This window comes from Microcoleus sp. LAD1_D3 (genome assembly GCF_036702135.1).
Classification (GTDB): domain Bacteria; phylum Cyanobacteriota; class Cyanobacteriia; order Cyanobacteriales; family Microcoleaceae; genus Microcoleus.
The window spans coordinates 6,713-64,383 of the sequence record NZ_JAUBSB010000034.1 but is presented as its reverse complement, the minus strand read 5'-3'; the positions used below and the strand labels follow the sequence as shown (position 1 = coordinate 64,383).

At 46.4% G+C, this 57,671-nt stretch carries 42 protein-coding genes, 1 pseudogene and 1 CRISPR repeat array (1 of these 44 cut by a window edge); of the genes and pseudogenes, 24 read left to right on the top strand and 19 right to left on the bottom strand.

Translation table 11 applies throughout. The annotated features are described in order from the left end of the window. Positions 1–108 precede the first annotated feature (108 nt). Positions 109–1,155, top strand: a complete 1,047-nt coding sequence (egtD, locus tag QUA74_RS18990) for an L-histidine N(alpha)-methyltransferase (protein ID WP_333332210.1) — start codon at positions 109–111, stop codon at positions 1,153–1,155. A 115-nt stretch (positions 1,156–1,270) separates the two neighbouring features. On the opposite strand, the gene QUA74_RS18985 is transcribed toward egtD, so the two are convergent. Both QUA74_RS18985 and QUA74_RS18980 read right to left on the bottom strand, forming a co-directional pair. Then, the gene (locus tag QUA74_RS18985) at positions 1,271–1,882 is read right to left on the bottom strand and encodes a hypothetical protein (protein ID WP_333045161.1); all 612 of its coding nucleotides are present in this window, start codon (positions 1,880–1,882) and stop codon (positions 1,271–1,273) included. A gap of 409 nt (positions 1,883–2,291) precedes the next feature. Continuing rightward, positions 2,292–2,606 (bottom strand): RNA-binding protein, encoded by a 315-nt coding sequence (locus QUA74_RS18980; protein ID WP_333045160.1) that lies wholly within the window; start codon positions 2,604–2,606, stop codon positions 2,292–2,294. A gap of 941 nt (positions 2,607–3,547) precedes the next feature. On the opposite strand from QUA74_RS18980, the gene QUA74_RS18975 reads away from it, so the two are divergent. The 3 genes from QUA74_RS18975 to QUA74_RS18965 all read left to right on the top strand — a co-directional run bounded on the left by QUA74_RS18975 (position 3,548) and on the right by QUA74_RS18965 (position 6,643). Further along, a complete protein-coding gene (locus tag QUA74_RS18975) occupies positions 3,548–4,357 on the top strand; it encodes an SDR family NAD(P)-dependent oxidoreductase (protein ID WP_333332207.1) in 810 nt (269 codons plus the stop codon). 219 nt (positions 4,358–4,576) lie between these two features. Further along, positions 4,577–5,413 carry an MBL fold metallo-hydrolase gene (locus tag QUA74_RS18970; RefSeq protein WP_333332204.1) on the top strand — a complete coding sequence of 279 codons (837 nt, stop codon included), beginning with the start codon at positions 4,577–4,579 and terminating at the stop codon, positions 5,411–5,413. Positions 5,414–5,578: 165 nt separating this feature from the next. Then, on the top strand, positions 5,579–6,643 hold the full coding sequence (locus QUA74_RS18965; RefSeq protein ID WP_333332202.1) for an aldo/keto reductase: 1,065 nt from the start codon (positions 5,579–5,581) through the stop codon (positions 6,641–6,643). A 270-nt stretch (positions 6,644–6,913) separates the two neighbouring features. On the opposite strand, the gene QUA74_RS18960 is transcribed toward QUA74_RS18965, so the two are convergent. Continuing rightward, the gene (locus QUA74_RS18960) at positions 6,914–8,596 is read right to left on the bottom strand and encodes a tetratricopeptide repeat protein (protein WP_333332199.1); all 1,683 of its coding nucleotides are present in this window, start codon (positions 8,594–8,596) and stop codon (positions 6,914–6,916) included. A 247-nt stretch (positions 8,597–8,843) separates the two neighbouring features. Here QUA74_RS18960 and QUA74_RS18955 point away from each other — a divergent pair, with 247 nt between their 5' ends. Continuing rightward, the gene (locus tag QUA74_RS18955; RefSeq protein WP_333332196.1) at positions 8,844–10,580 is read left to right on the top strand and encodes a pseudouridine synthase; all 1,737 of its coding nucleotides are present in this window, start codon (positions 8,844–8,846) and stop codon (positions 10,578–10,580) included. Between the two features lie 454 nt (positions 10,581–11,034). Here QUA74_RS18955 and QUA74_RS18950 read toward each other — a convergent pair whose 3' ends face one another. Then, positions 11,035–13,491 (bottom strand): ATP-dependent helicase, encoded by a 2,457-nt coding sequence (locus QUA74_RS18950; protein WP_333332193.1) that lies wholly within the window; start codon positions 13,489–13,491, stop codon positions 11,035–11,037. 167 nt (positions 13,492–13,658) lie between these two features. On the opposite strand from QUA74_RS18950, the gene QUA74_RS18945 reads away from it, so the two are divergent. Further along, a complete protein-coding gene (locus QUA74_RS18945) occupies positions 13,659–14,666 on the top strand; it encodes a DUF4349 domain-containing protein (RefSeq protein WP_333332190.1) in 1,008 nt (335 codons plus the stop codon). A 306-nt stretch (positions 14,667–14,972) separates the two neighbouring features. Here the strand turns inward: QUA74_RS18945 and QUA74_RS18940 are convergent, their stop codons facing one another. Beyond that, a complete protein-coding gene (locus tag QUA74_RS18940) occupies positions 14,973–16,067 on the bottom strand; it encodes a RuBisCO accumulation factor 1 (RefSeq protein ID WP_333332187.1) in 1,095 nt (364 codons plus the stop codon). Between the two features lie 156 nt (positions 16,068–16,223). Here QUA74_RS18940 and QUA74_RS18935 point away from each other — a divergent pair, with 156 nt between their 5' ends. The 7 genes from QUA74_RS18935 to QUA74_RS18905 all read left to right on the top strand — a co-directional run bounded on the left by QUA74_RS18935 (position 16,224) and on the right by QUA74_RS18905 (position 24,781). Beyond that, the gene (locus QUA74_RS18935) at positions 16,224–17,168 is read left to right on the top strand and encodes a response regulator (RefSeq protein WP_333332184.1); all 945 of its coding nucleotides are present in this window, start codon (positions 16,224–16,226) and stop codon (positions 17,166–17,168) included. Between the two features lie 245 nt (positions 17,169–17,413). Beyond that, on the top strand, positions 17,414–18,121 hold the full coding sequence (ubiE, locus tag QUA74_RS18930) for a bifunctional demethylmenaquinone methyltransferase/2-methoxy-6-polyprenyl-1,4-benzoquinol methylase UbiE (RefSeq protein WP_333332181.1): 708 nt from the start codon (positions 17,414–17,416) through the stop codon (positions 18,119–18,121). A gap of 85 nt (positions 18,122–18,206) precedes the next feature. After that, positions 18,207–19,439 (top strand): DUF445 family protein, encoded by a 1,233-nt coding sequence (locus tag QUA74_RS18925; RefSeq protein WP_333332179.1) that lies wholly within the window; start codon positions 18,207–18,209, stop codon positions 19,437–19,439. A 168-nt stretch (positions 19,440–19,607) separates the two neighbouring features. Continuing rightward, positions 19,608–19,916, top strand: coding sequence for a DUF3493 domain-containing protein (locus tag QUA74_RS18920; protein WP_333332176.1), 309 nt, complete (start codon positions 19,608–19,610; stop codon positions 19,914–19,916). Between the two features lie 597 nt (positions 19,917–20,513). Beyond that, the gene (locus tag QUA74_RS18915) at positions 20,514–21,089 is read left to right on the top strand and encodes an alpha/beta hydrolase (RefSeq protein ID WP_333332173.1); all 576 of its coding nucleotides are present in this window, start codon (positions 20,514–20,516) and stop codon (positions 21,087–21,089) included. Between the two features lie 608 nt (positions 21,090–21,697). Continuing rightward, positions 21,698–22,906 (top strand): DegT/DnrJ/EryC1/StrS family aminotransferase, encoded by a 1,209-nt coding sequence (locus tag QUA74_RS18910; protein WP_333332171.1) that lies wholly within the window; start codon positions 21,698–21,700, stop codon positions 22,904–22,906. A gap of 747 nt (positions 22,907–23,653) precedes the next feature. Then, positions 23,654–24,781 carry a glycosyltransferase family 4 protein gene (locus QUA74_RS18905; protein ID WP_333213014.1) on the top strand — a complete coding sequence of 376 codons (1,128 nt, stop codon included), beginning with the start codon at positions 23,654–23,656 and terminating at the stop codon, positions 24,779–24,781. Between the two features lie 156 nt (positions 24,782–24,937). On the opposite strand, the gene QUA74_RS18900 is transcribed toward QUA74_RS18905, so the two are convergent. The 12 genes from QUA74_RS18900 to QUA74_RS18845 form a co-directional block, all read right to left on the bottom strand. After that, positions 24,938–26,119, bottom strand: a complete 1,182-nt coding sequence (locus tag QUA74_RS18900) for a glycosyltransferase family 4 protein (protein ID WP_333332168.1) — start codon at positions 26,117–26,119, stop codon at positions 24,938–24,940. A gap of 410 nt (positions 26,120–26,529) precedes the next feature. Continuing rightward, a complete protein-coding gene (locus QUA74_RS18895; RefSeq protein WP_333332165.1) occupies positions 26,530–26,754 on the bottom strand; it encodes a hypothetical protein in 225 nt (74 codons plus the stop codon). A 241-nt stretch (positions 26,755–26,995) separates the two neighbouring features. Beyond that, positions 26,996–27,736 (bottom strand): low-complexity tail membrane protein, encoded by a 741-nt coding sequence (locus QUA74_RS18890; RefSeq protein ID WP_333332162.1) that lies wholly within the window; start codon positions 27,734–27,736, stop codon positions 26,996–26,998. Positions 27,737–28,139: 403 nt separating this feature from the next. Continuing rightward, a complete protein-coding gene (gene infB / locus QUA74_RS18885) occupies positions 28,140–31,307 on the bottom strand; it encodes a translation initiation factor IF-2 (protein WP_333332159.1) in 3,168 nt (1,055 codons plus the stop codon). A 382-nt stretch (positions 31,308–31,689) separates the two neighbouring features. Further along, the gene (locus QUA74_RS18880) at positions 31,690–32,004 is read right to left on the bottom strand and encodes a YlxR family protein (protein ID WP_333332156.1); all 315 of its coding nucleotides are present in this window, start codon (positions 32,002–32,004) and stop codon (positions 31,690–31,692) included. Positions 32,005–32,097: 93 nt separating this feature from the next. Then, entirely contained in the window at positions 32,098–33,387 is a 1,290-nt protein-coding gene (nusA, locus tag QUA74_RS18875) for a transcription termination factor NusA (protein ID WP_333332153.1), read from the bottom strand. A gap of 270 nt (positions 33,388–33,657) precedes the next feature. Next, the gene (gene rimP / locus QUA74_RS18870) at positions 33,658–34,125 is read right to left on the bottom strand and encodes a ribosome maturation factor RimP (protein WP_333332150.1); all 468 of its coding nucleotides are present in this window, start codon (positions 34,123–34,125) and stop codon (positions 33,658–33,660) included. A gap of 323 nt (positions 34,126–34,448) precedes the next feature. Beyond that, entirely contained in the window at positions 34,449–34,706 is a 258-nt protein-coding gene (locus QUA74_RS18865; protein ID WP_333332147.1) for a molybdopterin synthase sulfur carrier subunit, read from the bottom strand. 146 nt (positions 34,707–34,852) lie between these two features. Then, positions 34,853–36,229, bottom strand: coding sequence for a response regulator (locus tag QUA74_RS18860; protein ID WP_333332144.1), 1,377 nt, complete (start codon positions 36,227–36,229; stop codon positions 34,853–34,855). An 11-nt stretch (positions 36,230–36,240) separates the two neighbouring features. Continuing rightward, positions 36,241–39,066 carry an ATP-binding protein gene (locus tag QUA74_RS18855; protein WP_333332141.1) on the bottom strand — a complete coding sequence of 942 codons (2,826 nt, stop codon included), beginning with the start codon at positions 39,064–39,066 and terminating at the stop codon, positions 36,241–36,243. Between the two features lie 991 nt (positions 39,067–40,057). Then, complete coding sequence (locus QUA74_RS18850; protein WP_333332139.1) at positions 40,058–41,509, bottom strand: hypothetical protein; 1,452 nt, start codon at positions 41,507–41,509, stop codon at positions 40,058–40,060. Positions 41,510–41,963: 454 nt separating this feature from the next. Next, positions 41,964–42,107 (bottom strand): hypothetical protein, encoded by a 144-nt coding sequence (locus tag QUA74_RS18845; RefSeq protein ID WP_333332136.1) that lies wholly within the window; start codon positions 42,105–42,107, stop codon positions 41,964–41,966. Between the two features lie 13 nt (positions 42,108–42,120). Here QUA74_RS18845 and QUA74_RS18840 point away from each other — a divergent pair, with 13 nt between their 5' ends. Both QUA74_RS18840 and QUA74_RS18835 read left to right on the top strand, forming a co-directional pair. Beyond that, positions 42,121–43,620 (top strand): GUN4 domain-containing protein, encoded by a 1,500-nt coding sequence (locus QUA74_RS18840; RefSeq protein WP_333332133.1) that lies wholly within the window; start codon positions 42,121–42,123, stop codon positions 43,618–43,620. Between the two features lie 300 nt (positions 43,621–43,920). After that, the gene (locus tag QUA74_RS18835; protein ID WP_333332130.1) at positions 43,921–44,100 is read left to right on the top strand and encodes a hypothetical protein; all 180 of its coding nucleotides are present in this window, start codon (positions 43,921–43,923) and stop codon (positions 44,098–44,100) included. A 128-nt stretch (positions 44,101–44,228) separates the two neighbouring features. On the opposite strand, the gene QUA74_RS18830 is transcribed toward QUA74_RS18835, so the two are convergent. Next, a complete protein-coding gene (locus QUA74_RS18830; protein WP_333332127.1) occupies positions 44,229–44,756 on the bottom strand; it encodes a P-loop NTPase family protein in 528 nt (175 codons plus the stop codon). Between the two features lie 356 nt (positions 44,757–45,112). Between QUA74_RS18830 and QUA74_RS18825 the strand changes: the two genes are divergently transcribed. The 8 genes from QUA74_RS18825 (at position 45,113) to QUA74_RS18790 (ending at position 55,394) form a co-directional block, all read left to right on the top strand. After that, positions 45,113–45,679 (top strand): nucleoside monophosphate kinase, encoded by a 567-nt coding sequence (locus QUA74_RS18825; RefSeq protein WP_333332232.1) that lies wholly within the window; start codon positions 45,113–45,115, stop codon positions 45,677–45,679. A 129-nt stretch (positions 45,680–45,808) separates the two neighbouring features. Further along, a complete protein-coding gene (gene rph, locus QUA74_RS18820) occupies positions 45,809–46,531 on the top strand; it encodes a ribonuclease PH (RefSeq protein ID WP_333332124.1) in 723 nt (240 codons plus the stop codon). A gap of 304 nt (positions 46,532–46,835) precedes the next feature. After that, complete coding sequence (gene cas6, locus QUA74_RS18815; protein ID WP_333332121.1) at positions 46,836–47,504, top strand: type I-MYXAN CRISPR-associated protein Cas6/Cmx6; 669 nt, start codon at positions 46,836–46,838, stop codon at positions 47,502–47,504. A gap of 2 nt (positions 47,505–47,506) precedes the next feature. Then, positions 47,507–49,972 (top strand): CRISPR-associated helicase Cas3', encoded by a 2,466-nt coding sequence (cas3, locus tag QUA74_RS18810; RefSeq protein WP_333332118.1) that lies wholly within the window; start codon positions 47,507–47,509, stop codon positions 49,970–49,972. Then, entirely contained in the window at positions 49,953–51,635 is a 1,683-nt protein-coding gene (gene cas8a1, locus QUA74_RS18805; RefSeq protein ID WP_333332115.1) for a type I-MYXAN CRISPR-associated Cas8a1/Cmx1, read from the top strand. Before cas3 ends, cas8a1 begins: the two co-directional genes overlap by 20 nt. A gap of 43 nt (positions 51,636–51,678) precedes the next feature. Next, complete coding sequence (locus QUA74_RS18800; RefSeq protein ID WP_333332111.1) at positions 51,679–52,626, top strand: DevR family CRISPR-associated autoregulator; 948 nt, start codon at positions 51,679–51,681, stop codon at positions 52,624–52,626. After that, positions 52,623–53,267, top strand: coding sequence for a type I-MYXAN CRISPR-associated protein Cas5/Cmx5/DevS (cas5, locus tag QUA74_RS18795; RefSeq protein WP_333161154.1), 645 nt, complete (start codon positions 52,623–52,625; stop codon positions 53,265–53,267). The genes QUA74_RS18800 and cas5 overlap by 4 nt, the downstream gene beginning before the upstream one ends. Positions 53,268–53,517: 250 nt before the next feature. Beyond that, positions 53,518–54,987: direct repeats of the CRISPR family, unit length 36 nt; unit sequence CTGAAATAACCTTTGATGCCGTTAGGCGTTGATCAC. A 167-nt stretch (positions 54,988–55,154) separates the two neighbouring features. After that, positions 55,155–55,394: an ISAzo13-like element transposase-related protein gene (locus tag QUA74_RS18790; protein WP_333332229.1), complete on the top strand. Its 240-nt coding sequence runs from the start codon at positions 55,155–55,157 to the stop codon at positions 55,392–55,394. A 155-nt stretch (positions 55,395–55,549) separates the two neighbouring features. Here QUA74_RS18790 and QUA74_RS18785 read toward each other — a convergent pair. Continuing rightward, positions 55,550–55,869 (bottom strand): annotated as a pseudogene (locus QUA74_RS18785) (element excision factor XisH family protein). A gap of 335 nt (positions 55,870–56,204) precedes the next feature. Here QUA74_RS18785 and QUA74_RS18780 point away from each other — a divergent pair. Further along, on the top strand, positions 56,205–57,671 hold the 5' portion of the coding sequence (locus QUA74_RS18780) for an ABC-F family ATP-binding cassette domain-containing protein (RefSeq protein ID WP_333332108.1). Its footprint extends 234 nt past the window's final position; the window shows 1,467 of its 1,701 coding nt (coding positions 1–1,467); its start codon is at positions 56,205–56,207; the stop codon falls past the right edge of the window.

Sequence of the window (57,671 nt, the reverse complement as noted above, 5' to 3'; positions counted from 1 at the left end):
CGCGTGAGAAAATACAGAACCGAGATCGGCATGAAAAATCTGACTTGAGCGCGATATTTGGCAACGCAACTGCGTGCTATACCGATATGTGCATCTAAAAATTACTCTATGAAATCCCCAAGACTGTCCGACACAACCAACTCAGCCTTAACGAAGGAAAACCGGCTGCACTTAGAGCGACTGGTAAGCGCTGCGGCACTGACACCCGCAGAAATCAATGCTGGTAGCGATGCAGTTAGCGGGTTGACTCAAAACCCCAAATCCCTGCCTCCAAAGTATTTCTACGACGATCGCGGATCAAACCTGTTCGAGTTGATTTGCCAGTTGCCGGAATACTACCTGACACGCACTGAGACGGCGATTTTGCAGGGGTGCGCGGGGGCGATCGCAAATTTAACGGGCCCCTGCGAAATTGTGGAACTCGGCAGCGGCAGTTCCACCAAAACTCGGCTTCTCCTCGATGCTTACAGTCAACGGGAATATCCGCTGCACTATTTGCCGATCGACATCAGTCCTACTATCCTAGAAAGCAGCGCTTGTCAACTGTTAGCCGATTATCCGTCGCTCCAGATTCACGGACTTGTCAGCACTTACGAATTAGCCTTAGCTAAAATTGCACCGTCGCCGTTGCCAACCCGAATGATTTGCTTTCTAGGCAGTACCCTCGGTAATCTCAACGCTCAAGAATGCGATTTGTTCTTCTCGCAAATTGTCGGTGCATTGCAGCCGGGAGAGTATTTTTTGCTGGGAATTGACTTGGACAAATCTAAGGATATTTTAGAGCCTGCCTACGATGACAGTCAAGGAGTAACAGCGGCATTTAACTTGAATATGCTGCGGCATTTAAATCGGAGGTATGAGGGAAATTTTGATTTGGCGCAGTTTGAGCATTGGGCTTTTTACAATCAAGAGGAATGTCAAATTGAAATGCACTTAAAAAGTAAAAAAGCGCAAACAGTGCAGTTGCGCGCTCTCAATTTAACGGTTGAATTTGCAGCGGGAGAAACTATCCGCAGCGAAATATCGCGCAAGTTTAATCTCAATACTGTAAAAAAAGAACTTTCGCAGCGTGGTTTAAAGCCTGTGCAGGTTTGGACAGATCCAAATCAGTGGTTTGGCTTGATGCTTTGTCAGATGTCAGAAGTTAATAAATGAGTTCTTCAGATATTACCCACACTCAGGACACGGCACGGCGCCGTGTCCTCAATTTCTTCTGTGTTTTCGATGGTTCTGAATTCAGCTTATCCTGTTACCAATTGCCAATTCCCAATTAACAAATCGGCCGCTGTCCGGGTTTTACGGCGTGAATGTACTCACTGCCCGAGGTCGGCCATCCCCTCTTATAATAAGCTTCCTCCGGCTTCCCCCAGCCCAACTGCAACAAAATTTCTAGAAAATCCAACTTTTCCCACTTCCAGAGACTAGCCCATTCTGTGCGCTGGGCTATAGCCTCTACATCAACCGGCTCGATCGATCGAAAATCCTTTCCGCTGTTAACACTTAAATACAAATCCATCCCGGCAGTTACCTGCTGCCAGAATTCCAACATAGCAATCTTAGCTGCCTTCAACGTAATCAAATCAACCGGTAGAGCTATTAATTCGTCATCCACTGCCGGATAGCGTAGAGTATTGCCTTTAACCGCAATTTCCCGCCAGACAATCCCAGAAACTTGATGTTCCCGCTGGTATTCGTGTACGGCTGCCTTAAAATTTTGATAAGCAGTGAACTTCTGTACGCCCTCAGATTTGAGAAAGCGGTCAATCACGGGGTTGCCTGTAGCAGGAGTTTCAGTCAAGTTGAGGCGCCGCCCATACAAGCAGGCTTGGCGCTCTTCTTCGAGGATTTTAATGAGTTCCGCCGTGCTGTAGACCTTGGACATCTTTATTCAGGCAAAATCAAGATATTGGCTGATATTCGGCTGGTTTTCTCAACTAATCTTCGGTAAAGATAGTTTGGTTGTTCAGGGCAATATTTAGTTTTGCCGTTATTCTAACTTTTCTTCGTGCTTAATTCTAGTTTGATAGTTTACAGGAGCGGAGCCGAGAAATCCCGACAGCCTCTTAAAAAAAGCAGTTAAGAGGATACCGAATCACGAAGTAGACGGGGAAATGCACCGCAGACGTACCGGGCGGGATTTTTCGCCAAAAACAAAGCCCCCTCGAAGGAGGGGGCAAAACTGATTTAGAGGTTTGGGAGTTTTATTTGATGGGTCGATCGAACAACCCGAAAAAAAAGCAGCATTCGCACCTGCCGTCAACTACCACAACTCAAATTTTCAGTCTCAAAGCTTAGTAGCGTCCGCGTGAAGAGCGATCTTTGTCGCCCCAGCCGCCGCCACCGCCCGAGGGGCGTTTGTTGTCTTCGCGAGGTTTGGCTTTGTTGACTTTCAAGTCACGGCCCATCCACTCAGCACCGTCTAGAGCTGCGATGGCTGCTGCTTCTTCTGCCTCGCTTGCCATTTCCACAAAAGCAAAACCTCGCATCCTGCCTGTTTCCCGGTCCATTGGCACTTGGACGCGGCTTACAGTACCGTACTCGGCAAATACTTCGTTGAGGTCGTCTGATGTTACCTCATATGAAAGATTACCCACGTAAATCGACATAAAATCTCCAGAATCATTAGGGTGCAGAGACTTAGATTCGGAGAGACGCTTGTAAATAAACACCAACAAACTACGCCACCGAATTTAATTCTTGGAAAACCACTATAACATGAAGCCAGCAGAATCAGCAATTGGCTGTCATAATTTTCAATTTTGGGTGCCCTGGGGCAATCGCCAACAGAAAGTATTCCTGATAACTGACATCTTACACTCTTGGCGTCATCCGCTGGGTTTCTTGCAGCGCGATCGACCTGATATCTGAGATTTTTCGTCGCTGTTACCAGGTTGATTGGGTCTGATTGAGAACAGTGCCTGAGATTCAGTTATAAATGACCTTCGGCACTATTCTCCCTGGGCAAGCATCTTCCCCCTTCCACCAGATATAAATGTTTTTAGCCCAGGATTAATCTTCCGAGTCAATCTTCCCTCTTCCATCTCCCGTCTCTCATGCCATCCGATTTAGCGCCAGAAAATGAAGGTTTCCCAATAATTATCAAAAGAGTTATTAGCCATATCTACGCGCCTTTTATACATATATAGCAATCCTCGCATCATTTGTGAATTTCTTACGGACTCAGAGCGAGTTCGGGGAGGGTTGGGGTGGGGTAAAAATTGTACTACTCCTGCAAGGATTGCTATATAATCATAATTATTTCTATAATATTTCCCTTTTATTCATTTTTTAAGGTTTTGTGTAGTTTCTCTATTTGCTCTTTCTCTAAGATGATTCTAGGCTGTCATTTTTACACTAATTACATGAAATTTGTTTTCGATTATACCGTATTTAAATGCCTAACAGCTTATGTCCTTGGAAAGATGCGATCGCACTCATGCCTCCCTAGCATTGTAAAAGTTGAAAGCACACAGTACACAAAGATTGTCTGGTAGAGACAGAAGCAAGCCTAGACAAAAGAGCGTGGAGCAATTACAGAGGATTTTAGATGGTTATAAACAGTTCATTGACCCGCCCCTTGGCTGTCGTGACGGGTGCCTCTAACGGTATCGGCTATGAACTCGCCAAACAGTTCGCTCAAAACGGCTTCGATCTCCTAGTCACCGCCACCGGATCGAGCATCAAAGAAGCGGCTCAAGCCTGTGAGGGACTCGGTGCCAAAGTCGAGACAGTGCAGGCAGACCTCGCTACCTACGACGGTGTTGAGACGCTCTACAACCAGATAAAAGCGACTAATCGGCCAGTGGATGCGATCGCAATTAATGCCGGTGTCGGCGTCGGGGGCGACTTTGCCCGCGAGACAGACTTGAAGGACGAACTAAATCTGATTAACCTCAACGTTGTCTCCTCTGTGCATTTGGCTAAACGGGTAGTTAAGGATATGGTCGATCGCGGCCAGGGACGGATTCTATTCACTTCGTCGATTGCCGCCCTAATGCCGGGGCCATTCGAGGCAGTCTATGCAGCATCCAAAGCCTTCATCCACTCGTTTTCGGAGGGACTCCGCAATGAGTTAAAAGATACAGGTGTAACTGTCACCTCGCTGATGCCCGGCCCAACCGATACTAACTTCTTCCACCGGGCGGGAATGGATGACACGAAGGCGGGCGCAGACAAGAAAGATGATCCAGCCGAGGTTGCCAAGCAGGGATTTGAAGCCTTGATGGCCGGTCAGGACAACATCATTGCAGGTTCACTCAAAACAAAGATTCTCGCCAACGCGAGCAAAGTTTTGCCTGATACCGTCACTGCCGAACTGCACAGTCAACTTACTAAACCGGGATCTGCTAACCAATAATTTCCGCCCGTCTTACTATTCTTATGTGCAGATTTAAAGAAAGTAAATATCGCAGATAATGGCAAGATTGCAGCCGATAAAAGCGTGTTTACTTCTTTCAGTATTGGCGATTTAGCACAGTTTTATCAGGCGTTCATCGATGCCATTATGCAGCATAGGCATTAAATGCGAACTGAGGAATAAATGGTTATAGCCTAAGTAATGTAATACAGAATATTTATGCAAATTCATCATCTCAATTGTGGCTGTATGTGTCCCATTGGTGGGGCGCTTTTCGATGGCTTCAGTCGTGGTTTGACGGCTCACCTCGTCTGCCACTGTCTGCTCGTTGAAACGAATCAGGGACTGGTTCTGATTGATACCGGCTTCGGACTCCGGGATATCCAGTCCCCTTACTCCCGGCTCAGCCCGTTTTTCGTCCATTTTAATAACATCCAGTTCGATCGCAAGTACACGGCGATCCATCAAATTGAACAGCTCGGATTTTCACCAAGCGATGTGCGCCATATTGTACTCACCCACCTCGATTTCGATCATGCCGGTGGTCTAGAGGATTTCCCTGAAGCCACGGTACACGTCATGCAGGCTGAAATCGATGCGGCACAGGATCGGCACGGTTTCATCACAAAAAGGCGCTATCGTCCGGGGCAGTGGGATGAAGTCAAACGATGGAAATACTATTCGGCGGGTGGCGAACCTTGGTTCGGTTTTGAAGCAGTCCGCGACCTCGACGGGTTGCCGCCGGAAATTTTGCTAATCCCGTTGGTGGGGCACACGCGCGGTCATGCTGGCATTGCCATTGATACACCCGATGGCTGGCTCCTGCACGCAGGCGATGCCTATTTCTACCGAGACGAGATGGATGCCGCTAACCGACGCTGCACACCCGGTTTGCGCGCCTACCAATGGATGATGGAGGTCGATCGCAAGGCTAGGTTGCTCAATCAAGGCCGGCTGCACGCATTATCGGTGCAGCATAGTAAAGATGTGCGCCTGTTTTGCAGTCACGATGCTATTGAGTTAAAAGCCTTCGTTGACGGGTCTAGTAGCTCTTAAAACTAGAAAATTCATCCTTAGTATTGATTAGGCAAAGTAGGGAGTTGGGGAAGTTGCAGCCGGACTGCGCTGTGGATTTTGAAACATCTTAAATTCACAACTCAAAACTCTTTAGTGCAGCGAAGCGGTGAGTGAGTCCTAGTAGTTTTTTTGCAGGAGGCATTTATGAATATCAGCAGACGCAAGTTGTTAAAGGTAACCTCTGCTTCGGGTTTGGTTGCAGCAGGAATGGCAGCTTCAGAAGGGTTTTTCAAACCCGTGTTAGCTCAAGATGAAGTGACTCAAGTAGATGTTAAAAATGAAGTTGCCCAAGGTCAAACCCAAAGCGGGGAGATGAGTTACAGGACGCTGGGACGCACGGGAGAGCGAGTGTCTGCCATTGGCTTGGGGGGACACCATATCGGACGGCTTCGAGAGGAGCAAGAAAGTATTAAGCTCATTCGCAGTGCGATCGACCGTGGCATCAATTTCATGGACAATTCTTGGGATTATCACAACGGACGCAGCCACCGCTGGATGGGTGCAGCGCTCAAGGATGGCTACCGGCAAAAGGTGTTTCTGATGACCAAAATTGACGGCCGCACCAAGGGCGCTGCGATGATGCAGATTGATGAGTCACTGAAGGCCTTGCAGACGGATCGCATTGACCTAATGCAGCATCACGAACTTATTCGGATGGAAGACCCCGATCGCATTTTTGCTCCCGGCGGGGCTATGGAGGCGGTAGTGGAAGCGCAGAAGGCGGGCAAGATTCGCTACATCGGGTTTACAGGGCACAAAGACCCTTTGGTTCACCTGCGAGTGATGGAAATTGCCGCTCAAAACAATTTCCGTTTTGACGCGGTACAGATGCCCCTGAACGTGATGGACGCTCATTTTAGAAGTTTTGAGCAACAAGTTCTGCCGGTGCTGGTGAAGAACCAAATAGGTGTATTGGGGATGAAATCTATGGGCGACCCCTACGTCCTTAGAAGTAATACAATAAGCCCGATCGAATGTCTTCACTATGCGATGAATCTGCCTACTTCAGTGGTGATTACTGGCATTGATAGTATGCAACTCCTTGATCAAGCGTTTGAGGCCGCTCGCACGTTTAAGCCGATGGATCAAGCACAAGTTGCTGCAATGCTGAATCGCACTCGCGAGGCGGCGGCAAAAGGACAATACGAACTGTATAAAACTACTAACCAATTTGATAGTACCGCCATGAACCCATCGTGGCTAGGGTAAGCGCTTTTGTATTATTCCTAAGCAAATCTAGGATGAGGGGAGAGTTATTTCTTTAGATAACCCACCAAGGCTAGAGGAGAGGTTGTCTCCGGCTCTTTTGGGTTGTGGGAATTAGATTTTTTTATGAACCGCAGAGGGCGCAGAGAACGCAGAGGGAGAGAGAAGACGGAAAGTTTTTAGTTTTAAGTTAAATAGTTCAAACTTCACCCCAGCGCGGTATTACGAGGAACAAAGCAATTTCAAAACTCAAAACTATTCGTCAATTTCCCCTTACCACTTGCCTGACATCGCGCCCTTGAGTCTCAATTCTTCTCGACTGACTAGAGCTTCGTAGTAATCGGGTTTGATTTCGAGGGCGACTCCGTAAGAGCTAATGGCATCTTGAGTTCGCTGCAATTTTTGCAAAACGTCGCCCCGCTGTGCCCAAGCTTCCCAGTTGTCTGGCTTGAGTTGAATCACTTGGTCAAAAGCGACGAGTGCTTGGGAATAGTTCTGCATTTCCCCTAGGATCAGACCTCGCTGTACCCAGCCTTGATAGTTGTCGGGCCAGACAGTAATTGCTCGATCGTATGATGCTAGAGCTTGTTCGTACTGCTGCAATTTTGACAAAGCGTTGCCGCGTTTCAACCAAGCTTCAAAATTGTCGGGCACGATTTTTAGTACGCGGTTGTAAGCTGCGACTGCTTCTTCGTAACGCTGCAATTTTTCCAGCGCTGCGCCTTGCTGCAACCCTACTTTTGATGTAATTTCTGCTTCGGAAGTCAGAGAGATTACTTTATCAAAACAGGCGATCGCTTCTTCGTATTGCTGTAATTTTTCCAGAGCTTCGCCTCGCAAGTTCCAAGCTTCTAGAAAATTACCTTCAATTTGTAGGGCATTGCTGTAAGCGATAATTGCCTCTTTGTAGCGTTCCAATCCTGCCAGGGCGATGCCTCTACCCAGCCAAGCTTCGGGAAAATTCGGATTAATTTGAACGGCTTGGTCAAAAGCAGCGATCGCCCCTTCAAAATCTCTCGCTTCTGACAGTGTTTGACCGCGCCCGATCCATGCTTCGGGATAAAAAGAATTAATTTGAATTGCCCGATCGAAACAAGCAATTGCCGCATCCGCCCACTGGTGTTTGAGGGCCATTCCTTTATAAAACCAAGCTTCGCAGTCGTTGGGCTGCATTTGCAGTACGCGATCGTAAGCTGTCACGGCTTCTGCATATTTGTGCAATTTTGCTGAAGCAATGCCTCGATTGAACCAAGCCAGACTATTTTGTGGTTGCAGTTGAATGGCGCGATCGTAAGAAGTTACAGCTTCAGCGTAGCGTTCCGCTTTCATCAAAGCCAAACCTCGGTTCAGCCAAGCTTCCCAATTCATCGGGACGAGTTTCAGGGCGCGCTCGAAAGCCGCCACGGCTTCAGGATAGCGCTCCGCTTGAACCAACACGTTGCCTTGTCTATACCACATGGCGGGCAAATTCGGATGAAGTTGGGTTGCTTTTTTGTAACAGGTTGCGGCTGCATCCCACTGCTGCAATTCCTCTAAAACTCGGCCTCGCTGATACCAAGCTTCGTGCTTTTCTGAATTGATTTGAATTGCGGTGTCGAAAGCCGCGATCGCTTCTGAGTGATTTTGCAAACTTAACAGCCCTGTCCCGCGCAGCATCCAAGCCCAGTATTCTTCGGGATTAATTGCTGTAGCTCGATCGGCGCAGGCTACGGTTTCTGCGTAGGAGTGCAGTTGCTTGTAAGCTTTGCCCAGATTCAGCCACGCCCGGGCCCAGTCCGGCTTAATTTGAACCGCTTTTCCGTAGCAAATGACTGCCGCTTCGTACCTTCCTGCGGCGTACAATCTATTGCCCCGATCGTAATCTGGAAATGCTGCAAAAATTCTTAAAATCGGCGGCAGCAGTGATGGTTGGGGGTTTGAGGAGTTTTCTGTAGCCGAAGTCGAGAGGTCTGGCATACGCCTTGCACATAAAAAAATTAGTGGGATAACAAGCTTGCGGTCTTATATATTAACTTATGCTTTTCTTAATCTCGCTGCTGTTTTGAAACAAATTTAGCATATCAGGCTTGGTGCGACAAATCATTTTTACTTAATTCGAGTAGGTATAAAATTATGCCCCGTTCCCGCTTTCGGTACACCGCTGTAAAATACCGTCAAGACACAAGCAGATATGTCCTAATTCAGGTTTCAAACCAAATTTAAGATGCTAAAGTTGCACGCGCTTTTAGATTTCACTGACTGTCATTGGGAGTCGATCGACTCGCACCCGAATTATTGGTACGAAGGCCGTTGTCCTCAAAGTGGCGAGCTGCTGAGACTGCCGCGCACTCGAATGTCCGAGGATCTCGCGCGGGGTTTGATGCAGTACCTGGCGGCTGACGATTCCTACGATCGCGAGGGCAAGATGTACGGCATATTACTGGTGGAGATGCCTTCGGGGGAACAGGGGATACTCAAAGCATTTTCCGGGCTGCTGAACGGTTGCAGCATTGTTGAAGGCTGGGTGCTACCGATTCCGGGACGAGATCGAGTTGCTTTTGATGAAGCCCGCACGTTAACTCAATTGGAGGCGATGAAACAGGAACTTATTGCACTCAATCAACTCCCGCAGCGACAAGAGTATGAAGCCTTATTTCGGGAGTTTGAAGTGCAAATGCAAGTTTTGAGCGATCGGCACCGCAATTGCAAGCAGCAGCGAGATGAAAAACGCCAGTTACTGTGTCAAACTCTCGCAGCAGAAACACTAGAAATTGCCCTGGAACAACTGAATCAAGAAAGTCGTTTGGAGAAAATTGAACGCAGACAATTGAAACGGCAGCGGGATGAAACATTGCAGCCGCTAAAACAATTAATTGAAGCTGCGGATCTGCGGATGCGGGCGCTGAAACAGCAGCGAAAAGAACTTTCCCGCGAACTTCAAACGCAAATGCACGCGGCTTACTCTCTGGTGAATTTTTTGGGAAAATCGCGATCGCTCTCCTCATTGATGCCAACTAATTCTATTCCCACTGGTACCGGCGACTGCTGCGCCCCAAAATTGCTCCACTGTGCGGCAGTAAACAATCTGAAACCGCTGGCAATGGCTGAGTTTTGGTGGGGGCCGCCATCGGGGGATAAGATACAGGGAGAATTTTATGGTGCTTGTGGCGATCGGTGTCAGCCGTTGATGGGTTTTTTGCTGTCAGGATTGGCTCAAAATCCGATTGTTTCTAAGATGGATGAGGGTTTTACGGGCGGGCTAGAAGCCCAACCCCTACTGCCCACAAGCAATAATTTTTCTTGTGGAACGGGCATCTTGCCCGTTACGCAAATGCTACCGATTATTTATGAAGACAAATGGTTGATTGCGGTTAATAAACCTTCGGGTTTGCTGTCAGTTCCGGGTCGTTATTTTGAAAATCAAGATAGTGTTTTCAGTCGTTTGCGTAACTTGTTACCGGATAGTTTAAATTTGACAGTTGTGCATCGTTTGGATTTGGAAACATCTGGGATTTTGGTATTGGCGCGGGACAAAGAAACTAGCAGTCAACTCAGGCAGCAATTTGCAAAAAAGCAGGTTCACAAAGTTTATGAAGCGGTGCTTTCGGGTACTGTAAAAATTGATGCGGGGACGATCGATCTCCCACTTTGGGGCGATCCAGAAAATCGCCCTTACCAGCACGTCAATTGGGAGTGCGGAAAACCCAGTGTTACTCGCTTTCAGGTAATGGCGAAAGAGGGAAATTGCGATCGCGTCGAGTTTTTGCCGCTGACGGGACGCACGCATCAATTGAGGGTTCATGCAGCGGATGTTCGAGGGTTGGGGATACCGATTTTGGGCGATCGACTTTACGGATGTCGGGCTGCTGCAAATCGGCTACACTTGCACGCGCGGGAACTTTCGTTTGAGCATCCGCAGTTGGGAGAAACGCTATACCTAAAGGCAGAAACACCATTTTGATCACAGGGCGGCAACGAGAGATAGTCTAGCAGTAGGAATTACATATAGAGGCAGCAAATATTTATTGTTGAGTAATCAAAGCAACCTGAATTCTGAGCAACTTTACAGGTTAGCAGCCACCTTGAAACAATCAGAATGCTTGAGAATTGCGTATTAGATGAAGCAAGAGTTTAGGGAAATATAGGAAATTCATATTACCCTCAATAGGGCGCATCAAAAGTGAGATGCTCCCCTTGTGAATCCTGCACAAGGATGTGTATTTAGTTGTACTAACCAGAGGGTTAGGCTAACCGTCCCTGGATATTTCTAGCCATTTAGGTTAAACGAGTCGCAGGTTCTGAAAGCATTATATACCAAGGCTGGGAGAGAAGCTAGAAATTCCTAAAATCGGGAAACTTCAGGTTAAGTTTTAACCCATGAGTAGAGCCGGGGAACGAGCTACTTATTACTTCTTTTATATGGCATTACTCGGAAATCTCTGCTTCAAAACAGGCATTACCGGACAAGGTTTTTGCTCCTGCAAATTCTCTGGTTTGTTCCAAGTAAAAGGCCCTTTCTTCTCCGCCGCCATCCACAGCAAGCTTTTTGCTCTAGTCATGGCTACATACAGCAGTCGAAACTCTTCTGCTGTTTTCAAATAACCTGCTTGTTCCCAAGCTTCGCCTAAATTTGGTAAAGGATATTTTTCGTGCAAACTTGCTCGAATTTGTGCTCTTGCTACCTCTGCTAAAGTGAAATCTCCTAAAAATCGGGTTTGCGGCAAAACTCGCAAATTTCCGGGGATGGTTTGTTCGTGCAGAAACGGCAAAAATACGCAATCCCAATCCAATCCTTTGGCTTTGTGCATGGTAATAATTGTTAGTTGACCTTTGCTGGTATAGCGTTCTTCTATTTTGTCGTCTGCATCCACAGGTTCAAATCTTTCGGAACTGACAATTTCGCTCAGTACGTCCAAAATATTACGCATAGAATTGTTGCCGGCTGTTTGGATTGCTACCCGTTCTGCTAATTTGTCGGCCGTGGCTAATTCTGTTTGGTCGTATTGCAGCGCTAAGGCTAAGAATGAAATGATTTGGTATGGTGGCAGTTCTAAGCTAGCTTGCAGCAAACCGCAGCAAAAATAGCGACATTTGCGAACCGGGTCTGACTGCTGCGGGTCTAGCGGGCCAGGGTAAAGAAATTGCTCGGGGCTAGTCGCAAAAGCATTGTAGTCTTGTTTGGGGATCAGTTGCCGATCGCTCAAAATTTTTAAGGCTGCTTTCAGATAGTCTGGAGAGTGCGGGCGATCGAGGAATTGCAGCAGTGTTAAGATTTCCCAAGGTACTTGAGAATGTCTGTCCCGCTCTCCCACATCCTCAATTTTAATCCCGTATTTCCGCAAATCAAAGCTTAATCCGTGTTTTTGAGGATTTTCCAGCACTTCTTTGATAAACTTACCTTGTTTGTTTTCCCGCACCAAAATAGCCATCGATTTCAGATTTTCTAACGGCAATTTTGCACTATTTTCCCCCTCGCTTGCTTCTCCCCCTAAATCGATATCTTTGCCATCCCTGCCAAATTCAAAATCAGTCGGTAAAAATTCCTCTACTAACTCAATTACCCGTTTGCCAATTAACTCAATTGTATGGTAAATATCGCGGGGAGTATGCAATTCTAAGCCTCGACCAATAGGGGCAGGATTTGCATTTTGCTGCGGGTCATCGCTGGGTACAGGCTTAATAGTTTGGTCGCGAAAAGGCTGTTCGGTTCCCGCTAATTTTGAGCTATTTACCCATTGCAACATAAAGTTAGCTGCATCGATAATTACCTGGGTGCTACGGCCTGCGCCGTCCATGGTCGCTAACTTATTTTCTACTTCACACCGATCGCAAAATTGGTTAAAATAAATCGGGTCGGCGGGAGTGAAGGTAGAATTAATCGCTTGATTTGGATCGCCAACTCTGATAAAATTGGGAGGTGAGTTAGGATGATCGGGATCGATCGCCAATGTTTCCAAAAGCCGAGTCTGCAAAGGTGTCGAATCCTGCGCTTCGTCCTCGAAAACGGCAAATACTTGCTTTTGCTCGATCGCCCTCGCCCTCGGATTTTCCAAGACCCGCAAAGCGGCTAAAATCATCTCGTCATAATCGATGAATTCCCGACTCCTCAACAAAGCCTGATATTTTTGATATAAACCCCCAGCTACAGCTAAAATCTCATAACCGTCCCCAGTATCAAGAGCGTTCATTTCTAACAACTGTTCGGGAAATAAACCCGAAGATTTCGCCTCGTGAATCACAGTTTTAGCTACCTGTGGCAAAATTTCCGTCCGCAAAACCGATTGTCGCCGCAGCCTCTCCGTTTCCTCTCCGTCGAATTGCTGTCCTTCCAACAAAACTTGATATCTGCGGGGATTTTCAGCAATCCAAAGTTCTACACAGGTACGAATTAATCGGTGACTTTGAGTTGGAGTCACTAAAGTTGAATTTTCTAAATTTAAACCCGACAAATCGGGATGGCGCATCGCAATATTCAAAGCTAAACCGTGCAAAGTGTGCACGGCAAAACCACCTTGAGATAAAGACAATTCTGCCAATCTTTCCCGAATTTTAGCTTTAATATTAGCAGCAGCCGATCGCGTAAATGTCACGACAATTAACTGGCGGCGGTTGTGAAGCTGGTTGCGGGCGATCGCAATTGCCGACGCAGCAGCCATTCCCGTAGACTTCCCGGCCCCTGGAACCGCCGAAACAGCAAGGGGGCAGCCTTGCCAATCCGCCATGTCCTGCTGGCCCGCACGCAAGCTTTCGCGAATTTTAAGGCAAGCTTGTTCTCGCAAAACTGCGGCAGAGTCTAACCCAGAGGAAATGTTGCCAGGGCGATCAATATTCGTTGTCGATCGCATAAAATCAGAATCAAATTCATCAGTCATTATTACATCCGCGTTTATCTGCGTTCATCTGCGGTTAAAAATAAAAAAATCTGCAACCTCTACCGTTTCCATTTCGGTATCGGCTAAACTAACACTATCTATTGAAGCTTAAATTGAAACCAGCATAAAATTCAATACCCAAGCTTTTTTTTAGAGGAGTCACCCCAATGAAAACTCACCTCAAAATCAATTCCCCCCCGCCCAAGCCAAACCCAAACCCAGCCAACAACAGCACAACTCGTTTTGCTGTGGCAGTATTCTTAACTTTATCTTCAGCCATTGCTTTGCCTAGCTGCGGAGGATCTCAACTGACCAGCAGCGCTCCAAGCGGCGCAGATTCACCCAGCAGCCGTGAAAACCAAGTGGCCGCATCGGCTCCACAATCGGCACCAGCACCCGAGCCAGCAGCCCAAAGGTCAAAAACTCCTGGTGCATCAAAAAAAGCAGCAGAAACTCCAGCAACCCGTCCCCAACTGATTAAAAAAGCCCAACTCAGTCTAGTTGTCAAATCTCTTGACGCCAGCACTAAATCTGTTACTAATATTGTGGAAAAACAGCAAGGCGATATCTTGGGTTTCCAAAATCAAAAGCCGCCGGATTCGAGTGTCCGCCAAACCGCGTCTGTGGAGATTCGCGTGCCTCAAGAACGGTTAGAAACTACTTTAGACACTTTGGCAAAACTCGGAACAGTAGAGAACCGTGCTCTGACGGCTGAGGATGTTACCGATCAATTAGTTGACAGCGAGGCTAGGCTGCGGAACCTCCGCAAATCCGAGGAAATGGTGTTAAAAATTATGGAGCGATCGGGCTCTGTCGGCGACGTGCTCAAAGCTGCTCAGGAGTTGAGCAATATTCGGGAGTCGATCGAACGCATTGACGCTCAGTTAAAAAGTTTGCGAAATCAAGTAGCCTATTCGACTATTAGCTTAACTCTACAAGCAGCAGTATCTGCTCAACAAACTCCCGAACCTTCTCTAGGTTTGCGGGTACAGGAAACTTGGGGGAAAGCGACTCATTCTGTGGGCGAATTGACGCTCGGTTTGTTTGGTTTGGGTATTTGGCTGTTGGCTTACAGTCCTTATTTGCTGTTAATTGCGGCTGCGGTTTACGGCTTTAATCGATTTAAGAAACAGCATTCTGTTCCGCAAATTCAAGAACCGAAACCGCCTCAGTAGTCAGTAGTCAGTAGTCAGTAGTTAGTAGTCATTAGTCATTCCACCCACGTAACATTTATGTATTGTGGAACGGCCGGAGAACCCGTTCTTAAAGCCAACGACAAATAACAACTGACAACTAACAACACTTAGTAGTCATTAGTCAGTAGTTATTTGTCATTAGTCATTCCACCCACGTAAAATTTATGTATTGTGGAACGGCCGGAGAACCCGTTCTTAAAACCAACGACAAATAACAACTGACAACTGACCGCTGACAACTGACAACTCACAACTCACAACTAATAACTCACAACTGACAACTGACTAATCATCAATTTGCCATCCATCTTTGGTATAGTCTTCATCCACAATCTTTTTCGGACGCATCACCAGAACAACTCGCCCCAAAATAGGAATATCCGGGGATTGTTCAAACCAGTACAATTCTAAATTACCAGCGTTATCAGCAAGGAAATAACTGTCAGCATCCCACTGTCTTTGGGATCGATCAGCAATAATCAAAACTTCTTCAACTTTGCCTTGTAGCGGTACAGGCAATTGATCGCTCATTTCCAAAACAGCCACCGGATCTTCAGCGTTCAAAATTACCTGCCATCCGGGAATCGCCACCCAAGCTCCGGCTCCAGAAAATTTTACCATTCGGAACGGCTCGATTTCCTCCGGCAAAGGCACTGCCAGCAAATCTGTCGTAGAAAGCGGCAATTTGCCCACAACCGGGACAACGCGGGGCAATTGTTCCTCAGAATCGAGCCTGTAGACGGGCAGGCGGGGCGCTTCCTTTCTCGAAACTACGGTAAAATCAACGAGCAACTGCTCGATTTGCGCCCTAGCGGTTTGGCTGCTAGCTAATTTTAAACCGCGAGCAATTAAGCGCGATCGCTCTTGCAAATCGCTTTTCTGTCTCGCTAATTGCCAGCATTGGTAAGCCATAGCATCGCCGGGAGTGTCTGTGAACCCTTGGGGGAGACTCCCGAAGTGCGAAAACTCCTTGATCGCTTTAGCAACTTGGCGAGCATCGTCAACATCCAAATTGTGGGTTAGCATCAAAGCTGCCGCCCCGGCCCGCTCTACTTGAGAGAGAATCCGAAACTCGTATAAGATATCACTACCTTTGCCGAGGAAGTGCGATCGAACTTCGTCTGAAGCCCCAGCATTGACCATGCTGGTGTAAACTTGGGCTGCGACGCTCACTTGATTTTGCTGAATTGGCTCAAAACCAGTTTCTTCAAAAATCCTTTGAGAGTTGTAGCCAGCTTTTAGCAGCGCAGTGCAGGCCTGTCCCCACTCTACCCAAGTGCCTTCTTTTCGGCGGAGCGATCGAATTAACTTTTCGGCATCCACAGCATTTGTGGAGGATGCAGATGCAGGAGGGGATGAATCTTGCGGTGTATCAGTCATAATTGAATCAAAAACCAGCGTTAAGTTATGTGGGATTGGATACCGGCAAGGCTCGTGTCGCGGCAGAGCGATAGATTAATAGTAAGTGAGTTATGAGACTATTGTTACAGAATAGTTGCTCGCCTAAATTTACAAAGGGGAGTTTATCGTATTGTTATGGATAATGCCATTTCAGAGCTAGATCAAATTAAACGCCAGCTCATGACCCTACACAGACCGAAAAAGCCCAAAATGCTGGTAGTAGACGACGAACCAGACAATCTGGATTTACTCTACCGCACTTTCCGACGAGATTTTAACGTGCTCAAAGCTGAGAGCGGAATTCGCGCCTTGGAAGTCCTCGGCATCGAAGGTGAGGTCGCCGTCATCATTTCCGACCAGCGGATGCCCGAAATGAAGGGAACGGAGTTTTTGAGCAAAACCGTGCCGCAGTTTCCGAATACGGTCAGAATTATCTTGACTGGTTTTACGGACATTGAAGACTTGGTGGATGCGATTAACTCAGGACAGGTTTACAAGTATATCACTAAGCCTTGGGACCCGAACGAACTGAAAATGGTGGTGCAAAAGGCGGCCGAGACTTATGAAATTCTTAAGCAGCGGACTGAGGAATTGGATCGGGCCCAAAATCAAATACAACTGTTAGCAACAATCATGCAAACGGCTGTGGATTATCCGAGTTTGGAAGCAAGTTTAGATCCAATTGCTACTGCTATAAGTGATAATTTTTTGGCTGACGCTTGCATTTTGCAACTGGTGGAAGGAAATGCTTTAATATCAGTCCAAGGCTGTCACACCACTGGTTCAACTGTGGAAAATTGGCTGGCAGATGACCCTCTGGTTCGAGAAGCAATTAGCTCTCAAACTATTCAGGGTGCTGTGAATATTGGGCTTGACACAGCCTTAGCGAGTCTGCCGCACTATCAGAAATCCGGCATTCAAGCTCACCTGAGCATCCCAGTGATTCACAAAGGTCGATCGATCGCCCTGATTTCCATGCAGTGGAAGCAACCTTGTTCCCTGCGCCCCGACGAACTCACAACAGTTCACCTCGCCGCTCAAGAAGTTGCTTTGGTATTGACGAGTTTTCAGGGTCATTAGTCATTAGTCATTAGTCATCAGTCATTAGTTTTTAGTCTTTAGTTGTTAGTCTTTAGTCATCAGTGGGATCTCTGGAGTCGAAAATGATAGCAAACCAATGATTATAGACAAAAAATCACCAACCGCTAACAAATAAAAAAGCATTAATGACTGGCGACAGCATGACATGAATGCACGGATTAATTATTTTTTCCGGCTGACCAATTACCAATTACCAATCACCAATCACCAATGACCAATGACCAATGACTAATAACGCCGAAGAAATTAAAACTATATTTAATCGAATTGCACCAGTTTACAACCAATTGAACGACTGGTTGAGCTTTGGGCAACACCGGATTTGGAAGCAAATGGCGGTGAAATGGAGCAGTGCTGGCCCGGGAAATACTTGTTTAGACTTGTGCTGCGGTAGCGGAGATCTAGCTTTGCTGCTGGCCAAACAAGCAGGGCCGACCGGTTGCGTATTTGGAGTAGATTTTTCCGCCGAACAATTGGCCGTGGCTGCCAGGCGCGATCGACCTTTTCTCACCCCTATAAGTCCCATTTCCTGGGTAGAAGCAGACGCCCTAGACTTGCCTTTTGCTGACAATTACTTCGACTGCGCCACAATGGGTTACGGCCTGCGTAACGTGACTGACATCCCCCGCAGTCTTCAGGAATTGCACCGCGTGCTCAAACCCGGTGCCAAAGCAGCTATTCTCGACCTCCACCGCCCCAGCAATTCCCTAATGCGGAGCTTTCAGCAGTTTTATCTAGACACTCTCGTAGTGCCCATTGCTCAGAAATTTGGCATGACTCAAGAATATGCCTACATTAATCCTAGTTTAGAAAAATTCCCGATCGGCCAGGAGCAAGTGGCGATCGCCAACAAAGCCGGATTTGCCGCCGCCACCCACTACCCGATTGCCGGAGCTATGATGGGAGTATTGGTACTCGGCAAAGCAATTTAAAATTAAAAATGCTTGCAGTCTATATCAGCTATCTAACTATAGGGTGCACCGATCCCTGTGCACCTTACCCTATTTTTAATCCTTTATGAATCCCTCTGACATTTGGCTGTTGTTGGCCCCACCTGTAGTGGGAGGAATTATTGGCTATTTCACTAACGATATAGCTATCAAAATGCTGTTCCGCCCCTATCGAGCTATTTACATCAAAGGGCGGAAGTTGCCTTTCACTCCAGGCTTGATCCCCCGCAACCAAGAGCGTTTAGCAAAGCGAATTTCCGATACAATTATGGGTTCGCTGCTGACACCGCAGGAACTGCAAAACTTAGCTCGCCGCCTCCTGCAAACCGAGCGGATGCAGTCGGTGATTCTCTGGTTGTTGCAGTTGGCCCTGGATCAGGTAAAAGCAGACGCAGAGCAAAAAACCGCTAAAATTCTCGCTAACATTTTGCGAGATTTGCTGGGGGAATCTGTGCCGCGAATTCTCAAAGTTTTGGCGCGCCGGGAAGATTTTTTAGAAGCTCAGCTAAATCAAATTTTTGACCAAGTTTTGCTGGAGATTCAGCTAACGGAAGCTCAGGCGGCTCAGCTTGCTGAGTGGTTGTTGCAGGTAGTAATACCCCCGGAAGTGCTGCGGCAGGCTTTAATTGACTTTTTGACGGATCGCAATATTTCGATCATCGATGAAGGGTTTCGAGAAAAAACCAGCGGCACTTATTGGGTAGTAGCAAATTTGTTTGGTTTGCGGAACACTTTAACTCGGCTGCGGACTTTTTGTCTCGATGACAGAGAAGCCACAAATCAGCGCTTAGCAGAGTTAACTATTTCTTTGGGAATTCGCGGGCGAATTCAGGAATGGCTGCAAAATTTGTCGATGCAAAATTTACCGGTTTCGACTGTGAGACAGTTGCGAAAAACTATGCGCGACAGCGTTCGCAGCTACGTTCAACAGCGGGGTACAGAGGTACTTGAGGGGTTGAGCAAATCTATTGATTGGGAAAATATTTCGCGGTTGATTCTCAATCGATTGCAAACTTCAGCGGTGATGAGCGCTTCCCTGGAAATTGTCAGCAAAGAACTGGCTTTGGTTTTAGAGCGCTATCTAGAGCGGGATTTAGAAAATATTGTAGCTCAGGCTATCCCGATTTTGAATATTGACCAGGTGATTGTCGATCGAGTAAAAGGTACTTCTCCTGAAGAGTTAGAGTTAGCAATTCAGGGAATTGTCCAAAGCGAGTTGCAGGGAATTGTAAATTTAGGAGGTCTTTTAGGTGTTTTTGTCGGCTGTTTGCAGACAGTTGTGGTTTGGATTCAGCGGTGATTTATTTCGGCAGTTGCGGGATATTTGTTGTAGTCTAATATTCACTCGACTTGCGCCCACAGTACCAAAAACCAGGTTTTTCGACCGCATTGGCTACCTCAGCCAGACCGTTTTTGGTATAAACCGGGTTTTTGTGGCCCAATCCTAATTTACTTATTTTCTAAATCTATGCCAGCTCCAAATTCGGACGATCGCACAAACCTCCCAAAAAACCCGCGCAACCTCAGCCGCCAACAATACGAGCGTTTAACCGCAGAAATGGCCACTCCCTACCGGCCTCTGCGACAGTTTGTTTACATAGCTTGTGGCGCTTCGGGCTTTATCGGCGGCTTGGTTTTCCTCGCTAAAATTGCCTCTGGGCGGGAAATTGGTTCTGCTTTGCCTAATTTCGCTCTCCAGGTCGGAGTTGTGGCCCTGATGGTGTTCCTGTTTCGGTGGGAGCAGCGCGCCGAGGGCCGATCCCCGAAGTCGAAGTAACAAATATTTACAAATTGAGATAAAAATCTATCTGAGGCAAGGAAAAGTTATAAATATAAAGAAATTGTTATGAAATTCGGGTTTGCGATGATCCCTGTCATAATACAACAGTGGGTTCAATTGGGGTCAGCAAATTTAAAGGCCCTAATCATCAACCGCTTGTAATTCGTTCAATTGGGGTCAGCTTTCATAAAGACCCTAAATATATAAAATAAATTTAAGCCCAGCGCCAGCCTTCACTGATAGAAGAGCTGGCGTTCGGCATTGTGCGAGGATCGGGAGATTGGGAGATTGAATCGGGTGTGCACCGCGCACAGAGTCAAAAGCCCGTACTAGCGCCCGGAACCGAGTTTTTTGCCTAGCATCCGATATAGGTAATACCAGTTCCCAAAAATCATGCAACTGTAGGCCCCTACTCGAAATCACGATGATCAGTCATTTGCAAATCTAAAATCTAAAATCTAAAATCTAAAATCTAAAATGGTTTAAGTGCTGGGGCGATCGAATAATTTGGCATTTCCCAAAGAGCTTAGTCTGTGCAGTAACTAATGAGATGTGTCAAAGTCGAAGTAGAAAAAGATGTTGGGAGATTTTACTATGGGTCGATTATTTTTCAAAGGGCGGTGGACGTTATTTTTAGCAGCAGGCGCGGGAATTCTATTTTACAGCAGTGCTGCGGCGGCGGCCGAAAAGGTAGTGCTCAAATACAGTGCGATCCGAATGACTTTACCCGTCAGCGAATTAGAAATTTTTGCAGATACTGGGAAAATGTCGCCCGGGTTAGAAATGCTGCTGGGAAAGGCAAAAAAAGACCCGGAAGCGGTTCGCAACAGTCTGACGAGACCAGTGAAAGTCAGTCAAAGCTTTTTGGATCGGACGCTTAACAGCAAGGTTGGCGAAATAATTCTCGATGAAGTGGGTCAGGTAATTCGCACTCCTTCTGGGAATGCAAATCGAGAAGCTTTGCGCGAGGCCTTGGTGCTGTCTGCAACTAATGATAACGAGATTACGCTGCTGGAAGCGATGAAGAATTATCCGAATTCAGAAGTTTATGTTGAGGGCGATCGCTTAGTTGAAGCTTACGGCAAACTTGTAGCTTTGTCAGAACAATTGGGCGGCGTTTCAGAACGGCTGCAAGATATTTTAAACAAGATTCGCCTGCCTAGACTGTAGCGGATTTTGGCAAGGAGGGTTGATTCGTGCGATCGCAGAATGTTGCTGAACCTGCATAAATTACAGGGGAGTTACATTTTTTTTGTGCAAAATTTGCCTGATTTTTACACAAGTAAAAATAAAAATTAACTCCAGGCAAGCTCCAAACCTGACGGGAATGAGGCATTCTAAAATCTAACATCTAAAATGGTATAAGTTAGCTGTAAAAGAAGGGTCGGGATAAACGTTCGATGGTTTACACAAATTTAAAAGAAAATATATATATTTTGATTAATAAAAATCTGTCAGTAAAAAAACCGACAAAGACCTTGTGTATCCCCCATAAACTGAAATACGATTGGGTGGACATTGCAGTTGATCTATCTTAAGATAGATCAACGCTGTCAGAGTCAGGCGCTTGGGGAAAAACCACGGCTAATTAGTAAGCTCGTGCTATAACAGACACTATTACGCAACCTCTAGGCTAAAACTCTTGACTAAAAAAGTTGAAAAAAAAAAAGGTGAGAGACTGTATTAATTATCAGCACCTCGAATTCAAATAAAACCGTACCTGTCAGGGTAGTACACTTTCACTCTATCAACCCTATTTACTGGGTAACATTAGCAACATGAACAACAATCCTATTCGTTCAAAAGACCGTTTCTTGGTTTTCGGTGCTCCGGCGATCGAAGATGCTGAAATTCAAGAAGTGGTGGCAACCATGAAAACAGGTTGGTTGGGTACAGGCCCTAAAGTCAGGAAGTTTCAAGACGACTTTAATGCTTACAAAGGTTCCCAGCACGCGATTGCAGTCAATTCCTGTACGGCGGGACTGCACTTGAGCGTCCTCGCTGCTTGCTTGGAACCGGGGGATGAAGTCATTACTACTCCGATGACTTTTTGCGCTACAGTTAATGCCATCATCCATGCAGGGGCAACACCGGTATTGGCGGATGTAGATCCGGTGACAATGAATATTGACCCGGCTCAAGTCGAAGCTAAAATCACTTCAAAAACTAAAGCAATTTTGCCGGTTCACTTCGCAGGTCGTCCCTGCGATATGGATGCGCTTTGCGATATTGCTCGCCGTCACAACTTGAAGTTAATTGAAGACTGTGCTCACGCAATCGAAACAGAGTACAAGGGACGGAAAGCAGGCACATTTGGCGACTTCGGATGCTTCAGCTTTTATGTTACCAAAAACATTACGACCGGGGAAGGAGGAATGATTCTGGCCGCCAGTCAAGAAGATACCGACAGGCTCAACATTTTAGCGCTGCACGGTATGAGCAAAGATGCTTGGAAGCGCTTCAGCGATTCGGGTTACAAGCACTACCAAGTGGTGGAAGTCGGCTTTAAATACAATATGATGGATATCCAAGCTGCGATCGGCATTCATCAATTGAAACGAGTCACGCCTTATTGGCAGCGGCGGGAGCAGGTTTGGCAGCGCTACAACGAAGCATTTGCGGATTTGCCGATTACTTTGCCAGCCAACCCCGAACCGGATACAATTCATGCTTATCACCTGTACACCATTCTGGTAGATGAAGCCAAAACTGGAATCAGCCGCGACGAATTTCTCGACGCTATCAATGCTGAAAATATCGGTGTCGGCGTACATTATATGAGTATGCCGGAACATCCTGTCTATCAAAAAATGTTTGGATGGCATACCGAAGATTATCCGAATGCTGGCTACATTGGGCGGCATACAGTTAGCTTGCCGATTTCGGCCAAATTAACAGATGCAGATGTGGAAGATGTAATTGCTGCTGTTAAAAAATGTTTGGCGATCGGCAAAACTAAGAATCCAGCTTTGGCAACAGCAGGCTAAAATCCTGAAATAGTTTGCTATACAAACATCCTAGCTGTTCTTTAAGAAAAGCAGCTAGGATGTTTTTTAACTCCACAACGCCCTTTGGAAGGTAATGATCTAGCAATCTTTTCGGTTCCACCGGAGGTTTTTAATAGCCCAAACCATTGATTTTATTGCATTTACCTTCTGATTTCCCCCAAGGAAGGAGCAGGGGTGGTGAACTTCTTCCTTGTTCCTTCTGCTATACCAAATCCGGGTTTAATACCCGGTCGATGGATTTGAGATTTGAAATTTGAGATTTTAGATGCCACAAAAGCGGCCTGTACCATTCTCGGTTCGCTCGGATGCCCAGATGAGTGAGACCTGATCCGCGGCCGCGATCCGGGAGATTGTACTCTGGATGTTTTCGGTCAGTTATTTTAGTACGTAATATCCAGGAGGAGAGTATGTGTAGCAGCAATTTCAATCGCCACGTTATCTAAAACGCTTGAAAAGCCCTATTTAGTAGGACGCCAAACATCTTGGAAAAATTTTCAGTGCATTTTGGATGCTGCTGTTTCATTCTTTACAGTAAAAATACATAATTTTTGGTTCAGGGCCTTGTCAGTGAATTTACTTAATGTTATGTTGTCACCATACAATCACTGTCAGACGGCAGAATCTACTTTTCAATCAAACAAGACTGGTCTCTAAACCGAGCCTCATTTTTCTATATCCGTGTTTAGAAACAAGTAGAAAAACTTTAGTTAACTCAAGATGAATCCTATGTTAAAACTGAGTGCTTTATTCCCAATTCATTGCAATGACCGAGCCATCAGCCACGTATTTTTTTCAGTGTGCAAAGAATGGCAAAAACCTGAGCTGAATGCTCGCATGGTTGTCCCGAGTTGCGATCGCTCCTGCCGCAACTCAAATATAGTTGAAGCAATTCCGTCATTTCTGACAAACTTTTATTACCGCAGCCCTAGTGCTCCCAAAATCAAGGCAGAGAAGCGTTTTCTCAAAGATATCAAAAATTTTGATGTTGCCTACTTGTGGCCCGCTATATCATTAGATACTGTAAAGAGCGTTAACAAGCAAAGTAAGCCGATTTTTTGGGAGCGAGTTAATACTTGTCAAAGTCAAGCTAAGAGTATCCTTGACGATGCTTACTCTCGCTTGGAATTGCAACCTCAACACGCAATTACCCCAGAAAAAATTAAGACCGAAGAGCAAAAACTCAAGCTAGTTGACTTTCTGTTTTGTCCCAGTCCGGCAGTAGTAAAATCATTTCAAGAAGCCGGAGTTCCTGAAGAAAAACTGCTGTTAACCACAGAAGGTTGGTCGCCGTCGCGTTTCCCCAATTATCAATCCCAAAAACCGGCCTCAGAGGAAGTTAACGTCCTTTTCCTAGGTTTTGCCTGCGTCCGCAAAGGGACTCACCTGCTCTTGCAGGCTTGGGAGCGAGCTGGGATTAAGGGAAAGCTGACAATTTTTGGCTCCCTCGAACCGGCGATTGCTCACACTTGCAGCCATTTGCTGAAACGTCCTGATGTAGTTCACTTTGATTATGCCTTGGACTACAGTTCTGCCTATCGCCAAGCTGACTTTTTTGCCTTTCCCAGTCTGGAGGAAGGTAGCGCACTCGTTATCTATGAAGCAATGGGTCATGGTTTGCCGATTCTGGCTTCACCGATGGGAGGAGGTGGTGTGGTGCGTGATGGCGTTGAGGGCATAATTCTTCCTCCTTACGATACTGACGCCTGGGTGGAGGCACTACGAAAACTATCTAATTCTCCTGATTTGCGGGCTAAGATGGGAGCCGCCGCCCGCCAGCGAGCTTTGGAGTTTACTTGGCCAAAGGTTGCGGCTAGGCGCGGAGAGCAGATTCGGCAAAAAATGCAGGCAAAATAAAAACTCAATAGGAGAGGACTGACGAAGAGTCCTTATTTGTTAAAATCTTTAAGAAACGACTCTTCGTCCTCACGACTTGCCTGATGAGGGTTATATGACAGGACTAGATATAAGTCCTACTCAAGTTTAATTAGGTTGACCTAATTATTAACTTTTTCATGAGTTATAGGCTCCAGAAGCTAGTCGTTGTTCAAATAACCACTGTTTGCTTTCAGGAGAATCATCCAGCCAGCGATCGATCAAGTCCGCCCATTTGACAGGCAGACGCAACTCCTGCCAGGTTGAGTGAGAAGCGACAGAAAGATTGTGGTAAAGCGCTGAATCCGAAATAACTTTTTCGATACATTCTGCTAAAGCCAGAGAGTTCCCCGCCTCAAAAATCATCGAATTAATACCGTCCTTTAAGTGGGTTTTAAACATCGGGTGATCCGAAGCTACTATCGGTGTTCTAGTGCGTAAAGCGTGCTGAATTGTCAGGGGAAAACCTTCGGGATATTCGTGCCTGCTAGTAACTAACACGAGATCGGATTCTCTCATTAAAGGTTCTAAACTCTGAGTTGGCACGATTCCCAGAAAATCTACACAATCTTTAATTTGCAACTCTTCGACTCGCTGGGCAAAAAACTCCTCTTCACCTTTACCTGCCATTTTTAAGTGAACTGATATATTATTCCGTTCTCTTAACTTTGCTACGGCTCTCAATATATCGCCCACTCCCTTACTTTGTACTAACGAACCAGCGTAAAAAAGTTGAATTTTTTTGATGTCCGCAGGGATTTTTTTCGGCGACAAAGAGCCGGGATTGGTCTCTAAGAGGAAGTCCCAGGGAATTATTTTATCAGCTTTTACTCCTATTTCTTTAAATAATAAAGATGAAGTAATGCCGTAAGTTCCAACCCATTCTATTTGCTTGTTATTCAACAATTGGGATAGGAAATAGTTGCGGTATTTATTGCGCCAAGTTTTTGTTGCAATAGATTCGGCAAATACAGCGATGGTTTTAATTTCCTTTTTAATTGCCCAATTAAAAAGGTCTGGAAGAGTCGTCCGCAGGACTAAATGAGTCGGATTTTGCTGGGCAATTAAGTCGATCAATTTTTGGGGATCAATTTTGTAATTAAATCCGCAACCGATCGCCCGCACGCCGTTTTCTAGAACCCGATCGTTAAATTCGGGTGTCATGCAGCAAATAACCGTTACTGACTCAGCTCGTTTTGCCATCTCGGTGACGGCATCAACAGAATATTTTTGAGCGTAGTATGTTTCGCTTCCACCTTTGGCTAAACGCTCAAAGGCTTCTGCGTAATCGCCGGCATACTGAACTATTACTAAGCGCATTTTCCTCTACTCTGGTTGTAGACTATTTAATAGGACTTACGGTGCAAAAGGTTTGTAAGTATGTTGATGGGGACGGTTTGATGTACCGCCACAACCGCACGATTAATTTTATTTTGCTTCAGCCTTATTATAAACAGTTCCGGCAACAGGCACGTCAATAGATAGCGGCTGCAGTCGCTTTGTATGGGGGCTTTCAGGCTAATTTTCTCGGAATTTTTCTAAGTGTGTGTTGCCAGTAGAATGCGGGAATTAATCCCGACTAAGTAAGGAGAAATACTGTCCCCTGCAATTTGATCTCCGAAGTTGCGATCGACACTCACTATCGGCACTCACTTAGCATATTGGAGGGGATGCCAGCAGAATTGGGCTGTAAAATTCACAAACTGTGACAATATTTGGTTTTAGGGTACTCAATAAGCCAAAGTTTCTAAAGTTTCCCGCAGATAGGAACGAACCTGCTGATCGATGGTGGCATTTTGCTGCTGACGCTCAAAATTGAGTTCTAGCTGCCAGCGTTGAAATCCTGAACTTGCGCCGATCGCGGATTTGAGACTGCCCCAGATTTCAGAATCTTCGCACAGCTCACTCGGATCTCCGGCTTGAGGTTGTTGTGGGAGCGGTAGATAATTCGCCATATTGTTATACCTCTGTTTTAATCCCCTGTAAGGATTGAAAGCTTACCTTGACAGTATCTATTATAGATTCTTCTCTCCAAATAGCCCATATAAAATCTCCACAACCTGCGATTAAAAATTAAATATTAAGACTATTAATAATCTCAATCTGAGGAGGGGTATTCTCTATTATTTTTACTGCATACATCTGTCAAAATTAAAGTAGCTTAAACTACAATTGTGCCCATCTTAATTTTTTATTTCACTTTTTTTCGATCGACTGTTCGGGTAGAGATGTAACGCCGTTGGTGTCAGCAGGTTTTGGGTTGACCATACTGCCGGCTGACGAATTCCCTATGCCGGATGCTGCCCCAATTGACTCTAGGGGTGCAGCCACAGCGGCAGTTGTCTCGGCTGCCAAAGCCGGCAAAAGTCGATCAACTTGCCAAGGCGCGATCGTAAAATCCTGCCGAATTTTTTCTAAAACATGAGGCTTTGTCGCTGCAAATTCTGATTCCGGCGTCAGCAAAACCGCCATGACACTAGCAGACACCTGCACAAACAAATTGCTAGCTAAAAAAGCAGCAACTGCCAACAACAATCCAGCCCACCGCCAGGAAGGAGGAAAGGGAGCCACCGAAGCCGCGAGGGGAGCGAATCGGTAAAGCTGCCACAAAATTACTGCCAGCAAAACAGCGACAAATAAAGCGAGTCCTTTATTTAAGTTAGTTTTAAACCGACTCAGAATCCGGTGCTGCACAGAAGTTAAATTCTGCGGTTTTACCGCCACAACTAAAATACTAAAAATGTAAAAAGGGCGGAACCACTGCATCCACAGCACAGGAACAATACCTGCTACAGCCACTAAAAACATTTCTAACCAGACAGGGAGCAGGGGAGAACCCACTGCGAGTCCCAGCAAGCACAGTCCTAGGAAAATCGGCAGTGTAGCCGCCCCAGAAAGGTGAATCCACAAAAAAGGATCTGACCAAAAAGAACGCACTTTCAATAATTATGAGTTATGAGTTTTGAATTTTGAGTTTTGATAGTCTGGGACGCACTCTTAACCAAGAAACCCGTGCGAAGAGTACATATCTAGCGGTCAAACCGAGCATTGTAGGAGGCAACTCGGTTGCTTTGCGTAAGTCTTATTGGAGTTTTAAATTTTGAATTTTTAGGGACAGCCAAGACGATGAGGACGTTGTTAATTGCGGATATATTTGCTTTTATTACTTTTTCCTTCTCACCTCGATAACTAAAACCTTCTGCCTTCTGGCTTCTTGCTTCTGCTATAAGTTAAAAACAAAAGTTGGGAGTATTGAGTGAAGAGAATAGTTGCGAGCGATCGGCAATTTGGTTGCGATCACTCAAAAATTCTCTTCCAACTCAACACTCACAACTCAAAACTATTGAGAGAGAGTCCGGCGCTTAGTAACCATCCGGTAGGCTTCAATAAGATCGCCATCCGCCCAGTCGCTAAACCCGCTCAAAGAAATGCCGCATTCAAAGCCAGAATTGACTTCCTTGGCATCTTCCTTCATCCGTTTTAGGGAGTCGAGGACACCTTCGTAAACGACATTGTTACCCCGGCGCACCCGCACCTTACAGTTACGGATGACTTTGCCAGAGAGTACCATACATCCAGCCACAGCCCCGCGACCGATCGCAAAGACAGCGCGCACTTCGACTTGACCCAAAGGTTCTTCCACCAATTCGGGTTCCAGCAGGCCTTCCATCGCCCCTTGAATATCATCCAAGAGGTTGTAGATGATGCTGTATTCCCGCACGTCTACGCCCGCTTGGTCGGCCGCGAGGCGAGCGTCGGTTGCCAGAGTAGTATTGAACCCGATAATTACAGCATTACTGGCTGCAGCGAGGTCAATATCCGTTTCTGTAATTTCCCCAGGAGCAGATAGCAGCAGTCGGAGTTGAACTTCTTTTTGAGGAAGTTGAGTCAGAGCGCCGACAATTGCTTCGAGGGAGCCTTGGACATCTGCCTTCAAGATCAAGTTGAGTTCCTTGAGAACGCCTTCCTTAGCTTGTTGAGAGAAGCCGCTGAGGCTGATCCGGCCGCCTTGCAGCAGGCGAGAATCTCGTTGGGAGGTAGCTCTTCCAGAGGCGATCGCCGCAGCTTCTTTTTCGTTTGCGAAGACATCAAACTCGTCTCCGGCGCGAGGAACTTCTCGCAGCCCCAGCACTTCCACCGCGAAGGATGGAGTTGCGTGCTCTACGCGATCGCCCCGGTCATCGATCATTGCGCGCACCTTGCCCAGAGCCGAGCCTGCGACCACAATATCGCCCACTCGCAGAGTGCCGTTCTGCACAAGCAGAGTTGCCACAGGCCCCCTTGCCTTGTCGAGGTGAGCTTCAATCACAGTACCCTTAGCCGGTCGGTGCGGGTTGGCGTTGAGGTCTTCCATTTCCGCGACTGTCAGAATCATTTCCAACAGCGTATCCAGGTTTTCGCCTCGAATCGCGCTGACTGGAACCATCGTGATATCGCCGCCCCAGTCATCTGCCACCAAGCCGTACTCAGTAAGCTCTTGCTTCACCCGTTCCGGCTGAGCACCCTCCTTGTCAACTTTATTGATAGCCACGACAATTGGCACTTTCGCCGCTTTCGCGTGGCTGATCGCTTCAATTGTCTGGGGTCGCACGCCGTCGTCCGCCGCCACCACCAAGATGGCGATGTCCGTAACCCGTGTTCCCCGAGCCCGCATCGCTGTAAAGGCTTCGTGACCGGGCGTATCCAAAAATACCACCTGCTGGCTCTTGCCTTCGTGTATCACATCCACGTGGTAAGCACCGATGTGCTGGGTAATGCCCCCAGCTTCTCCCTGAGCCACCTTGGTTTTGCGGATCGAGTCGAGCAAGGTAGTTTTACCGTGATCCACGTGACCCATAATCGTTACTACTGGCGGACGGCGTTCGAGGTATTCCAAATCCGCTGCGTCCAGCATCTCGATCACTTTGATAGCTGGGGCTACTTTTTCTGGGGTTTCCACCTCTACGCCCATTTCTTCGGCTACCATCCTCACCGCTGGAATGTCCAGGGTTTCGGTAATATTTACCGCAATTCCTTTAGAGAACAGCCGCTTAATAATTTCGGTTTCGGGAACAGCCAGAGTAACTGCTAGTTCTTGAACGGTCATCGGCCTGCTCAGCAGCAGCTTTTCTGGACGTTCTACCTTAGCTTCGGCTGTTTTGCCCCGGTTGCCGCGTCCCCCGCTCGAACCTGAAGAAGAACTTTTATCGTGAGAAGGGCCTGGTCTCTTATTTTTTCCGCTGCTTCCGGGTGCGCCCGGAGTTGGTGTTGACTTGGGTGCTGCTTGTCCCTTCGCTTTAGCTGGGCGGGCTAGGGACAGGCTGACCGTGACTGGTGCTGGCAGATCCAAGCCGTTTTCTAAGTCATCATCATCCTCGTCTATGGGTTTGAGGCGAGAACGTTTTGCCTTAACTGCCTTGGCAGCTTTGGCAGCATCTGAGTTTTCGTCATCATCTTCTTCCCAAATGACCGATGTCTTTTTGGCAGGACGAGGGAGGGAGGGCCTTTCGAGGAGAGTAATCCCCAGCAACGGCGTATTATCTTCTTCATTGTCATCAGTGTCATCCCCGGAGGCTCCGGTGTCACCGCCCCGGCTACGCAGCCCGGTAGCTGACGTTGCGGGGGCAAGGCTCCGGCGCGGGCCACCGGGCTGGGGTCGATCGGCAAGTGGAGTTTTGACTGGGCCACCAGCGCCTTCCCGGCGCGGTCTTTGCGCGTCGCGGGATTCGGTACCTCCCGGTGTAGGTCTGCTGGGGCGGCTCGGTTTAGCCGGCGCTTCCAGAGTTTCTGACTGTTCTGATTGCTCTTGCTCGGTTTTTGCAAGTTTGAGTACCGGCTTGTTCCCCAGATTTTGTGGGGTACGGCTAGCCGACTCTGACGCCCCTCTGACTGGCGGCGACGTGAGTTTGGCCGACGGCGCAGGGGGGGCGATCGGCGGTTGCTGGGTGCGTTCTGGAGCCTTTTCCGACGGCGGTTGAGGTGCCACAGGTGCCTGAGCCTGGGCGGTTGTTTCCGGGGCGATCGCACCTACAGTTTCCGACACTATTTCTGACGGAGCCGCCGATACAGCGACATTTGGCTTCGACAGTACAGGTCGATTGATATTCGGTTTAGCGGGAGGCTGGAGTTGTTGAGCTGCAGGCGACTTGGGAGGAGTTGCCACGGTTGCCGCAGGCTGGTTTTTGTTCTCCTCGTTGCCCGCAGGCTGGGAGTTTGCACCAGCCGGCCGTACTTTTGGACTGCGTATTTCTAAAATTTGCTGCTTTTTTTGTTGGTCGTTAGGGTGAGGGCCAGATTCTCTAGATGGCGCTGCTGCTCTTTCGGGTGGAGCTGGCTTGCCGGGGGAAGAGTGGCTACTGGCTACGTATTTTTCCGCCGTTTTGCGAATGCGCTCTGCTTCTGATTCTGTAATTGTGCTGCTGTGGCTCTTGACTGAAATATTGAGCCGCTCGCATACTGCCAAGATGTCTTTATTATCCAAATTTAGTTCCCGTGATAATTCGTAAATTCTTACTTTGCCGTTGTTCATCCACTCTGCCCTCTTTTGTGCCAACCAGTTTTTACATTGTGATTTTTTGTGCTAATGACGACATCATTCGGTGTGATTGATTCAGTGTCAGGAATCGGGGTTTTGGTACTCGCTCAGCAATTTTATCTAAAAGATGCAACTCGCTGAAGTCTGCGGTTGAAGAATTCTCAAGTCTGTTTGGGAACTTGGAACTCCGAAGTCTGAGTTTTGGCAAAACCCACTCTCTCAAGCTTCAAAGTTTGCCTTTCCACCTTGAGGATACCTCTGCTAGTACCCTACCCTTATCTAATCTGACACAAATCTTTCCAGACTGGTGGGCAGATCGGATTGGGGTTTTATAGCTGGCGCTACCAGTAATTACTGGTAGGGCTGCCAAGAGGGTTTATACAGCCGATGCCGAACTATTGTCGGTTTTTCGTCCGGGTGAGCCAGAGTAAGATGTACAGTCAGATGTGGCTAAACGCTGCCAAAGTGTTTGGTACAGTTCGTCAGACACAGGTGCTTTGAGCGATCGCCCAAGTCGATTTTTTTTCTGAGCTGCTTTGAGGCATTCAGCTTCCCGACAAAGGTAAGCAGAACGACCCATGCCACGATCTAATTGTACCTGATGAGAAGGATAGAGCCTGACTACTCGCCAAAAAGCTTCCTTAGGAGCTATTTTTCGACAACTTGTACAGCACCGGTAGTTCGGTTTCATTTCTTGTGAGAGGGGGAGTAGGGGGAGAGGGGGAGTAGGGGACAAGTCCTCCTTGTCTCCCGATCGAGAAAATAAGAGTGAATGTCACAGTTTTTAGACTGCGGCTTCGGTTTCCTCCGTGGCGACTGCCTCCTCTTCCTCAAATTCTGCGGTTTCCTCGTCGCCGTCGTAGTCGCCTGCTTCGTCTGCGTCGTAGTCGCCTGCTAGTTCTTCGAGCCTAGTTGCTTCTGCTGCCAATTTGCTGTCTTCGGCAGCGCGATCGTACTTAGCAATATCTTTGATATCGATTTTCCAACCGGTTAGGCGAGCTGCGAGGCGGACGTTCTGACCTTCTTTGCCAATGGCAAGACTGAGTTGGTCTTCAGCGACCAAAATGTGAGCTCTCCGACCTTCTGGAGCAACTAAACGCACTTCATCTACTCTAGCAGGACTCAGAGCGTTGGCAATATAAGTTGCTGGGTCTGGAGACCAGCGGATCACGTCTATTTTTTCGCCGCGCAATTCGTTGACTACTACCTGAATCCGCGATCCCCGCGCTCCGATGCAGGCTCCTACAGGGTCTACGTCGCGATCGAGAGTATCAACTGCTATTTTAGTCCGGGGGCCGACGTGCCGGGATGGCGGATTTGCCTCCCTGGCTACGGCGACAATCCTCACCACCCCGTCTTCTATTTCTGGTACTTCGTTAGCAAACAGGTAAACCACCAAACCTGCGTCGGCTCTAGAAACAAGTAACTGCGGCCCTCTAGTAGAGCCTTCGCCTACTTTTTTGAGATAAACCTTGAATGTAGCGTTGGCCCGGTAATTGTCGTTAGGCAACTGTTCGCGCTTAGGGAGTTCGGCATCTACTTCTGGCTGACCGAAGCTGCTGGTGACTGCTAAAATCACCGACTGCCTCTCAAACCTGAGCACTCTTGCTTGAAGAACGGTTTCTTCTAAATCTTTAAACTCTTCTTGAATCATTTTGCGCTGTTGGTCGCGCAGTTTTTGAGCGAGAACTTGTTTGGTCTGGATCGCGGCCATGCGACCAAATTCTTTTTGATTTGGTGTTACGTCTACGAGCACGATGCTACCCGGTTGAGCTTCCGTGGCTACTTCTTGCACTTCCGTAAGTGAGATTTCGTGATCGGGATTGATGACTTCTTCGACAATAGTTTTGTTGGCTAAAACGCGGAAACCTTCTTGTTCTGCGTCGAGCTCTACATCAAAGTTGTCGAAGTATTCTTCGCTGAAGTGGTCGAGTTTTTGGGTGCGGCGGTAGCGCTCGTATCCTTTGAGCAGGGCTTCTCGCAAGGCTGCTTGGACGGCGTGTTTGGGTAAATTCCGTTCTTTGCTAATACCTTCGACCATTTCTTTTAGTCCGGGCAGGGGAACCATTGACATATAAAACACTCCTTTTTTGCTTTGGTAGTAAGTAACTGGTAATCGGTAATTGGTACTTGGAAATTTTTGAGAAAAAGTGATGGCAGAGGATTGATGAGTTACTGGATAGGATTAGGGGAGCTGGGTGCTGTAACAATTTATTTGTTGTTCCTATTCAACCCGCTGCTACGGATGTGATTGTTAAAAAGTAACTCGCAGCGAAGCGTTTTCAGCTTGCTGCGAGGCAATCTCAAAACTCAAAACTCAAAACTCAAAACTCAAAATTTCCCTTTACCTCTCCTTTCCTTCGTCTAGTTCAACTTTGACAATCTGAGCGCGGGGAATTTTAACCTGTCGCCCTTTTTGATTGAGATAAACCGCTGTTTCATCCCGGGAGAGGAGTAGTCCTTTCCACTCTTTGATTCGCGAGTCCGGTTCGCTGGCTTTGACTGTCACGGGGAAACCTTTAAACGTAATGAATTCTCGATCGCTGCTGAGCAATCGGGATATTCCGGGACTGGAAATCTCTAGCACGTAGGCATCGGGTATGATGTCGGCTGCCTCTAACTCGGCATCGAGGGCTGTGCTCATGCGCTCGCAGTCACCTAAACCGGTGTCTTGTTGGAGGTTGCGGATGTCTACCCGCAAGACGGGAGGATTTTGGTTGGTGTGAAACACTGCTCCCACTACTTCCAATCCCAGTGTTTCCGCAACGGGGGTAGCTAAGTCAATGATTTGTGGGATTAGGGGATGAGTCATATCGAATACTTAAGTTAAAACTCCTGAACTCGGACACGGCAAGGAAAAATTTGGTGTTGAGATTGCTTGGCTTTGAGGTGGTTTGATTAGGTGGCTGCGACTTTCGTCTTCAACTTTGGGACTTACCCAACATCCCAGCAGGGATCTCAAGCGGGGGATTACCCCTACTAAATCAGTCCTCAACTTGCAAATCAGACGCCCTGAGCTCTTTTCCTGCGACTAATGCAACAAAAAAAGTGGGCTTGACCCACTCCTAGGTAAAACAATTTCTTCCAAGAAGTTTGAGGACTTCTTCTGATCGAAGGCAGGCCTCTGTTCTCAGTTTAGCTCGATCGCCCGCCCGGTGACAAACCGATCGCCCTCGGGGGAGTGTCCGAGGGGAGAGGGGGATAGCTGACAGGGGGAATAAGGACGACTTGAGCGCCGTTTTGGAGTGGGGTGGGGCGAGGGCAAATTCCTGGTTGATACCGTGAGCGGGTGTGATCGCCCACCCTTCTAACTGTGGCGCGAGCAGCACTCAGGCGTTCTAGGACTTGCGATAGGGGGGTTTCTTTGGAAAATTCTAATTTCAGTTCGGACAAGCCCTATGCTTCTTGATAGGTGGCGAAGAGTTTGACAGTGATCGTGATTGGTAGATTAGACAGTAGATTAGACAGGGGCGATCGCATGATTAACGGTATATTTACAAAACAGCAGCCCAAACATTCACCAGAAAGAATTCTGATTACTACTGCTGAATAGGAATCTCAATTACAAACTCTACCCCCCCTTCAGGCGAGGAAATGCAGGTAAGCTGACCACCATGTTTTTCTTCTACAATCTCACGGCTAATAGACAAGCCTAAACCTGTCCCTTTACCCACTGATTTTGTAGTAAACATCGGCGTAAATAAATGCTGCATTATCTCCGGCGTTATCCCAAGCCCGTTATCAGCAATCCGAATCATTACTCTGTCGCCCTGAAGCATTTCAGTGCAGATCCGAATCTGCGGATTGTCATTGCTCTGTTGCTGTTCACTGCACAGCGGACAACTAATCGTAGACTCTTCTAAAGAATCAATAGCATTCGCTAACACATTCATAAACACCTGATTTAGTTGCCCCGGATAGCACTCTACCAGTGGCAGTTCACCGTACTGTTTAATAACCTTAATAGCGGTGTGAGGGCCTTTACCTTTCAGCCGATGACCTAAAATCAACAGGGTACTATCTAGGCCATCGTGAATATTCACTGGTGTGAGTGCCGATGTATCCAATCGAGAAAAATTACGCAGTGACATAGAAAGATTATAAAGTCGCTCTGTTCCTACAGCCATTGAATCAATAATTTTAGGCAAATCTTCAACGATAAACTCTAAATCAAGCTCCTGGGACTTTTCCTCAAATTCTAATGTCGAAGCAAAGCTGTACTGGCAAAGCTTCGCCATCGCGATCAAATCGGCAATATGTTCCTTTGCAGGAGGGAGATTGCTGGAGATAAAACTAACTGGATTGTTAATTTCGTGAGCCACCCCAGCCACAAGCTGACCGAGGCAAGCCATTTTTTCACTTTGAACGATTTGCACTTGAGCTTTTTTAAGATTATCCAAAGCTTGAGAAAGTTGAGCAGTTCGTTCTTCCACCCGTTTTTCTAACTCCTGCGCGAGCTGATATAACGCTGATTCTGCTGCAAGCCTGTCTTCTATCTCCCGTTTCAGCATTAGGTTTTGCTCTGCGAGAGTTTTAGTCAAAGAACGCAGTTTTAAATGGAGGTTGACACGAGCTAACACCTCTTTTTGTTCAAAGGGTTTAGTAATGTAATCCACAGCCCCTAGATTAAAGCCCTTGACCTTATCTCCTATATCAGAAAGAGCCGTCATAAAAATTACGGAAATTTCGTTCGTCAACGGACTTGCCTTCAACCGATGACAGGTTTCAAACCCGTCAATTCCTGGCATCATGACATCTAACAGAATCAAATCGGGCTGACTGTATTCAGCCTGTTCGATAGCAGTTTCGCCATCAGTTGCTACCAATATCTCCCATCCTGAACCCGCTAAAGCTTCAGAAAGTACGTCCAGATTGCTAGGGTTGTCATCGACGATTAAAATGGTGCTGGTTTCCATATTTTCTACCTTCATTCTTTTTCTATTCGGTGGGATGTAATAAACTCTTTGATTTTTTTGACCTGATAGCCTTGGGCTAACTGGCGCAGCTCTACAGCAAACGACGAAAATTTCTGATCCAACTTCTCTAGGTGTTCACTGCGCTTCACAATTCCTTTCAGGTTGCCTCTCATTGCCAGTTCAAATAAAAGTTCCATCTCTCCTAGCGGGGGAGCAATTAAAGGGGTTGATTCAGAAAGTGAGGAAGGAGCAGAGGAAAGGGGAATAGTGCTGATTTTTTCATTTTTTCGTTCGTCATATATCCATTCAAGTTTCAAATATTTTTGCAACATATCAAATAGCTCTTCTATCTGCACGGGCTTACCGAGAAAATCGTTTGCTCCACCCTCCAAGCTTTTATGTTGATCCGTAGCAAATACACTTGCCGATGAAGCAATGATTGCCACCTCTTTATAGTGTGGCAAATTTCGGATACGGCGCATCATCTCAAAGCCATCTAACACTGGCATCACCAAGTCAGTGATAATCATATCGAACTTAAACTGTGCCACTTGGTATAAACCCTCTTGACCGTTTTTAGCTTCGGTAACTTCAAATCCGAGGGGTTCCAGCAGATTGACAATGACTGAGATATTTTCCCATTTGTCATCCACTACCAAAATTTTCTGCTTTCTACCTTGGTAACCAACCAGTTTTCGTTCCTTGGCAATCGGGGCTGTATTTCCCCACTCTGTCGCTGCCGGTAAATCCAAATCTAGCCAAAAAACACTGCCTGCTCCTGACTGACTTTTTACTTGAATTGTACTACGCATCATTTCGACAATTTTCTGGCTAATTGCCAAACCGAGCCCGGTTCCTTCTCCCTGACGCTTGCTGTCTCCTACCTGTTCAAAAGGCAAAAATATTTTTTTTAATTGTTCTGGTGTCATACCAACGCCAGTATCTTCAATTTGAAAGCGAATTTTATGAATTGGTGAGGGGGGTTTTTGCTGATTGCCTTCTAACTTTTCACCTATCCCCATTTCCAGATATTCTATCTTAAAAGTCACCCCTCCCGACTCGGTAAACTTAATTGCATTGCTCAGTAAGTTAATGAGTACCTGCCGCAACCGTTTTTCGTCAGCGTGGATGCCAGGAGGCATTCCAAGACAGGGTTGATAAACAAAAGCAATTCCTTTTTGTTCGGCTCGGATGCGGCAAATTTCTGCGACTCCGTGTAAAAAGGAAGGAAAAGGGAAATCTTTTGCGTACAGTTCAAATTTCTGGGCTTCAATTTTAGCGATGTCTAAGATATCATTGATGAGGGTGAGCAGGTGAGAGCCACACTGGTGAATGATACTGATGCCTTGGAGCTCTTTCGGAGCCATCGTTGTCGATTGTTCTAGGATTTGAGCGTACCCTAAAATGCCATTGAGGGGCGTTCTCAATTCGTGACTCATATTCGCTAAAAATTCACTTTTAGCTTGGTTGGCGGTATCAGCGATTTTTTTTGCTTCCGTGAGTTCAGCGGTGCGTTCTTCTACTCTAATTTCTAGCTCGGAATTAGTCTTTGCTAACGCATTAAAAGATTCCCGCAACTGCTGGGCCATTTGGTTGAAAGACTGACCCAGAACTTCTAATTCCTCGGCGCCTTTTATCTGCACACTTTTGTCTAAATCCCCACTTGCGATCGCCCTAGAAGCTGCGCTTAAACGGAGAATCGGGCTGGTAATCCAGCGTGCGGTTAGGATTCCCAAAACGGTAGCCAGCGCTAAGGCTCCCAAACACAACAAAATGGTAGTCTGGGTATTGGCGTTAATTTGATCCATGAAATCGCTTTCAGGAACTACGACCACGATCAGCCAGTCCAATCCTCGGCTATCCTGAAAGGGCATAACTTGGAGGAATTGCCGCTGGCGGGCGATCGTAAAATCCAATTGCTGAGAGCTATTAATTTTAGTGAGGTCGCCAAAGTGTTCTTTTAACTGTGCTGTTGTCAGCCGAATTAAATCATCTGTGCTGTCTAAAGCATTCAGGCGATCGAGCTTGTCATTGTTGGTGATAAATGCTTCTTTGAGAGTTGAACTAGCTACTAGGAGTCCAGAACGTTCCATAATGAATGTCTGTCCCGAACGACCAATGTTTAAGCTGTGCAGGAAGTCACTGAGGAAAGAGATCAGAAAATTAGCAACGAATACCCCACGCAGCTCGCCACTTTCGTCATAAACTGGATGTCCGGCAGGAAGCGATAGCGTTTTCTGACCTGTAAGCGAAAAAATTTCGCTCCATGTGGGCTTGCCTAAGCGTACACTGTCTTTATACCATGAACGGCTGAATATATTGTAGTTTCGGGAGACTTTTAAGAGCTTCGTTTGATTGCCTTTGCTATCAGATTCATAAATATGAAGTTCATTCCGATGCTCTTTGTCTGCTATTTTAAAAACTACTTTGCCATTCTCTTGGCGTTCAATGGCAATGAACTCTCCTGTTTTAGTAGCAAAACCCATATTGGGCAGAGAAGGAAAGGCTTGAATTTGCTCCCACAAATAGCGCTCCGTACTCTCCAATTCGTCTGGATTTAAGTATCCTAGTCGAAGGGCATTGGCATTCAGTTGATTGACGCGAGGGGCTGTATCTAGGTATGTGTTGAGCTGCTGCTGGATGCGGGCCGTAATTTCACTCCGCAACTGGCTAGCAACTTCGTTGACTGCTTTTTGTCCGTTCCGTAAGGAGAGCCAGCCTGTCAGCCCGACGGCGGCAAAAATTTGCAGGACGAATGGCAATACTAAAATCAGCCGAAGTGACAGCTTTTTTTTAGAACGGTTTGACAGGAAAGTTGTTAGATAGGTCTGTGACATTGATTGCTGTTACTCCTGGGGTAACGAGTGGGCTGAAAAATCTAAGTGGATTTAGTGAAATGAGGCTGAGTAAATAGATATTCAAAAGCAATGTATAAGAGTTAATGAAAATTTTTAGAAAGTAACTTGCTTGAACAAGCATTGCTACTTACGTGTTTTCCCGGAGAGCGTTATAATTATAGCTGACTAAAGATACTGACGCGCCTAATTTTTTACCTAGCATTTGTAAAACTTTTTAGCCTGTAGGAAAGCAGTTACAAATCATATCTAATAGATTACTTGGTTTAGAGCTATTTGTAGTAGTTTTTAACTTTACTTTACAGATTAGTTCTCAAAAGTATAATTTTCTCAAACTTATATATATATAATATATACCTCTAAAAAAATTGACCTCTCTCGCTAAAAACATGACACGCCAGGCCGCTGAGAACCCTAACGGCGGTCTAACTCACTACCGCGCGGAAGATGTGATTGCACAACCCTGCAGATGACTTTGGTAGATAATGCCGATCGCACATGAAACTTTACAATTCAAGCAAGTTTCATTTGCAGGAGTTACCGCAGGGTAATTGCTAATTGCTAATGGGGCACGAAAAAAATAAGTAAAGCGGTGCAGCAGAAGGGATTATAACAGAGGAGAAAGCTGAGGGCTATTCTTTTTATTCTGGGAAACTATCTCAGCTTAATAGTGAATTTGGTATTAGAGAGGAACCGAGGGCTGCCAAGAATTTTAAGGTTCTTCAAATCCTAGAGGCTAGGGCCTGTCATCAGTTGAGGTAAAGGAAGGTGAAGTAGAGATACAGCCGACTAGAAGGATTCGATCGCCGTAAAAAGCCACCGTTATGCCCTACGGGATGAACAGTGGCAAAGGATCAAAGATTTGTTGCGCGGACGTGAAGATGATGTGGGTAGGACAGCTTGCCTACAATCGGTTGTTCCTGGAAGCGGTTTTGTACCGCTACCCAGCGGGCATCCCGTGAAGAGACTTGCCCTAACGCGGGGCTATCCGTTGCAGTTCTTTGGCTTGTTCTAAAATTTTCTCGAAGTCTTCTTCGCTCAACCGCTGAATGTAGTTGATTTTGAACTCTTCTAGGAAGTCGCACAGCAGCAGTTGTATTTCTTGCCAGGTTTGTTGCTGTTGCAGTTCGGTTCCTAAAGCTTGCCCGAAATGTTGGACTAGCTGGCTTGAGAGTTTGATGCTTATGGGGTCTTCGCTGGCGATTTTGAAGGCTTCGTAGGCATCTTGGGGGCCGAGAGTGACTAATTTTGAGAGTTCTGCAACTAATTGCTGTGCTAGCTGTTCCGGCAGGTTTCCCAGGCCGGGTACTTGCTTCCATCCTTGATAGAGGGGGGATTGTTTGAGGAAGGTTTCAATATTGTACCGGAGAAGGGCTTCTAGGTCGGGCTGGAGTTGGGGGAGGACTTTGTAGACGGTTATTTGGACTAGATGGGTGGCGATCGCTTCTATTTCATTGATATTGTTGATGTCTAGATAGCGCTGTTTTTGAGATTGAAATAGTTGACGAGCGAGTTCGCCTGTGGTAATTGATTGCTGCATCTGGTTTATGAGTTGAATTACTACAACTTCGGTCAATTCTTGGGCGAAGTTGGCGACGAAACCTCGGCTGATTTGGGTGCGTATGGGTTGGAGATCTGGCATTTTGGCTTGGTGGATGCGAATTGTGACGGGTAATACTCGCAACAGGCGCCAGAAAGGGAGCATCAGGAAGATGTCGTACCATCGCCAGAGCATGGCTGCTCGCCAAGTGACGCTGCGGTGACGGCGGCTGATCAAGTAGGTACGGGCTAGAAATTCGATCGCGAATATGGCAATAAATGGCAGGTCGAGTTGCCAAAACTTATCGGTAAATTCACCATTTTCTCCAATCTCGCGGAAATAGTTGGTGGCGATTAATGGCTTGATTTTGGCGTCAAACCATTGGATTTCTTTTTGCCAACCTTGTTTGTTTAAATAGTCTTGGCTCCAGAATGCTTGGAATGATTGTTTAGCGGAGTCTTGCGAATTCGGGATGCGATCGCGCAGTCGGTCTTTGATTTTTTCTAGGGTGCCACTTTTTGATGCTACTCGAAAGGGATCTTCGTCGATCATTTTCGCGCTCAGATTGTTTATTTCCTGCAATTTGGCTGCTACTTGGGGAGAGGGCAAGCCTGTTTGCACTACTTGAATTTTTAATTCTTCTAAGGTTTCTAGATATTGCTGGGTGTCTCGGTGGGGTTTAATTCCTTTAAATGGGTCGTATAGTTGAGTTATAACTGGCAGTTGCCGGAGGTAGAAATCTCGCCCGGGCACGTAACTTATGTCAAATAATACTAGGCTTAAATTTCCTAGGGCGACCAGTGCCATGAACCGCTCGAACCAAGGTACTTTTGGTGATTTTTGGCGGGATTTTGGAGTTTTAGAGGGCTGTAGTTTTGGTGTCACTGGCGGTTCCTAATTAAGTAGACCGATCGAATTAGATGTAACTGGTAATAGCTAAAAAAACGAAACAGGGAAAACTGGCTAATTGTCGGAGCTCGCTCGGATTGCGATCGAGGAAGCTAGTCTTTATTTTAACGTGCGTTTGTTGGGGAGTTTTGGATTGTTGATTCCGCCTGGTTAGCTAATAAATTATACTGGTAAAATATTAAGGTCGATCGAAGTTGACCGAAACTGTAGCTCCCGTTAGTGTGCTTCTCTCTGGCAATAAAATTATATCTCAGGCGGAATCCTCAGTTTTTTTGGCGTTGCAGAGCTCACGGGGCTGGTAATAAATTACTATTTCTGTTTGATCTGGTGGCTCTTTGACCGCTAAATCAAATGTTTTGCACCGAGCGGAGTCTAAGGTTAGATGTGGACTTCGAGTTTGAGGTCAAACCCTCAAGAGAGTTATACTTGCTCAGGGGCACTCGGGCGAGAGTGCACCCTCTGATCGCTCCGGTGGCAGCCGCCGGAGTAAGGTTCGAGGTGTCACCTCTACAAAAACCCGATCGCGATCGGACTCTTGAATAATATTAAACCCTGAGTATAAATTGGTTCGCATTTTTTTTTAATATATGACATACTGCCTTAATCTCGATTGCCCAAGAGACAAGCGTCAGAACCCCCCAGGCACAAAGTATTGTCTTAATTGTGGTTCAAAGCTGCTGCTAAAAGACCTTTATGCAGCAACTGAGCCTCTGCGGGACGGAGGATTTGGCAGGACTTTTCGAGCTGTTAATTATGGAAAATTTGAGGAATTGTGCGTGATCAAACAGTTGTCGCCCCCTCAAGAATTTCAGCGGAAGCCCGGTCATTTTAAAAAATATGTTCGACTGTTTGAACAAGAGGCAAGGCGGTTATACGAACTGAAACACCCACAAATTCCTCAATTGATTTCTTATTTTGAGGAAGATGGGCGCTTGTATTTAGTGCAAGAGTTTATTGATGGGAATAATTTAAAGGATGAGTTAGACAAGTACGGTGCTTATAGCGAAGTTAAAACTAACGAACTGCTGTTAGATTTGTTGCCTTTGTTGAAGTTTGTTCACGACCGAAATGTAATTCACCGCGATATTAAGCCTGAGAATGTGATCCGCCGCTCTCGCGATCGCAAGTTAGTGCTGATAGATTTTGGGGTTTCCAAACAGGTAGTAACGGCTGCTCCAACTAAAACTGGAACGAAGTTGGGAACTCCTGGCTACGCGGCTCTAGAACAGCGTCACGGTAGGGCTGTTGCTGCTAGCGACCTTTATAGTTTGGGGGTGACTTGCATTCGCTTGCTGACTTCTGTTATGCCTTATCTCGATATCTACGGGGACATTCACGATGACCTTTACGACCCGCTTGAAGGCCGCTGGCTTTGGAGGGAGGCTTTGCCGAAAGGAACACAAATTAGCGAGGATTTAGGTCAGGTTTTGGATAAGTTGATTCAAGAATATGTTAAAGATCGCTACAAATCGGCTGTGGAAGTTTTGGATGCTTTAAAACCTCCTGTTATTGTTGTCCCCGTGCTGGAAAAGTCGCAGCAGACAACTGTTGTTAGTCCTTCGGTTCCGACTCAACCTGTGACTGATACTCCGCTAGTTTCTGTGAATTTAGAGTCGGAAAAAGGTATTGATTATTCTCATTTGGCAAGGCTGCTGGCTGCTAAAAATTGGCGGGGTGCTGATGAGGAAACTTCGGTGAAAATGCTGGAGGTGATGCAGCAAGTTTCACGAGGTTATTTGAGCGAGGAAGATATTAGGAAGTTTCCAGCTAAGGATTTGCAGACTATCGATCAACTTTGGGTGCGGCACAGTCACCGCAGATTCGGTTTTTCTGTGCAAAAGGGTTTGTGGCTCAAGTTGGGGGGAAAGCCTGGTGTTTATGATGCTACAGTTTGGGAGAAGTTTGGCGATCGAGTCGGCTGGCGGGTTAACAGCCAGTGGGTATACTATTCGGAGCTGAATTTTACTTCTAAGGCAAAGCCTGGACATTTGCCGGGGGGGACTGTTTTTGGGTGGGAAGGCGGGGTTTTGTGCGGTGTTTTGGGTTTGGGTGGAATCTGGTTTCTGCTGTCGCGGCGGGATTTGTAGAAGGAAGGTAGAAGGTAGAAGACAGAATTTATTAGTCTGGCTGCACCCCAAGCGAAGTCGAAGAGTTAGTCATTAAATAGTTTTGAGTTGCGAATTAAAGAATTAACAAGTTTTTAGTTTAATCATTTGTCATGTAGGAATTACGTATAAAGAAAACGTAAAATAAGATATAATCACAAACTATTTTTTTTGTGCTATGTTCTTAGAGAAGGGCAAGTTTACAAAGTCAAAAGCCAGTCCTCGGCCCTGCCAAAGCATGGGGACTGGCTTTGGCTCCAATTTACCAAGGAGATATATATTATGTTGCAAGAAAAACGTCTCAAGCCGTGGACTATAGTTCGCTCGCTTCCAAATGTGGAAAAGGTGGTTGTGGGTGAGTTTCGCAGTTGGTCTGATGCAGATGGTCACTTGAAAATTCTCAAGCGGATGGTGCCGGCGGATCGATTGACTGTTGTTTTCGATCCGGTAGTTCAAGCGTAACGTCGCTGGTAAATTGATCAGCGTGCGATCGCTCTTTGAGCTAAGCGATCGCCTCTTTTTTTAAATACTGTTTTTTTACATAAAAAATGCGACCGCTAAACAGGCGATCGCAACTGGAATCATTGTCCTTAACTGCGGCGAATTTCAGTAATTTGGTCGGCAACATCCAAAATTCTTTGGGGCATGGATGGCCCTGTAAAAATCATATCCAAATGATGCGGTTTGTTGTCAATCAAGGCCACCACTTCGGCTTCGGGAATCCATCCCAAATTAACCGCTAAACTCAATTCATCGAGAATAACTAAGGCATAACGGCCTTCGCGCACCGCATTTTGAACATACTGCCACAATTGTTCGATCGATCGCGTCTCCAGCTCATCTAAATTGGCATTCTCAATGCAGCGTGACAAATCGCAGCGCACCCAATCTAAATTTTGCCCCAGCCGCACCGGATGCTGATGCCCTTGATTAATTCCCCCTTTGAGGAACTGCACCGCTAGCACTGGAGCTCCCTGTCCTGCAATTCTGAGGGCTTGAGCCATGACACTGGTAAAAAAGCAGCGGTGCGGGCCTGTAAAGACTTGCACCAGTCCTTGAACTGTGTAGGGCAAGCCGTGGGTTAAATTGAGTTTAGGGGTTTGTAACTGAGCAACCATAGGGCAATATTTAATCAGCAACTAAGTCTTGAGTGCAGCTCCGACCTTGGCGTGGCTGAAGCCTGCTTGACAATATATAGTGTACGGGGCCGAGTGCACATCGGATCGAACACTAGATATACAAGTTGTCAAAAGCTCGCGGCAGTGGCATTCGCAGTCATTTGTGCAATTTTTGAACTCAATTAGCACTTAGGCAGAAACGGGGTTTTTTACCAAAATACGGCGCGAAGCTTGACATTTATACAGTTATAGGGTGAAAAACCAAGGTGATGAGAGTTTTGCTGCGTCGAGGGCTTTTAAGAAAAGGTACACACATCGCGTAAAATTTGAATGTCGCGGCACTAGGAGCAGAGACTGTGAGAGTGGTGATTCTGGGAGGGCCAGGAGCGGGAAAGGGAACTCAGGCTGAACTACTGTGCAGCAATTTAAGCCTTCCTTTGCTGGCTGTGGGGGACATTCTACGGGAGGCGATCGCAGAAGACACAGATTTAGGCAAGCTGGCGGTGTCTTATGTCGAAAGAGGGGAATTAGTTCCCGACGCAACTATGATTGAATTCTTTCGCCGCCGGCTGCTGCTGTGGGATGTCTTTAATGGCTGGGTGTTGGAGGGCTATCCGCGAACGGCTTTTCAAGCTGAGGAGTTGGATTTTTTATTAGAGGATTTGGCGCAGGAGCTAGATTGGGCCGTTTGGCTGAAAGTGCCGATCGAGGTTTTGCTGAGTAGGTCGATCGAGCGCGATCGATCAGATGACCACCCTGAAATTTTACAGCGTCGGCTCGATTTGTTCCACGAACGCACTATTCCTCTTTTAGAGTATTACGAATACCGCAACAAACTGTTAACTGTCGATGGCAACCAATCCCCAGAACAAGTCCAGCAGGATATTCTCAAATTAATCGAGGCTAAGGGCCAAGCGTCATAACATTTTAGATTTTAGATTTTAGATTTTAGATTGAATGACTGCATATTTACCGAATAAAAAAAAACGGAAGATTAATACCCAATTTTAAATTTTTAATGCCCAATTACCATTACCAATCACCTAAATATTATGTCTTTCCAACGTCCAGATGGCAGACAACCAAATCAAATTCGTCCCATTAGTTTCGATCGACAGTTTACCAAATTTGCTAGCGGTTCCGTACTGGCGAAAAGTGGCGATACTCAGGTACTTTGCAGCGTTACAATCAAGCCGGGAGTGCCTAGATTTCTGGAGAATACCGGACAAGGTTGGCTGACAGCGGAATACCGAATGTTGCCAGGATCTACGCCGCAGCGACAAGAGCGGGAATTTATGAAATTATCGGGACGGACTCAAGAGATTCAGCGGTTGATTGGGCGCAGTTTGCGATCGTGCTTGGATATGCAATTATTGGGGGAACGCACCATACTTGTGGATGCGGATGTTTTGCAAGCGGACGCTGGGACTCGCACAACTTCAATTACTGGCGGGTTTGTGGCTGTGGCTGATGCTTTGAACAAGTTGGTGCAAAAAGGTGATTTAGTGCGATCGCCCATTATTCGTCAAGTGGCGGCCGTGTCTGTGGGACTTTTGGAAGGCGAGCCGTTTTTAGATTTGAATTATCTTGAAGATGTGGCTGCTGAAATTGATTGTAATGTGGTAATGAATGGAGATTTGAATATTATTGAAGTTCAGGGAACTGCGGAAGAGGGAAGTTTTAGTCGGAGTCAGTTAAATCAAATTTTGGATATGGCAGAAATAGGGATTCAGGAATTGTTGGAGGCTCAGCGGCAAGCTCTTTTGACCGATTGATTTTAACCCCAATTGTTGGAGATGTCTGTTTGAATTTACTGTTGGGTGGGGACGGGTTTTCCGGTCTTTATCGCAACCGGAAATATTTTTGGTGAAAGCCGCCCCTACAGATTTATTTACATTATACTTGACAAAAGTTGCGGTAAGTGCTATACCTAGAAAAATAGACGGGGCGTTGATCATTCTGCCCTCCGAGTAGTAAAACCTACGCGATTAATGCAGGGACGCGAACAGCCATTGCTTTCAACTCCCCAAAACCTTTGATGCCGTCAGGCGATTAACTAAATTATTCCCGAGCAGGCTAGTGAATACTACCTCTCTCAAAAATCAAATGTCTGCACTCCGAGTAACAAGTTCGACAGACATTTCTTTCAGAGTAAATGGCTTAGAGCTCCCAGCAGACCACGGTTACGGGCTGTTTGCAGCGATTTGCGAAGTAGTGCCGATGTTGCGGGCCGATCGCACAATTCGGCTGCTGACGGTGGCGGGATATCCAGACAGACAGGGGAAAATTACTCTCAAGCGCGAGATCGGGCGATCGTCGCGAATGCGGATCAGGGTGGCAGCAGAAAACGCGCACCATTTCTTTAAACTCGGTGGCCGGCAATTGTCTGTGGGCATCCACCAAATCGTGCTGGGAGTGCCGACAATATTGCCGTTAAAGCCTGCTGCTGACTTGTTTGCTCGGGTTGTGGTGATTTCTGGCTACGAACAGCAGAATTATTTTTTAGCGGCGGTGAATCGGCAACTGAAAGCGCTGGGAGTGCGATCGGGCAATGCTGAAATTCCCCTCAATCAATACGGCGAAATCGCCAGAAAAACTATCAAAGTTAAGGGCGATACAAAAGTAGGTTATTCGGTGAAAATATCCGGGCTTACTGATGAAGATTCTTTGTTGGTGCAGCATAACGGTATTGGCGGCAAAGGACACATGGGAGGTGGCTTTTTTGTGCCTCACTGGGAGGCTAAATGAAAGTGAATTTTCCCCGACTTTTTGCTAAGTCTTTGCCCAAGGATTTTTCAAGGCTGCCTAAAGAAATTCAGTCAGCTCACTTTTTGCCCGGACATACTGCTGCGGTGTACTGTTCTGCTGAAATTATTCTCAACCGATTGCTGCCGATTATCTTGCGTCAATTAGGTTTGGGCGATGAATGGGCGAAATTGCTGTTGAAAACAGCTTTGATGGGATGCTACATTCACGATTGGGGGAAAGCCAACCAGCACTTTTTGGGATTGATGGCAACCGAGTCAGTGCATTATCAAAAGCATCCTCAGTGGTTACAAACGATTAAATCAGAATTGCCAACTAACGAGAGAAACCAAGTCCAACAAATAATCCGTCACGAAATTTTGAGCGGCATTTTGGTGCTGCGAGTTCCCGAATTTAGGCAGTGGCTGGAAAGTTGCGAAGATGTCGATTTGTTGGTGGCTGTTTGGGGCGCGATCGGACACCATCTCAAAGTCGATCCCACAAAGGAATTTGTCAAAACTAAGGGCTGCGGCAATGCGCCGCTTTTTGTATTTTGCCAGCACAAAATTCCTTCTAAACCAGATGCAAAACCCGTCCGAGATGATTTTAGGGCGCTGCTCAAAATTGGGACTGGTAGCCAGTTAAAATTGCCGCCAAAACTGCCCAATGTCAAAAAATCAAATTGGACGCAGGAGGAACTAAAATATGCTGTTGAGGCAGTAACGGACGAATGCGAAGCAATGGCAAAAACTGTGGGGCGAAATAGCGATCGCCAGCGGTTCATTGCCGCAGTGAAAGCGACTGTCATTGCAGCGGATATCGCAGGTTCTGCGGTGCCGCAAATCGCAAATCAGCGGCAATGGTTGAGGCAAGTTTTGGAGCAAGTATTGAGCCGGGAAGATTTACAGCAGGTTATCGATTCCCGGCTCAATAAAAAGCAGCCGCGGGGTTTTCAAAAGTCTGTTGCTGCGACCAAAACTAGAATTACTTTAGTTAAAGCTAGTTGCGGAACTGGTAAAACAATTGCTGCTTATTTGTGGGGATTAAATTGGGCAATTAATAGAAAGCTGTTTGTGCTTTATCCTACTACGGGGACGGCTACTCAGGGCTTTTTGGATTACGGGACTTTGACTGAAGCTGAAACAGCTTTAATGCACTCTCGATCGAACATCGATTTAGAGGTTTACCAAGCTTTGATTAATGAAAATGATGACCACGTTGAAAATGAGTCGAGACTGCAAAGTTTCAAAGCTTGGATTGCCAAGCTCATCGTCGGCACGGTAGATTCAGTTTTGGGATTGATGCAGAACAACCGCAAGCCGATTTATGCGTGGATTGCGATCGCCCAAGGTGCTTTGGTTTTTGATGAAGTTCACGCTTACGATGACAAATTGTTTAGCGCTTTGCTGAGATTTATCCAGACGTTTAAAGGCGCGCCGATTTTGCTGATGAGCGCCAGCTTCACTCAGGAACAACTGGCAAAAATTTACGCTACCGTGGCGGAGTTGGGCGAAGAGATGACCGAGATTGAAGGCCCGAAAGATTTGGAGGATTTGCCGCGCTATCAATTTCAAGTAGTTGAAAGTTCCACCGATGTCATGGTGGATGTCGCGGCTGCTTTAGCAGCAAATCAAAAGGTTTTGTGGGTCAACAATTCTGTAAAAAGTTGCGTTGACACTTACAATTATGCTGTGAATGAGTTAGTTAAGTACCCGAATTTAGATTTTTTGCCTTTAGTTTACCACGCTCGATATAGATACAAAGATCGGGTCGATCGCCATTCTCAAGTCATGTCAGCTTTTTCGCAGCAAACTAAAGGTGTGCTGGCTGTTACCAATCAAATCTGCGAAATGTCCCTCGATTTGAGTGCCGATTTGCTGATAACGCCATTTGCAATTTTTGCGGCGCTGATTCAGCGGCTGGGGCGGCTTAAGAGGCAAGTTGAGTTTGATGCTACTGGCAATTTGGTACTAGCATCGGGACGCATTTGCCAAGCTATATTTTATCCGACTAACACTCCTTATCCTTATACGGGAGAACAGGTAAAAGCTGGTCAAGAATTCGTTCGAGAACTTGCGGAATTGGGGGAAATTTCGCAGACGGATTTAATGAATGCGGCTCTCAAAATCACCGGCGAACCGATCGCCGAATATGACTCCGCATGGCTGGACGGCTTGTGGTGTACCAGTCGCGAATCCTTGCGAGAGCCTGGGAATACCATTAATGTCATTTTAGCAGAAGACCGGCAAAATATCGAGAAAATTGCAGAGGAAAAAAGGGCGAAAAAAGGCATCAGTAAAAATAAGGCTTTGGCTGAGGAAGCACAAAAATGGGCGGTTCCGGTGCGGCTTCCCCGTCCTATTTCTAAACTCACAGATTGGAAAAGATTTCAAAAATTTTATCCGATCGCCCCAAAAGATGCCGTGATTTACAGTGAGGTAACGGGAGCTTGTGAACAGTACAAATGTTGAAATAGTTCTTAACTTGCACAGCCCGCATTATACGGATATGCACGCGGCGGGTTTGGCTGGTTTATGGATGACTTTAAGGCAATTTAATCGGGAGGGGATTAGTTATGATAAACTGAAATGGGATCTGGGCGAATATGAAGTCGCGCTGAATATTCAAGGGAGTCATTTAGAGGCGATCGAATGGTTGATTCAACAGTCGTTTTTGCTAAATGACGGATTGATTGGATTCCGGGGAATCGATTCAGAAAATCTCTTGCCGGAGTCGAGAGTGGCGCTGCATCAAGGATTGTTGAATACTTTTTTGCAGCAAGGGATACTTTCTAAAAGCGACGGCATAAAATCTCAATCTTTTGAGATTGATGAGGGCGAGTTGCCGCTAGTAGTAAGTTACAAGTCACTAACTGAATACAGCCATCAAAAGTTTGCTAAAAATTTGTGCGATCGCGCGGGTTTCCTGCTAGAGAAACCCTTGGCTGTAGCGGGCTGGCTGAATCCAGGCGCTACAGTCAAACACACTGCTTTCGCAGGCAAAACTAGCATCGAACAAAACGCTTTAGATGCTTTAGTGTTGCTTTACGCGCCCGTAGTTTGCTGTTATTTCAAAATTCGATCGTTCGCAAAAGGAGAAAAAGCATCTGCAGCTTTGATAATTCCTGAAATCTTGAATCTCAAACAGTTTGCTGAAACTAGAATGAGTTACGCCAAACGCCATCAAGCGTACAAAAATTTTCATGCTTCCGGGATTGGAGATGCAGCGCTGCGTTTTTTAGTGACTTACGAATCCGCAGTAGAGATTGCGAAAACTTACAAAGTTAGCCGCTGTCGCGCTGTGATTTTTGGGAAAACGCCGTGGAATCAAAAGCAAAAATCTCCGACGGACAAGTATTCCGTAACTGCGGATGCAAAAATCTGTGCCGCTTATCAGAAAGCGCAAAATGCTTTCAAGGATAAGTATGTAGTTTACGGAGATTCGGGCAGTGCCATTGTCCCCAGCTTGGCTAAAGGTTTAATCGCTGATGCTTTGATTAAACACCTTCCGTGGTACGGAGAGTTGGCGGAGAAAATAACTAGCAAAGAATTGTTCGATCGACTGTGTTATGAAAGTAAAGGATTTCGAGATATGGTAGAATATGCGGAGTGGAAAGAAGCATCCCACGGGCGGTTTGTTGAGGCTTGTCACGATGCTTTGAGAGGAATTTACGCGGGTTCTTTTAAGCAAGGAAATGCTGAAGCCAAGCGCCAAAATGCTAGCGAAGAACATGGCAAAAATTTAGGTGAAAAGCGGATATCAGATGAACGGGAAAAAGTGCGCTCGAAAATGATTCGCTGCAAAAACTTTTCAGCATTCTGTTCTTTCATCACGGAATTTTGGTCGAAAGCAGGCTTTTCGCGAGTGCAGCAAGAATATCAAGCAGAATTGTGGAATTTAGTATTAGATGATTGGGAAATGGCAAGAAATTTAGTCTTGCTTTCCCTCGTCAGTTACAAAGGCAGGAAATCGCCTGACTTGCCGCCTGAATTGCCAAGCAGCAAGCGGGTGGAGGCTGAAGATTCTGAGGTTGATTTAGATGAGAATGATGGGGATGAGGAAGAAGAAGATGACGAAGATGATGATGATGGTGAAAGCGTGCCTTTGCCATCATCCCTTCGCAATTTACGTTAGGCAGAACTTACGCACACACTATATCTGTAACTGAGGAAATACCATGACTTATCATTTGTTTGGCAACATTTTGACCAATTACGGCATCGCTGCTAACAACCGGGGTGAAAACCAAGGTAACGTGACAACTTTGCAGCGCTTAGCATGGAAAAATTCGCTGCGGACTACTGTATCTGCGGAGGCGATTCGGTGGGCAATTCGCTATCAGTGGCAGTTTTTAGGAGAAGATGTCAACCGCAAATGGGATGATGATAAAAATGAAAATTATCGCGTTCAAGAAGGTGTTTTCGATCCAGAAATCTACATTGATGATGATGTTTTGGGTTACATGGATGCGAAAGCCGCAACGGAAGATATCAATAATGATGGGGTTCCAGAGTCGAGCGATACCAAACCAACTGCTAAAGGCGGCAAGGCTAAAGCTAAACTGAAAAAAGGGGAAAGCATTGCTCGCAGGGGGGTGCTAGAAGTGACTCGCGCGATTTCTTTGACTGCGGATACTGGCGATTTGTTTTTTGGCTCGACTAGCGGCAAAAAAGACCGGAAATCTATTCATCAAACGGAGGCTCACGCTACTCGCTATCAGTACGGTTTTGCGATGACTCCGCACCGTTTGAAGGTTGCGAATCGGGTGATTTCTGTTTTGGATGCTTTGGCTTCTCTCGGAGGTGTTGCGGGAAATCACGCTCGGTTTCTTTACGATTTTTCTCCTGAAAGTATTGTGTTCAGGTGGACTCACGATTTTGCTCCCCGGATTCTTTACTGCTTTGAGGAAAATCGCAAAGGGGAGATTTCAATATCGGATTTGGTGCGCCGCATTGAGGGTGGAGATATTGACCCGAATGAGGTGTGGATTGGCGGTGCAATTTCTGTCGAGCCGGAGGTGGAAGAATTGGAGCAATTGGGTGTGAAAGTTTTTCGGGGAATTAAGCCGGCGGTGAGGGATTTGCAGTCCGTGATATTGTCGGATATCGATCGGGAGGCTGCATGATCGGGTTGCGAATTGAAGTGCCAATTGCTTGTTGGCGGCAGTCTTATGCGCGGGAATATGCGGAAAGTTATCCGGTGCCGCCGCCGGCTACGGTGTACGGAATGCTGCTGTCAATGGTGGGGGAAATTAACCGCTATTCTCACTGTGGCTGTAAGATTGCGATCGCCCTTTTGTCTGCTCCCAAAAGTTCGACTTTGCTGCGGACTGTTCGGCGGGTGAAAGTTGCCAAGGAGGAGTTTGCGGCGGGCAATGCGCGGCCGGATTTTCAGGTGTTGCTGACTGGTATTGATTTGGGAATTTGGGTGGATTTTGGCGGGGATGTTGGCAATCCCAAGCTGTTGGAAAGATTGCGGGAGGCAATTTTGCGCCCGGAGTCGGTGAGTAGATTTGGTGGGGTTTCGCTGGGGGAAAGTCGGGATTTAATTAATTCTGTTTTGCTGTGGCGGGATGAGTTTGAAGCTGATATTTGTCAGTGGTTGATTTTAGATCGAAATGGGTATTTGGCTTTGCCTTGCTGGGTGGATCATGCGGGTTCTAAAAAGACTAGGTGGCAGCGCTATGTTTTGGCTGATGCTGGGGATTTTTTGCTGGCGGATGTGTTGGCTGGGGTTGATTGCTGGAGTTCCATCGGGCCTGAGTAATTGCAAGGATCTCTGAGTGTAAGGGGTTTTTGGGTGCGCGTAATGTCTGGATTGTTTGTGGGGATAGGTTTTGAGGTTGTTGTGTTTGATGTTTGGGTGCTTGCACGGTTTGAATGCTTTGATTGGTGAGGGTTTGAGATGTGCGATCGAACTGCTTTGATGTTGGAAGGAGGTTTTAAGGATTTAGTCGGACAAGGTGCTTGCAAAAATGGTTTGGAGGGTTTATTCTTTAAGGGGTTGGGCGATCGGTCTGAAATAACCTTTGATGCCGTTAGGCGTTGATCACAAATAAGCAAGGCAACTGCCACCACTGGCACTGTCTGAAATAACCTTTGATGCCGTTAGGCGTTGATCACGTCGGAGAAAACTCGCACCGTCAGCGGGTATTTTTTGTTCTGAAATAACCTTTGATGCCGTTAGGCGTTGATCACCTGATTAATCGACTGATAAAGTCTTCCTCTTCATCTGAAATAACCTTTGATGCCGTTAGGCGTTGATCACGATCAGATAGAGTACGAAGGGCTGCTACCAAATACTGAAATAACCTTTGATGCCGTTAGGCGTTGATCACATCCCCGCATAGTTGCGGAAGATAATCTCTGGGGAGCTGAAATAACCTTTGATGCCGTTAGGCGTTGATCACGTTCCACACGTTGACTGGGGCTGGGGCGAAATTCTGAAATAACCTTTGATGCCGTTAGGCGTTGATCACTGGACACAGAAAGAAGAAAAGTTAAGCGAAACCAAGGCTGAAATAACCTTTGATGCCGTTAGGCGTTGATCACGGGTTACTCCGATCGATTCTTTACTAGCGATTTTCCTTGAAATAACCTTTGATGCCGTTAGGCGTTGATCACAATCCGAAGAAGCGCGTGTTACTGTTACTGTAACCTGAAATAACCTTTGATGCCGTTAGGCGTTGATCACATCATTGAATTGCATCACAACGACGGCAGGACTGAATTTCTGAAATAACCTTTGATGCCGTTAGGCGTTGATCACACGATCGGATTGCCCTGCAAATAAATTTGTTGAATCTCCTGAAATAACCTTTGATGCCGTTAGGCGTTGATCACAAGCTGCCGCGCTGAAATCGATCGCCGTGCGGTCTGAAATAACCTTTGATGCCGTTAGGCGTTGATCACTCGAACTGGGTGCAGACCACTGGGGTAATCGCCGTCTGAAATAACCTTTGATGCCGTTAGGCGTTGATCACTGGCTACGTTATCAGCAGAATTGGAATCGAGATCAACTGAAATAACCTTTGATGCCGTTAGGCGTTGATCACGAAGAGGAAATATAATGGAATGGCCTAAAGGTACAACTGAAATAACCTTTGATGCCGTTAGGCGTTGATCACACCGAAAGGCAATGCGATCGCCACCTTTACATCAATCTGAAATAACCTTTGATGCCGTTAGGCGTTGATCACCAAGCAAACCGTACTTTCAGCACTTCACCCTTGGGCCTGAAATAACCTTTGATGCCGTTAGGCGTTGATCACGCCCAAGCGATCGCACTTTCCCCCACGCAAGTTCTCTGAAATAACCTTTGATGCCGTTAGGCGTTGATCACTTATCATCGATCGCTGATAGTTGCAGCCGTGTTTGTCTGAAATAACCTTTGATGCCGTTAGGCGTTGATCACGGTTTCATGGTCAGGTTGCGTGTACTGAATATGGTGTCTGAAATAACCTTTGATGCCGTTAGGCGTTGATCACGTCAACCGCGCTCGTCAAGACAATTCTATCTTGGCAAAATGTGATAGTGGAGGTAGTAATAATGCTAATCATTATATTTTTAAATAAGATTTGCAGAAATTAGTTAATGAAATAGGAATTGAGAGCATAATTGCTCATTACCTCCTTATACATCTAAATATAATCCCATAGAACATCGACTTTTTCCTCATATTGCCAGGGTCGGTCAAGGAGTAATTTTTACAAGTTTAGAATTAGTCAAAATTCTGGTGGGAAAAACTCAAACTAAAACGGGACTATCTGTAGCTGTAAATATCCTTAATAAAGTTTATAAAACTGGTCGGAAGGTGGCTGATTATTTCAAAAATAGTATGCAAATTGTTGTTGACGAATATTTGCCCAAATGGAATTATCGAGCCATACCCTAAACAGAGTAATTCCTTAAGTTATTGATTTTTTATTTTTTAAAAAATTTGCGATAATTATTTAAGCTATTCCTTGTACTATTTCCTCTATCTTCTGGTAGAAAATAACCCTATTTATGTGGTTATTCTCTCGCAATATGTGACCCAAATTTTTCTCATTACAAAAGCTCTGTAAAAGCATTTAGTAGAATTGCAAGATACAGTTGTATTTCGGATTCCGTCCGTTTTAAGATGTCATAGTAAAAAGTATATTGACCCAAAGCTGGCTCTAAATCGGCAATTCTAGACTGTCTGATAAAACTTTTAACTTCAACGGCTATCTTGCGATCGTTGTTTTCAGCAGCTAATAGCTGTTCGGCACCAACATCGATAGGTTTCTCTTCGCCCAAGCCAAGGGATACGGATCATGGGTAATTGTCCAGCCAGCCTTAATGAGAGCCTGTTTGACAACTTGATGATAAATGTCTCTTGCTGGCACGATCGCTCTCTTTTGCTATCGAGGTTGACACTCACTATTATAATGTGCAGAAGTCTCAACCATTATTCGAGAAATTCAATCTGAAACAACACGATCGCTCGATCGCCCCACCCAAATAGTCCTACACCCACGTCGACGCCAGAAACCGGGTTTATTCGTAGATTTCTAGTTGAGAATCTGCGATTTTTCATAAAAACCCGGTTTCTTCGCGTAAGTCCCACAAAATCAAAATATTGCCAGTGTCTAAATATAATTAAAATTTGTTAAGATTAACTCGACCTCAGCGCCGGCATCCCATCCGCCGCTAAACCTGCCCTTCCCCAGTCCCCACAACAATGCTGCGACTCGAACACATCAGTAAAATTTATCCCACAGGCGTCGTACTCAAAGATGTCACCTGGGAAGTCAAACCAGGCGATCGCATCGGCTTAGTAGGCGTTAACGGTGCCGGTAAATCCACCCAACTCAAAATCATCGCCGGCGAAATCGAACCCACCGCCGGCGAAGTCATTCGCCCCGCCAGCTTACACATCGCCTACCTCTCCCAAGAATTTGAAGTAGATCCGACTCGCACCGTCAAAGAAGAATTTTGGCGTGCCTTCAGCGAAGCCAACGAAGTCCATGAATCCCTAATGCAAGTCCATCGAGACTTGGAAAACTCCTCCCCAGAAAATCTAGACGAACTGATCCACAAAATGGATCGGCTGCAACGGCAATTTGAAGGCCTAAACGGCTACGGTTTAGAAGCCCAAATCGAGAAAATTCTGCCCGAAATCGGATTTGAACCCGAAGATGGCGATCGATTAGTCAGCGCCTTCAGCGGCGGTTGGCAAATGCGGATGAGTTTGGGCAAAATTCTCCTGCAAAAACCCGACATCCTGCTACTAGACGAACCTACCAACCACCTCGACTTAGAAACGATCGAATGGCTGGAAGTATACCTCAAAGGGCTGACAACCCCAATGGTAATCGTATCCCATGACCGGGAATTTCTCGATCGGCTCTGCACCCAAATCGTCGAAACCGAACGCGGAGTTTCCAGCACCTACCTCGGCAACTATTCCTCTTATTTACTGCAAAAAGCAGAAGCCAGAGAAGCCCAACTCAGCGCCTACGAAAGCCAGCAAAAAGAGCTCGAAAAACAGCAAGCATTTGTAGAAAAATTCCGCGCCAGCGCTACTCGTAGCACCCAAGCCAAAAGCCGCGAGAAACAGTTAGACAAAATCGAACGCATCGAAGCCCCCACCGGCGGATTAAAAACTTTGCATTTCCGCTTTCCCCCCGCACCCCGCAGTGGCCGCGAAGTAGCAATAATTGAAGATTTGGTGCATACCTACGGCGAAAAAATCCTATTTTTGGGAGCCGACTTGTTGATTGAAAGGGGCGATCGTATTGCCTTTCTCGGCCCCAACGGCGCGGGCAAATCAACCCTGCTGCGGATGATTATGGGCTTGGAAAAGCCGACTGAAGGTACTGTCAAATTGGGAGGTCACAACGTCATCCCCGGTTACTTTGAACAGAATCAGGCAGAAGCCTTAGATTTGAATAAAAGCGTGATGCAAACGATTCACGACGAAGTTCCCGACTGGAAAAATGAAGAAGTTCGGACTTTGTTGGGCCGTTTCTTATTTACTGGTGAAACAGTATTTAAACAGGTTGGCGCTTTAAGCGGCGGAGAAAAAGCCCGTCTGGCTTTGGCAAAAATGCTGTTGACTCCCGTGAATTTGCTGATTTTGGACGAACCGACAAATCACCTCGACATTCCGGCGAAAGAGATGATGGAAGAGGCGATTCAGAATTAT

Coding starts and splice junctions, on each gene's coding strand:
- QUA74_RS18835 (WP_333332130.1), top strand. CDS start 43,921: ATGTTGCAAGAAAAACGTCTCAAGCCGTGGACTATAGTTCGCTCGCTT.
- QUA74_RS18985 (WP_333045161.1), bottom strand. CDS start 1,882: ATGTCCAAGGTCTACAGCACGGCGGAACTCATTAAAATCCTCGAAGAA.
- QUA74_RS18960 (WP_333332199.1), bottom strand. CDS start 8,596: ATGCCAGACCTCTCGACTTCGGCTACAGAAAACTCCTCAAACCCCCAA.
- QUA74_RS18855 (WP_333332141.1), bottom strand. CDS start 39,066: ATGTCACAGACCTATCTAACAACTTTCCTGTCAAACCGTTCTAAAAAA.
- QUA74_RS18895 (WP_333332165.1), bottom strand. CDS start 26,754: ATGGCGAATTATCTACCGCTCCCACAACAACCTCAAGCCGGAGATCCG.
- rimP (WP_333332150.1), bottom strand. CDS start 34,125: ATGACTCATCCCCTAATCCCACAAATCATTGACTTAGCTACCCCCGTT.
- QUA74_RS18950 (WP_333332193.1), bottom strand. CDS start 13,491: ATGACTGATGAATTTGATTCTGATTTTATGCGATCGACAACGAATATT.
- QUA74_RS18845 (WP_333332136.1), bottom strand. CDS start 42,107: ATGCGAACCAATTTATACTCAGGGTTTAATATTATTCAAGAGTCCGAT.
- QUA74_RS18980 (WP_333045160.1), bottom strand. CDS start 2,606: ATGTCGATTTACGTGGGTAATCTTTCATATGAGGTAACATCAGACGAC.
- QUA74_RS18880 (WP_333332156.1), bottom strand. CDS start 32,004: ATGAAACCGAACTACCGGTGCTGTACAAGTTGTCGAAAAATAGCTCCT.
- QUA74_RS18935 (WP_333332184.1), top strand. CDS start 16,224: ATGGATAATGCCATTTCAGAGCTAGATCAAATTAAACGCCAGCTCATG.
- QUA74_RS18945 (WP_333332190.1), top strand. CDS start 13,659: ATGAAAACTCACCTCAAAATCAATTCCCCCCCGCCCAAGCCAAACCCA.
- QUA74_RS18800 (WP_333332111.1), top strand. CDS start 51,679: ATGACTTATCATTTGTTTGGCAACATTTTGACCAATTACGGCATCGCT.
- QUA74_RS18905 (WP_333213014.1), top strand. CDS start 23,654: ATGTTAAAACTGAGTGCTTTATTCCCAATTCATTGCAATGACCGAGCC.
- QUA74_RS18925 (WP_333332179.1), top strand. CDS start 18,207: ATGAATCCCTCTGACATTTGGCTGTTGTTGGCCCCACCTGTAGTGGGA.
- rph (WP_333332124.1), top strand. CDS start 45,809: ATGTCTTTCCAACGTCCAGATGGCAGACAACCAAATCAAATTCGTCCC.
- QUA74_RS18975 (WP_333332207.1), top strand. CDS start 3,548: ATGGTTATAAACAGTTCATTGACCCGCCCCTTGGCTGTCGTGACGGGT.
- QUA74_RS18840 (WP_333332133.1), top strand. CDS start 42,121: ATGACATACTGCCTTAATCTCGATTGCCCAAGAGACAAGCGTCAGAAC.
- cas5 (WP_333161154.1), top strand. CDS start 52,623: ATGATCGGGTTGCGAATTGAAGTGCCAATTGCTTGTTGGCGGCAGTCT.
- QUA74_RS18940 (WP_333332187.1), bottom strand. CDS start 16,067: ATGACTGATACACCGCAAGATTCATCCCCTCCTGCATCTGCATCCTCC.
- QUA74_RS18830 (WP_333332127.1), bottom strand. CDS start 44,756: ATGGTTGCTCAGTTACAAACCCCTAAACTCAATTTAACCCACGGCTTG.
- egtD (WP_333332210.1), top strand. CDS start 109: ATGAAATCCCCAAGACTGTCCGACACAACCAACTCAGCCTTAACGAAG.
- QUA74_RS18915 (WP_333332173.1), top strand. CDS start 20,514: ATGGGTCGATTATTTTTCAAAGGGCGGTGGACGTTATTTTTAGCAGCA.
- QUA74_RS18920 (WP_333332176.1), top strand. CDS start 19,608: ATGCCAGCTCCAAATTCGGACGATCGCACAAACCTCCCAAAAAACCCG.
- nusA (WP_333332153.1), bottom strand. CDS start 33,387: ATGTCAATGGTTCCCCTGCCCGGACTAAAAGAAATGGTCGAAGGTATT.
- QUA74_RS18910 (WP_333332171.1), top strand. CDS start 21,698: ATGAACAACAATCCTATTCGTTCAAAAGACCGTTTCTTGGTTTTCGGT.
- ubiE (WP_333332181.1), top strand. CDS start 17,414: ATGACTAATAACGCCGAAGAAATTAAAACTATATTTAATCGAATTGCA.
- QUA74_RS18860 (WP_333332144.1), bottom strand. CDS start 36,229: ATGGAAACCAGCACCATTTTAATCGTCGATGACAACCCTAGCAATCTG.
- QUA74_RS18900 (WP_333332168.1), bottom strand. CDS start 26,119: ATGCGCTTAGTAATAGTTCAGTATGCCGGCGATTACGCAGAAGCCTTT.
- QUA74_RS18965 (WP_333332202.1), top strand. CDS start 5,579: ATGAATATCAGCAGACGCAAGTTGTTAAAGGTAACCTCTGCTTCGGGT.
- QUA74_RS18955 (WP_333332196.1), top strand. CDS start 8,844: ATGCTAAAGTTGCACGCGCTTTTAGATTTCACTGACTGTCATTGGGAG.
- QUA74_RS18970 (WP_333332204.1), top strand. CDS start 4,577: ATGCAAATTCATCATCTCAATTGTGGCTGTATGTGTCCCATTGGTGGG.
- infB (WP_333332159.1), bottom strand. CDS start 31,307: ATGAACAACGGCAAAGTAAGAATTTACGAATTATCACGGGAACTAAAT.